Annotated in this window: 51 protein-coding genes (1 of these 51 running past the window's edge); 22 read left to right on the forward strand and 29 right to left on the reverse strand. The window is 67.8% G+C overall.

Annotation, left to right across the window (positions count from 1 at the left end):
- The first annotated feature begins 76 nt into the window (after positions 1 to 76).
- Together ilvN and ROJ8625_RS05590 are read left to right on the forward strand one after the other, a co-directional pair.
- A complete protein-coding gene (gene ilvN / locus ROJ8625_RS05585) occupies positions 77 to 643 on the forward strand; it encodes an acetolactate synthase small subunit (protein WP_085790898.1) in 567 nt (188 codons plus the stop codon).
- A gap of 308 nt (positions 644 to 951) precedes the next feature.
- Positions 952 to 1707, forward strand: a complete 756-nt coding sequence (locus ROJ8625_RS05590; protein WP_085790899.1) for a helix-turn-helix domain-containing protein — start codon at positions 952 to 954, stop codon at positions 1705 to 1707.
- Between the two features lie 16 nt (positions 1708 to 1723).
- On the opposite strand, the gene prfB is transcribed toward ROJ8625_RS05590, so the two are convergent.
- From prfB to ROJ8625_RS21445, 4 genes are all read right to left on the reverse strand, one after another.
- A complete protein-coding gene (prfB, locus tag ROJ8625_RS05595) occupies positions 1724 to 2845 on the reverse strand; it encodes a peptide chain release factor 2 (RefSeq protein ID WP_085790900.1) in 1122 nt (373 codons plus the stop codon).
- A gap of 126 nt (positions 2846 to 2971) precedes the next feature.
- The gene (locus tag ROJ8625_RS05600; protein WP_085790901.1) at positions 2972 to 5524 is read right to left on the reverse strand and encodes a penicillin-binding protein 1A; all 2553 of its coding nucleotides are present in this window, start codon (positions 5522 to 5524) and stop codon (positions 2972 to 2974) included.
- Positions 5525 to 5631: 107 nt separating this feature from the next.
- Positions 5632 to 6855, reverse strand: a complete 1224-nt coding sequence (locus ROJ8625_RS05605; RefSeq protein ID WP_085790902.1) for an N-acetylmuramoyl-L-alanine amidase — start codon at positions 6853 to 6855, stop codon at positions 5632 to 5634.
- 56 nt (positions 6856 to 6911) lie between these two features.
- Positions 6912 to 7040 carry a hypothetical protein gene (locus tag ROJ8625_RS21445; protein WP_268794684.1) on the reverse strand — a complete coding sequence of 43 codons (129 nt, stop codon included), beginning with the start codon at positions 7038 to 7040 and terminating at the stop codon, positions 6912 to 6914.
- A 272-nt stretch (positions 7041 to 7312) separates the two neighbouring features.
- Here ROJ8625_RS21445 and ROJ8625_RS05610 point away from each other — a divergent pair, with 272 nt between their 5' ends.
- The 3 genes from ROJ8625_RS05610 to ROJ8625_RS05620 are packed head-to-tail and all read left to right on the forward strand — an operon-like array spanning position 7313 to position 9420.
- Complete coding sequence (locus ROJ8625_RS05610) at positions 7313 to 8065, forward strand: DsbA family protein (RefSeq protein WP_085790903.1); 753 nt, start codon at positions 7313 to 7315, stop codon at positions 8063 to 8065.
- On the forward strand, positions 8062 to 8598 hold the full coding sequence (locus tag ROJ8625_RS05615) for a glutaredoxin family protein (RefSeq protein ID WP_085790904.1): 537 nt from the start codon (positions 8062 to 8064) through the stop codon (positions 8596 to 8598). The genes ROJ8625_RS05610 and ROJ8625_RS05615 overlap by 4 nt, the downstream gene beginning before the upstream one ends.
- A gap of 48 nt (positions 8599 to 8646) precedes the next feature.
- Positions 8647 to 9420: a transglutaminase-like domain-containing protein gene (locus ROJ8625_RS05620; protein WP_085790905.1), complete on the forward strand. Its 774-nt coding sequence runs from the start codon at positions 8647 to 8649 to the stop codon at positions 9418 to 9420.
- A 111-nt stretch (positions 9421 to 9531) separates the two neighbouring features.
- On the opposite strand, the gene ispG is transcribed toward ROJ8625_RS05620, so the two are convergent.
- From ispG to hemA, 3 genes are all read right to left on the reverse strand, one after another.
- Positions 9532 to 10665, reverse strand: a complete 1134-nt coding sequence (ispG, locus tag ROJ8625_RS05625) for a flavodoxin-dependent (E)-4-hydroxy-3-methylbut-2-enyl-diphosphate synthase (RefSeq protein ID WP_085790906.1) — start codon at positions 10663 to 10665, stop codon at positions 9532 to 9534.
- A 99-nt stretch (positions 10666 to 10764) separates the two neighbouring features.
- Positions 10765 to 12468, reverse strand: a complete 1704-nt coding sequence (locus ROJ8625_RS05630) for a helix-turn-helix domain-containing protein (RefSeq protein WP_143535056.1) — start codon at positions 12466 to 12468, stop codon at positions 10765 to 10767.
- A 150-nt stretch (positions 12469 to 12618) separates the two neighbouring features.
- Positions 12619 to 13842 carry a 5-aminolevulinate synthase gene (gene hemA, locus ROJ8625_RS05635; RefSeq protein ID WP_085790908.1) on the reverse strand — a complete coding sequence of 408 codons (1224 nt, stop codon included), beginning with the start codon at positions 13840 to 13842 and terminating at the stop codon, positions 12619 to 12621.
- A gap of 320 nt (positions 13843 to 14162) precedes the next feature.
- On the opposite strand from hemA, the gene ROJ8625_RS05640 reads away from it, so the two are divergent.
- Positions 14163 to 15533, forward strand: a complete 1371-nt coding sequence (locus ROJ8625_RS05640) for a M20/M25/M40 family metallo-hydrolase (RefSeq protein ID WP_085790909.1) — start codon at positions 14163 to 14165, stop codon at positions 15531 to 15533.
- A gap of 161 nt (positions 15534 to 15694) precedes the next feature.
- The gene (locus ROJ8625_RS05645; RefSeq protein WP_085790910.1) at positions 15695 to 16222 is read left to right on the forward strand and encodes a hypothetical protein; all 528 of its coding nucleotides are present in this window, start codon (positions 15695 to 15697) and stop codon (positions 16220 to 16222) included.
- 143 nt (positions 16223 to 16365) lie between these two features.
- Here ROJ8625_RS05645 and choV read toward each other — a convergent pair whose 3' ends face one another.
- Both choV and choW read right to left on the reverse strand, forming a co-directional pair.
- Complete coding sequence (gene choV / locus ROJ8625_RS05650; RefSeq protein ID WP_085790911.1) at positions 16366 to 17394, reverse strand: choline ABC transporter ATP-binding protein; 1029 nt, start codon at positions 17392 to 17394, stop codon at positions 16366 to 16368.
- On the reverse strand, positions 17391 to 18230 hold the full coding sequence (choW, locus tag ROJ8625_RS05655; protein ID WP_143535057.1) for a choline ABC transporter permease subunit: 840 nt from the start codon (positions 18228 to 18230) through the stop codon (positions 17391 to 17393). Before choW ends, choV begins: the two co-directional genes overlap by 4 nt.
- A 136-nt stretch (positions 18231 to 18366) precedes the next feature.
- Between choW and betI the strand changes: the two genes are divergently transcribed.
- Entirely contained in the window at positions 18367 to 18972 is a 606-nt protein-coding gene (gene betI / locus ROJ8625_RS05660) for a choline-binding transcriptional repressor BetI (RefSeq protein ID WP_085790912.1), read from the forward strand.
- Positions 18973 to 19644: 672 nt separating this feature from the next.
- Here betI and ROJ8625_RS05675 read toward each other — a convergent pair.
- Entirely contained in the window at positions 19645 to 20394 is a 750-nt protein-coding gene (locus ROJ8625_RS05675; RefSeq protein ID WP_085790914.1) for an RlmE family RNA methyltransferase, read from the reverse strand.
- Between the two features lie 293 nt (positions 20395 to 20687).
- Here ROJ8625_RS05675 and ROJ8625_RS05680 point away from each other — a divergent pair, with 293 nt between their 5' ends.
- On the forward strand, positions 20688 to 21761 hold the full coding sequence (locus ROJ8625_RS05680; RefSeq protein ID WP_085790915.1) for a calcium-binding protein: 1074 nt from the start codon (positions 20688 to 20690) through the stop codon (positions 21759 to 21761).
- A gap of 62 nt (positions 21762 to 21823) precedes the next feature.
- On the opposite strand, the gene ROJ8625_RS05685 is transcribed toward ROJ8625_RS05680, so the two are convergent.
- The gene (locus ROJ8625_RS05685; protein ID WP_085790916.1) at positions 21824 to 22936 is read right to left on the reverse strand and encodes a Ppx/GppA phosphatase family protein; all 1113 of its coding nucleotides are present in this window, start codon (positions 22934 to 22936) and stop codon (positions 21824 to 21826) included.
- A 187-nt stretch (positions 22937 to 23123) separates the two neighbouring features.
- On the opposite strand from ROJ8625_RS05685, the gene ROJ8625_RS05690 reads away from it, so the two are divergent.
- Genes ROJ8625_RS05690 through ROJ8625_RS05705 form a run of 4 tightly spaced genes read left to right on the forward strand, consistent with a single transcriptional unit; the run spans position 23124 to position 26099 of the window.
- Positions 23124 to 23423 carry a virulence factor gene (locus ROJ8625_RS05690; protein ID WP_085790917.1) on the forward strand — a complete coding sequence of 100 codons (300 nt, stop codon included), beginning with the start codon at positions 23124 to 23126 and terminating at the stop codon, positions 23421 to 23423.
- Positions 23424 to 23445: 22 nt separating this feature from the next.
- A complete protein-coding gene (locus tag ROJ8625_RS05695) occupies positions 23446 to 24375 on the forward strand; it encodes a methylenetetrahydrofolate reductase (protein WP_085790918.1) in 930 nt (309 codons plus the stop codon).
- A gap of 9 nt (positions 24376 to 24384) precedes the next feature.
- A complete protein-coding gene (locus tag ROJ8625_RS05700; protein ID WP_085790919.1) occupies positions 24385 to 25050 on the forward strand; it encodes an HAD family hydrolase in 666 nt (221 codons plus the stop codon).
- Positions 25047 to 26099, forward strand: coding sequence for a methyltetrahydrofolate cobalamin methyltransferase (locus ROJ8625_RS05705; protein ID WP_085790920.1), 1053 nt, complete (start codon positions 25047 to 25049; stop codon positions 26097 to 26099). Before ROJ8625_RS05700 ends, ROJ8625_RS05705 begins: the two co-directional genes overlap by 4 nt.
- Positions 26100 to 26177: 78 nt before the next feature.
- On the opposite strand, the gene mfd is transcribed toward ROJ8625_RS05705, so the two are convergent.
- The gene (gene mfd, locus ROJ8625_RS05710) at positions 26178 to 29657 is read right to left on the reverse strand and encodes a transcription-repair coupling factor (protein ID WP_234984180.1); all 3480 of its coding nucleotides are present in this window, start codon (positions 29655 to 29657) and stop codon (positions 26178 to 26180) included.
- A 34-nt stretch (positions 29658 to 29691) separates the two neighbouring features.
- Positions 29692 to 30219, reverse strand: coding sequence for a component of SufBCD complex (locus tag ROJ8625_RS05715; protein ID WP_085790922.1), 528 nt, complete (start codon positions 30217 to 30219; stop codon positions 29692 to 29694).
- A gap of 226 nt (positions 30220 to 30445) precedes the next feature.
- Here ROJ8625_RS05715 and hemB point away from each other — a divergent pair, with 226 nt between their 5' ends.
- A complete protein-coding gene (gene hemB / locus ROJ8625_RS05720) occupies positions 30446 to 31450 on the forward strand; it encodes a porphobilinogen synthase (protein ID WP_085790923.1) in 1005 nt (334 codons plus the stop codon).
- A gap of 130 nt (positions 31451 to 31580) precedes the next feature.
- Positions 31581 to 32138, forward strand: a complete 558-nt coding sequence (locus ROJ8625_RS05725) for a lipid-binding SYLF domain-containing protein (protein ID WP_085790924.1) — start codon at positions 31581 to 31583, stop codon at positions 32136 to 32138.
- Positions 32139 to 32448: 310 nt separating this feature from the next.
- On the opposite strand, the gene scpA is transcribed toward ROJ8625_RS05725, so the two are convergent.
- Both scpA and ROJ8625_RS05735 read right to left on the reverse strand, forming a co-directional pair.
- Positions 32449 to 34584 carry a methylmalonyl-CoA mutase gene (gene scpA / locus ROJ8625_RS05730; RefSeq protein WP_085790925.1) on the reverse strand — a complete coding sequence of 712 codons (2136 nt, stop codon included), beginning with the start codon at positions 34582 to 34584 and terminating at the stop codon, positions 32449 to 32451.
- On the reverse strand, positions 34547 to 35464 hold the full coding sequence (locus tag ROJ8625_RS05735; protein WP_085790926.1) for a hypothetical protein: 918 nt from the start codon (positions 35462 to 35464) through the stop codon (positions 34547 to 34549). Before ROJ8625_RS05735 ends, scpA begins: the two co-directional genes overlap by 38 nt.
- Before the next feature lie 188 nt (positions 35465 to 35652).
- On the opposite strand from ROJ8625_RS05735, the gene ROJ8625_RS05740 reads away from it, so the two are divergent.
- Positions 35653 to 36105 carry a DUF4174 domain-containing protein gene (locus ROJ8625_RS05740; protein ID WP_085791340.1) on the forward strand — a complete coding sequence of 151 codons (453 nt, stop codon included), beginning with the start codon at positions 35653 to 35655 and terminating at the stop codon, positions 36103 to 36105.
- Positions 36106 to 36224: 119 nt separating this feature from the next.
- On the opposite strand, the gene ROJ8625_RS05745 is transcribed toward ROJ8625_RS05740, so the two are convergent.
- The 7 genes from ROJ8625_RS05745 to ROJ8625_RS05775 all read right to left on the reverse strand — a co-directional run bounded on the left by ROJ8625_RS05745 (position 36225) and on the right by ROJ8625_RS05775 (position 42822).
- Positions 36225 to 36818 carry a hypothetical protein gene (locus ROJ8625_RS05745; protein ID WP_085790927.1) on the reverse strand — a complete coding sequence of 198 codons (594 nt, stop codon included), beginning with the start codon at positions 36816 to 36818 and terminating at the stop codon, positions 36225 to 36227.
- A 4-nt stretch (positions 36819 to 36822) separates the two neighbouring features.
- Positions 36823 to 38823, reverse strand: coding sequence for an acetyl-CoA carboxylase biotin carboxylase subunit (locus ROJ8625_RS05750; RefSeq protein WP_085790928.1), 2001 nt, complete (start codon positions 38821 to 38823; stop codon positions 36823 to 36825).
- Between the two features lie 159 nt (positions 38824 to 38982).
- A complete protein-coding gene (locus ROJ8625_RS05755) occupies positions 38983 to 39195 on the reverse strand; it encodes a hypothetical protein (RefSeq protein WP_085790929.1) in 213 nt (70 codons plus the stop codon).
- 397 nt (positions 39196 to 39592) lie between these two features.
- Entirely contained in the window at positions 39593 to 39952 is a 360-nt protein-coding gene (locus tag ROJ8625_RS05760; protein WP_085790930.1) for a hypothetical protein, read from the reverse strand.
- 81 nt (positions 39953 to 40033) lie between these two features.
- Positions 40034 to 40177, reverse strand: coding sequence for a hypothetical protein (locus ROJ8625_RS21150; protein WP_200813289.1), 144 nt, complete (start codon positions 40175 to 40177; stop codon positions 40034 to 40036).
- A gap of 214 nt (positions 40178 to 40391) precedes the next feature.
- Positions 40392 to 40781 (reverse strand): DUF6497 family protein, encoded by a 390-nt coding sequence (locus tag ROJ8625_RS05765; RefSeq protein WP_085790931.1) that lies wholly within the window; start codon positions 40779 to 40781, stop codon positions 40392 to 40394.
- Positions 40782 to 41289: 508 nt separating this feature from the next.
- Entirely contained in the window at positions 41290 to 42822 is a 1533-nt protein-coding gene (locus tag ROJ8625_RS05775; protein WP_085790932.1) for an acyl-CoA carboxylase subunit beta, read from the reverse strand.
- A gap of 174 nt (positions 42823 to 42996) precedes the next feature.
- Between ROJ8625_RS05775 and ROJ8625_RS05780 the strand changes: the two genes are divergently transcribed.
- Positions 42997 to 44223, forward strand: coding sequence for a multidrug effflux MFS transporter (locus ROJ8625_RS05780; protein ID WP_085790933.1), 1227 nt, complete (start codon positions 42997 to 42999; stop codon positions 44221 to 44223).
- A gap of 94 nt (positions 44224 to 44317) precedes the next feature.
- On the forward strand, positions 44318 to 45715 hold the full coding sequence (locus tag ROJ8625_RS05785; RefSeq protein WP_085790934.1) for a helix-turn-helix domain-containing protein: 1398 nt from the start codon (positions 44318 to 44320) through the stop codon (positions 45713 to 45715).
- On the opposite strand, the gene ROJ8625_RS05790 is transcribed toward ROJ8625_RS05785, so the two are convergent.
- The 5 genes from ROJ8625_RS05790 to ROJ8625_RS05810 are packed head-to-tail and all read right to left on the reverse strand — an operon-like array spanning position 45700 to position 49595.
- Positions 45700 to 46416, reverse strand: a complete 717-nt coding sequence (locus tag ROJ8625_RS05790; protein WP_085790935.1) for an N-acetylmuramoyl-L-alanine amidase — start codon at positions 46414 to 46416, stop codon at positions 45700 to 45702. The two genes, ROJ8625_RS05785 and ROJ8625_RS05790, sit on opposite strands and share 16 nt — an antisense overlap.
- Entirely contained in the window at positions 46380 to 47096 is a 717-nt protein-coding gene (locus ROJ8625_RS05795) for a hypothetical protein (RefSeq protein WP_085790936.1), read from the reverse strand. The genes ROJ8625_RS05790 and ROJ8625_RS05795 overlap by 37 nt, the downstream gene beginning before the upstream one ends.
- Positions 47097 to 47128: 32 nt before the next feature.
- The gene (gene gatA, locus ROJ8625_RS05800) at positions 47129 to 48616 is read right to left on the reverse strand and encodes an Asp-tRNA(Asn)/Glu-tRNA(Gln) amidotransferase subunit GatA (protein WP_085790937.1); all 1488 of its coding nucleotides are present in this window, start codon (positions 48614 to 48616) and stop codon (positions 47129 to 47131) included.
- On the reverse strand, positions 48613 to 48903 hold the full coding sequence (gene gatC / locus ROJ8625_RS05805; protein ID WP_085790938.1) for an Asp-tRNA(Asn)/Glu-tRNA(Gln) amidotransferase subunit GatC: 291 nt from the start codon (positions 48901 to 48903) through the stop codon (positions 48613 to 48615). Before gatC ends, gatA begins: the two co-directional genes overlap by 4 nt.
- A gap of 35 nt (positions 48904 to 48938) precedes the next feature.
- Entirely contained in the window at positions 48939 to 49595 is a 657-nt protein-coding gene (locus tag ROJ8625_RS05810; protein WP_085790939.1) for a ceramidase domain-containing protein, read from the reverse strand.
- Between the two features lie 169 nt (positions 49596 to 49764).
- Between ROJ8625_RS05810 and ROJ8625_RS05815 the strand changes: the two genes are divergently transcribed.
- The 4 genes from ROJ8625_RS05815 (at position 49765) to ROJ8625_RS05830 (ending at position 55126) form a co-directional block, all read left to right on the forward strand.
- Entirely contained in the window at positions 49765 to 50457 is a 693-nt protein-coding gene (locus ROJ8625_RS05815) for a metal-dependent hydrolase (protein ID WP_085790940.1), read from the forward strand.
- Between the two features lie 144 nt (positions 50458 to 50601).
- On the forward strand, positions 50602 to 51603 hold the full coding sequence (locus ROJ8625_RS05820; RefSeq protein ID WP_085790941.1) for a GT-B fold glycosyltransferase domain-containing protein: 1002 nt from the start codon (positions 50602 to 50604) through the stop codon (positions 51601 to 51603).
- Between the two features lie 203 nt (positions 51604 to 51806).
- The gene (locus tag ROJ8625_RS05825; protein ID WP_085790942.1) at positions 51807 to 53111 is read left to right on the forward strand and encodes an O-acetylhomoserine aminocarboxypropyltransferase/cysteine synthase family protein; all 1305 of its coding nucleotides are present in this window, start codon (positions 51807 to 51809) and stop codon (positions 53109 to 53111) included.
- Between the two features lie 338 nt (positions 53112 to 53449).
- Positions 53450 to 55126: a putative sodium/potassium/calcium exchanger gene (locus ROJ8625_RS05830; protein ID WP_085790943.1), complete on the forward strand. Its 1677-nt coding sequence runs from the start codon at positions 53450 to 53452 to the stop codon at positions 55124 to 55126.
- A gap of 69 nt (positions 55127 to 55195) precedes the next feature.
- Here ROJ8625_RS05830 and ROJ8625_RS05835 read toward each other — a convergent pair whose 3' ends face one another.
- A complete protein-coding gene (locus tag ROJ8625_RS05835) occupies positions 55196 to 56098 on the reverse strand; it encodes a fructose bisphosphate aldolase (RefSeq protein ID WP_085790944.1) in 903 nt (300 codons plus the stop codon).
- A gap of 92 nt (positions 56099 to 56190) precedes the next feature.
- Positions 56191 to 56261, reverse strand: the 3' end of a protein-coding gene (locus ROJ8625_RS05840) for a cytochrome P450 (protein WP_085790945.1). The gene runs 1321 nt beyond the window's last position; only the last 71 of its 1392 coding nucleotides appear in the window; its start codon lies beyond the right edge, outside the window; the stop codon is at positions 56191 to 56193.

The raw sequence follows: 56261 nt of genomic DNA on the forward strand, positions 1-56261 counted from the left end.
CGGATCGCGCACTGGAACGACACCGGGCGCCGGCCCGAACCGGGCCGGCAAGCCGCCCGAGCACGAGGATAGGGACATGACCGCACTCAATATCAAGAAGGGCTCGACCAAGCACTCGGCCTACAACCTCCGGCCCAGCTTCTCGGAAGAGATCGAGACGCACACGCTGGCCGTGCTGGTCGACAACGAGGCGGGCGTCCTGGCCCGGGTGATCGGGCTCTTCTCGGGGCGCGGCTACAACATCGAAAGCCTGACGGTGGCCGAGGTCGATCACGAGGGGCACCGCTCGCGCATCACCATCGTCACCACCGGCACGCCGCAGGTGATCGAGCAGATCAAGGCGCAGCTCGGCCGGATGGTGCCCGTGCACGACGTGCACGACCTGACCGTCGAGGGCCGCTCGGTCGAACGGGAACTGGCGCTGCTGAAGGTCGAGGGAACCGGCGACAAACGGGTGGAGGCGCTTCGGCTGGCAGACATTTTCCGGGCGCAGGCGGTGGACTCGACGCTGACAAGCTTCGTGTTCCAGATCACCGGAACGCCGGAGAAAGTGGATGCCTTTGCCGACCTGATGCGTCCGCTCGGGCTCGTCGAGGTGGCGCGTACGGGTGTCGCTGCACTCTCGCGTAGCGTGCAGAAGTAAATCGGCATCAACCATACACCAATTTCCGCGTGAATTCAGCGTGATTCGAGTGAGCGCTATCAAGCACTCACTTCATGCCGCGACTGTTCCCCTGAGCGGCGAGACCGGGAATTGGTGACTCAACGCCCGTTTTAATTTTGTGTCTGCGATCATGCGGTTGGCTGGCGCCGATCGCGACGCGCATGTCGACCTGCTTGCAATTGCGCTTCGTCCTGACGCTACCATCGTCATGGCCGGCGCGGTGTGCCGGTTCGTCATCCCCCGATGGCGGCGGCACGAACCCGAGTTCAGCGAGGCAAGCGCACCGAATGGAGACCCTTCCCGATCCGACACCGGCAGAGTTGCGGCACAGGCTCGGCGAGAACCTCAGGGTGCTCTCTCGCAGCGCGCCGTCCATATCCGCACTCTGCCGCGAGCTCGGGATCAACCGGACGCAATTCAATCGCTACCGCGCCGGAGAGAGCTTTCCCCGGCCGGACGTGCTGTGGCGGATCTGCCGTCATTTCCGGGTCGATGCCCGGATCCTGCTCGAGCCGGTGGCCGATGTGATTTCCTCATCGGCGGTGCCATTCTGCCATTCGGAGCTTTCGGGCTTTTTCTCCGCCGCCGCCCCGGGGCTGTCGGAGGCGGATATGCCGAGCGGATTCTATCGCTCCACCCACCGGGACGCCGCGCTCGAGGACCGGTATCGCAGCGGCCTCGTGCTGATCTATCGCCGAGACGGGCACGTCTTCGTTCGCGGCTTCACGCCCCGAACCGATGCCGTGCGCGCGTCGCGCGACCGCGAATTCCGTGGCCTGGTCCTCCACGAGAGCGGCGGCGCGTTTGCGATCACGTCGCGGCGCGACGGAAACGACGTGACCTACATGCGCCTGCGCCGGTTCACCGACGACCCTGACCTGTGGTTCGGAGAGGCACTCGGTCCGCCGCACTCCGATCCGAGCCGGCTGCAGATCGTCTACGAGTTCCTCGGAAGCGCACGGCACGAGATCTTCGCGACCGCGCGAACGGGCGGCATCGTGATGTCGGACGCCCTGCCCGACCGGCTGCGCGGCCGCCTCTGACCGACGGCTGGCGCCGTCAGTCCTCGCGCGCGTCCGCGCGCGCCTTGCCCGAAACCTTGAGCGCGAGCGTCGCGGCCATGAACGGATCGAGCGCGCCGTCGAGAACCCCCGAGGTGTCGGACGTCTCCACGCTGGTGCGGAGATCCTTCACCATCTGGTACGGCTGGAGCACGTAGGAGCGGATCTGGTTGCCCCATCCCGCTTCGCCCTTGGCCTCGTGCTGGGCATTGATCTCTGCGTGCCGCCGGTCCAGCTCCATCTGGTAGAGCCTTGATTTCAGGGCCTTCATCGCGATGTCGCGGTTCTGGTGCTGCGATTTCTCGGAGCTCGTGACCACGATCCCGGTCGGGTGGTGGGTGATCCGTACGGCCGAGTCGGTGGTGTTCACGTGCTGCCCGCCGGCGCCGGACGATCGGAAGGTATCGACGCGGATATCGGCCGGGTTCACCTCGATCTCGATGTTGTCGTCGACCACCGGGTAGACCCAGACGCTCGCGAACGACGTCTCGCGAGTGCCCTTGCCAAAGGGCGAGATCCGGACGAGCCGGTGGACGCCTGACTCCGTCTTGAGCCAGCCATAGGCGTTCGGCCCCGAGATCTTGTAGGCGCAGGACTTGATGCCTGCCTCCGATCCCGGTTCCTCCGATTGCAGCTCGACATCGTATCCCTTGGACTCGGCCCAGCGGACATACATCCGCTGCAGCATCTGCGCCCAGTCGCAGGCCTCGGTGCCGCCGGCCCCGGCATTGATCTCGAGGAAGGTGTCGTTGCCGTCGGCCTCGCCGTCGAGCAGCGCCTCGAGTTCCTTGGTCGCGGCCGTCTCGGCCAGCGACTTCAGCGCACCCTCCGCCTCGGAGACGATCTCCTCGTCGCCCTCGGCCTCGCCCATTTCGATCAGCTCTTTCTGGTCCGCGAGGTCCTGCTTGATCGATCGATAGGTTTCCATTTGGTCGACCAGCATCTGACGATCGCGCATGAGTTTCTGCGCTGCCGCGGGATCGTTCCAGAGGTCCGGATCCTCGACGCGGGCGTTGAACTCTTCCAGCCGGTGCTCGGCGGTTTCCCAGTCGAGCCTCTGGCCCAGGAGGTCCAGCGACTTCTCGATCCGCGCGACTGTGTTTTCGGCCTCGGCCCGCATGGTGTTTCCCGCTCGTTCGTAGGATTGGCGCGCGTGATAGCGCAGGCCGCGTCGGCCCTCAAGTCGGACAACCGTCGCAGCCGCGCCGCCCAGCCGGACGGCGCGCCCCGGCGGTTGGCGAGAGGCTCAGTAGAGACCGCCCGAGGACATGGTGCCGAAGCTCGCCTTCGGACCGACCACCGCCTTGCGTCCAGTCGAGGTCGTGACCTGCTTGGTGCGGCCGTCCGGCTGGATGATGTCGAAGCCCGAGCCCATGGCCCAGCCGCCGTCCATCTGGATGCCGAAGATCGGCTCCTCGCCTGCGCGGAAGCATTCCGAGACGACGTTCGATCCCGATGCACCGCCGCCGAGGCGGGCCCCGGAGAAGCGATCGATATTGATGAACTGGCAGGCCTCCGGCACGCGGAACTCGCCGCCGCCGTATTTCGCCACGGCCTTCTGCATGAAGGACTGGAAGACCGGGCCACACATCGACGCGCCGTACGCGCCCTGACCAAGCGTCCGCGGCTGGTCATAGCCGATGTAGCAGCCGGCCACGATGTTCGAGGTGAAGCCGATGAACCAGACGTCCTTTGCGTCGTTGGTCGTGCCCGTCTTGCCCGCGGTCGGCACGCCCAGGTCGACGGCGCCGGCGGCGGTGCCGCGCTCGACCACGCCGCGCATCATGGAGGTCAGCTGATAAGCCGTGACCGGGTCCATGATCCGCTCGCGGTTCGACACGATCCGCGGCCCGGCGCCCGGGGTGACGTTGCGATCGGCGCAATCGACGCAGTCGCGCTTGTCGTGACGGTACACGGTGTTGCCATAGCGGTCCTGGATCCGATCCACGAGCGTCGGTTCCACGCGCTCTCCGCCGTTAGCGAACATCGCGTAGGCAGCGACCATCTTGTAGACGGTCGATTCCTCGGATCCGAGCGCGTTGGCGAGGTGCAGGCCCATGTCGTCGTAGACGCCGAAGCGTTCGGCGTAGCGCGCGACGGTGGACATGCCGATTTCCTGCGCGAGGCGGATCGTCATCAGGTTGCGCGACCGCTCGATCCCGGTGCGCAGCGGGGTCGGCCCGTAATACTGGTTCGACGCGTTCTTGGGCCGCCAGACGCCCTGTGGCGTGTTGATCTCGATCGGGGCGTCCACGACGATCGTCGCCGGCGAATAGCCGGAATCGAGCGCCGCGGCGTAGACGAACGGTTTGAAGGACGAGCCCGGCTGCCGCTTGGCCTGCGTGGCACGGTTGAACACGGAGTGCTGGTAGGAGAAACCGCCCTGCATCGCCAGAACGCGGCCGGTGTTCACGTCCATCGCCATGAACGCTCCCTCGACCACGGGCACCTGCCGCAGCGTCCAGCGGATGAAGCTGCCGTCGCTGTCGGACGTCATCTTGCGCACCATCACGACGTCACCGACGGACAGAAGATCGCCGGCCACCTGCGCGCGGCTTTCAAGCCGCTCGGTCTCCCGGTTCCATTTGCGGGCCCAGGTCACATCGGCCGCCGGGATCCAGTGGCCGTCGGCATCCTCCTCGACGCCCTCGATACCGATGCGCGCGTCGCTCTGCCCGACCTCGAGCACCACGGCCGGATGCCACGGGTTCTCGAGATCGATGTCGCGGGGCGCGTTGGTGTCCGACAGCGCCGCGCGCCAGTCGGCCTCGGTCCCCAGCCGGTCGGCCGCGATCGTCTCTCCGGTGCCGCGCCAGACCCCGCGCGAGCGGTCGTAATCCTCGAGCGCCTCGCGCAGCGCGCGCTCGGCCTCGGTCTGCATCTCGGGATCGAGCGTGGCGCGCACGGAGAAGCCGCCTGAGAAGAACTCGCCTTCTCCGAAATCCTCGGACAGCTGGCGGCGGATCTCGTCGGTGAAATAGCCGCGCGGCGGCAGGCTCGCCTGGAAGGGTTCGAAATCGCCGCCCTGCACCGTGCGCAAGGGCTCGTCGAGCGCCGTCTGATAGGCGGCTTCGGTGATGTAGCCGTTCTCGAACATCTCGCGCAGGACGAAGTCGCGGCGGGCCATGACGCGGTCGTGGTTCCGCACCGGATGGTAATTCGACGGCGCCTTCGGCAGCGACGCGAGGAAGGCGGCCTCATGCACCTCGATCTGGCTCAACGTCTTGTTGAAATACGTCTGGGCGGCGGCGGTCACGCCGTAGGAGTTCTGCCCCAGGAAGATCTCGTTGAGGTAGAGCTCGAGGATCTTGTCCTTCGACAGCGTTTCCTCGAGCCGGGTGGCGAGAATGATCTCCTTGATCTTGCGTTCCGCGCGCCGGTCGCCGCCAAGCAGGAAGTTCTTCATCACCTGCTGGGTGATCGTGGAAGCGCCGCGCACATCCTGCCCGCGCGAGCGCACCGCGTCGACAGCCGCGGCGACGATGCCGCGCGCGTCGTATCCCTGGTGCTGGTAGAAGTTCTTGTCCTCGGCCGAGATGAACGCCTGTTTCACGAGATCGGGTATTTCGCGCGCCGGCGTGAACAGCCGGCGTTCCTGCGCGAATTCGTCGATGATCTTCCCCTCGACCGAATAGATGCGCGAGATCGTGGGCGGAGTGTACTGCGCGAGGCTTTCGTGGCTCGGCAGGTCCTGGCCGTAGATCCAGAACACCGCGCCGATCGACAACGCGACCATGCCCACGCCAAGCGTGACCATCGAGAAGATGGCGCCGAAAAAGGACATCACGAAGCGCAACATGGCACAGGCTCCCACGAAACAAGTGAAGGCGCGATAAACGCTTCACCGCCGCCAGTCAAAACACGTTCTCGTCCGCGCAACGCGCGGGGGCGGTGGTCCGCCGCTCGTCAGCGCAACCGCAGACCCGACCGCGCCTCGTCCGATTCCGCCCAGGCGGCGAGCCCGTCGCGTATGCCCTCTGCCATCCGGCGCCGCCATTCGGGATCCTGCATGTTGCGAAGCTCCTCGTCGGTGGACAGGAACCCCAGTTCAAGAAGAACGGACGGGATGTCCGCGGCCTTCAGGACCGAAAAGCCAGCCTCGCGCATCGGACGCTTGTGAACGGCGCCTCCACCTTCGTCAATTCCCGCGACCAGTGCCTCGGCCAGGGCGCGACTGCGCGGGCCGGTGTCGAGCCGGGCGAGATCCATCAGGACATCGGCCACGCGATCGTCGGCACCGGACAGGTCCAGCCCGGCCAGAAGCTCGCCACGCTCGTGCCGCTCGACCAGCGCGCGGCTGGCGCTGTCCTCGGCGTCGTCGGCCAGCGTGTAGACGCTGGCGCCGCGCGCGACGCCTTCCTCGATCGCGTCGGCGTGGAGCGAGACGAACACCTCGGCCCCGGCGCGGTGGGCGGCGGCGACGCGTGCCTCGAGCGACATGAAGATGTCACCCTTGCGGGTCAGTTCGACCTCGAACTGCCCGGCACGCATGAGGATTTCTTCCAATTCGCGCGCGAAGAGCAGCATCAGGTCGGCCTCTGTCGCGCCACCATGCTCGGCCCCCGGGTCGATTCCACCGTGGCCCGGATCGAGCATGACCCGCAGCATCCCGTCCTTGGGCGGGGAAGCCGTCACGCGCGCGGGCTCGGGCAGGTCGAAGCGGCGATCGCGCGGCGCGCCCGCGGAGGCCGCGAACGTCTTGGCATCGGTCTCCGAGAGCACGATCCTGAGCACCGCGGCGCCGCTGTCGCGCGCGATTTCGAGCCCGGCCTCGCGCACCTCCATCGGGCTCGCGAGATCAGCGACGAGGCGCGACCAGCCGGCACGGAAAGCCCCGATCCGGAGCGACTGCACCTGTTCACCGCTCAGAAGCGATGCCGGGTCGGTGGCGCCCCAGTCGACCTCTCGGAAATCGATCACCAGCCGGCGCGGGTCGTCGAGCGTGAAGAGCCGCCAAGGCACGCCCTGGCTGAGAGACAGCCGGATCTCCGCGCCCTGCCCCAGCCGGCCGTCGCGCACGTGGCTGTTTTCCGGATCGATCCGCGCAAGCGCGCCCAGATCCTGCGCCTGCGCGCCGGACATGCCGATGCCCGCGCAAATCAGCGCCGCCGCCGCCAGTATTCGTCTCATCGCCCTGCCCGAGCCTCGTGCCGTTTTGCGCATCCTACAGCGGATCGCGCCGGCTTTCACCCCTCGGAGGGTGTCTGCTGCTGCGTCTCGGTGTCCACGTGGGGAACGACCGTGGCCGGTGCCGCCGCCCACATTGCCGTCGCCAGCGCCGCGACCAGCGCGACAACCGTCATCATGCTTCCCATAATCTCTGCTCCTGCCTCGTGCCGCGCCTTGATCCGCGCTGTGTCACCGACAAAGCCTAGCACGACTCCGGCGGCGCGATCATCGTCACGTTCGCGGCATCGGCGGGCTTTCGCGCGTTGCCCGGCCGCAGGGCGCGCCGCTTCACAAAGCGGCGACCGCGGCCCCGCGCGGACGGCCTTCGGGTTGAGCTTTCGGGGCGTCGCCGCCTATGCTCGCGCGCGACGCCGCGCTGCGGCCGGACCCGTTTTCCACCCCCCGAGAGGAGTGATCCATGACCCCGATCCGCACCGCCGCCGCGGCGCTCGCGCTTGCCACCGCCACGCCGGCGGTCGCGTTCGACATCACCGACATGACCGACTCCGAGCGCGAAGCCTTCCGCACAGAGGTCCGGGAGTTCCTGATGGAGAACCCGCAGGTCATCCTCGAAGCGGTCGACGCGCTCGAGGCGCAGCAGGCGGCGGAACAGGCCGAAGCCGATTCCGAGCTGATCGCCGCCAACGCCGAGGCCATTTTCGACGACGGGTATTCCTGGGTGGGCGGCAATCCCGACGGCGACATCACAGTCGTCGAGTTCATGGACTACCGCTGCGGCTACTGCCGCCGCGCCAAGGAAGAGGTCGAGCAGCTGGTCGAGAGTGACGGCAACATCCGCCTGGTTCTCAAGGAATTCCCGATCCTCGGCGAAGCGTCTCTGCTGTCGTCGCGTTTTGCCGTCGCGACGCAGAACGTGGCCGGCGACGACGCCTACAAGTCGGTGCACGATGCACTGATGGCGATGTCGAACGAGCCGAACGAGACCGCGCTGGAACGGCTCGCCAACACGCTCGGTCTCGATGCCGACGCGATCTTCGCCGAGATGGAGAGCGATGCGGTGACCGAGGAGCTGCAATCGGTGCGCGCGCTGGCGCAAGAGCTGCAGATCAACGGCACGCCGACCTTCGTGATGGGCGAAGAGCTGGTGCGTGGTTACGTGACGCTCGACCAGATGCGCCAGATCGTCGCCGACGCGCGCGAGGCCGGATGACCTTTCGCACCCTGCTGCTGGCCGTCGCGGCGCTTCCGGGCGTCGGCGCGGCGGCCGAGGGCGTGCCGCGCGCGCTGACGGAACGCGCCGCGTGGACGGAAGAAATGCGCGAGCTCCTGCGGGCCTCGCCCGAGATCGTCGCGCCGGCGCTCGGGCCGACGGCGCGCATGTCGCGCACGATCGCGCAGGAGATGTACGCCGACGAGATCGCCTCCGACCTCGCCCGGATCGAGGCGGAGGCCGCGCGCCTCTTCGCGCGCGACCGCCCGGCCCTCGGCGCCGCGGACCAGCCGGCCGAAATCGCGCTGTTCGTCGGCCCGGACTGCCCGGCCTGCGCCACCGCGCGCGACGAGCTCGATACGCTTGCCGCACGGCTCGGCGTCGCGGCGACGCTGATCGACGTGTCGGATCCCGAGGATGCCGCGCTGATGGCGCGACTGACGCTTGACCAGGTGCCGTCCTACGCGATGGCCGACAAGCTGATCCGCGGGCACATGCCGGCCATTGCGCTGGAGCGCTACCTGAGCGAGTAGGGCCCGAGCGGCCGCGCGCGGCGTGCCGCATCAGACGCCGGAGCCTCCATGACCCTCGTGATCGACATCGCCCTCGACTACGCGCTGTCCGCGCCGACCGACTGCCTGTTGCAGTTGCGGGCGGCGCAGATGCCGGACCAGAGCGTTCCGGTCGAAACGCTCGACTTCGGATCGCTCGAGACCTGGGAAGGGCCGGCGCAGGATGGCGTCGGCACCCGGATCTGGTGCCGGCCGGAGGGCACGCTGGTGTGCCGCTACCACGCCGAGGTCGAGATCGCGCGCAAGACGCCCGACATCGCCGGCCTGCCGGCGTCGGCCCCGGCCGACCTGCCGTCCGAGGTGGTCAAGTACCTCTTTCCGTCGCGCTACTGCCCGTCGGACAAGTTCCTGAGCTTCGTGGCGCAGGAATTCGGCGCGTTCAGCGGCGGCGCCAAGGTCGCCGCAATGCGGGATTTCGTGGCGTCCAACCTGACCTACGTGCCGGGCGCGTCGACGCCGGAGACCTCCGCGCTCGAGACCTTCGTCACGCGTCAGGGCGTCTGCCGCGACTTCGCGCACATGCTGATCACGCTTCTGCGGGCGGGCACGATCCCTGCGCGCTTCGTGTCGGCGTACGGGCTCAACGTGACGCCGCCCGACTTCCACGCGGTGGTCGAGGTCTGGCTCGACGGCGCCTGGCACCTGATCGATCCGAGCGGCATGACCGTGCCGTGGGACCTCGCCCGGATCAGCGTCGGCCGGGACGCGACCGACGTCGCCTTCCTGACCACCTACGGCCCGGCGGTCCTGCAGCATCAGAGCGTGCGGGTAAACGCGCGCTGAACGGCCGCGGCGCCCACGTGGCGTCGACGGGACCGGGGGCGCTGCCCCCGGACCCCCGGGGTTTTCCGGCAAGATGAAGATGCGACCGGGGCGCGTCGCGCCGGCGGTCGATCATTCGGCGGCTTCGGTCGCGGCCGCTTCGGCGGAGTCGATCTCGGCAGCCTTCTTTTCGACCTGCTCGACGATGTGGTCGATCATTTCGTCGTTCGACATGGCGTGCGATTTCTGGCCGGCGAGATAGACCATGCCGCGTCCGGCACCGCCGCCGGTGAATCCGACATCGGTCATCAGCGCCTCGCCCGGGCCGTTCACCACGCAACCGATGATCGAGAGCGACATCGGCGTGGTGATGTGGGCGAGCCGGTCCTCGAGGATCTCGACCGTCTTGATGACGTCGAAGCCCTGCCGCGCGCAGGACGGGCAGGAGATGATGTTCACGCCGCGATGGCGCAGGCCCAGCGACTTGAGGATCTCGTAGCCGACCTTGACCTCTTCGACCGGATCGGCGGAGAGCGAGACGCGGATCGTGTCGCCGATGCCCATCCACAGAAGATTGCCGAGGCCGATCGCAGACTTGATCGTGCCCGAGGTCAGTCCACCGGCCTCGGTAATGCCGAGATGGATCGGCGCGTCCGTCGCCTCGGCGATGCCCTGGTAGGCGGCGGCGGCAAGGAAGACGTCGGAGGCCTTCACCGAGATCTTGAACTCGTGGAAATCGTTGTCCTGCAGGATCCGGATATGTTCGAACCCCGATTCCACCATCGCCTCCGGACAGGGCTCACCGTATTTCTCGAGAAGGTGGCGTTCGAGGCTGCCGGCGTTGACGCCGATCCGCATGGAGCAACCGTGGTCGCGCGCCGCGGCGATGACCTCGCGCACGCGATCCTCGGAGCCGATGTTGCCGGGATTGATGCGCAGGCAGGCGGCGCCGGCCTCGGCCGCCTCGATGCCGCGGCGGTAGTGGAAGTGGATATCGGCGACGATCGGGACCGGGCTTTCGCGCACGATCTCCTTGAGCGCGCGGGAGGAATCCTCGTCGGGCACAGAGACGCGGACGATGTCGGCCCCGGCCTCCGCAGCGCGCTGGATCTGATCGACCGTGGCCCGGACATCGGTCGTGTCGGTGTTCGTCATCGTCTGCACCGAAATCGGCGCGTCGCCACCGACCGGCACCGAGCCGACCATGATGCGTCGTGCGCTGCGGCGATAGATGTTGCGCCAGGGGCGGACGTGGTTGAGGCTCATGGATCCTCCGTCGAGCGTCGCGAACGCGGGGCCCGGACCGGGCGCCGTTCTGCCACGTTAGCTAGCCGTTGGCGCGCACCGCTTCAACCGGCGCGACCGTCACTCCTGCGACCCGGCGCCGTCGGCGGAGGGCGCGCGGGCGTCGGGCGACGGGTTGAGCTCGGCCACGACCTTGCCCAGCACCGCGTTCTGGCTCGGATCGGCCGGCGACATCTCCTGCGTCACGCCGGCCACGGACAGCGCGAGGTTGTCCTCGATCTGGCCGACGCCGCCATAGGGCCCGAACGTGCGGCCGTTGACCGCGAAGTACACCGCGCCGGCATTGCCGGTGCGGATCGTGGGCGCCTGCTCGGTCGCGGGCACGTTGTAGGTGTCGCCGGGCTGCATCATGCTTTCGAAGATGGTGGCCCCGGCGGCGTCGCGCACGCGCACCCAGGTTTCGGCGGTGGCCAGCACGGTGACGCCGGGCGCGCCGTCCTCGAGCACTTTCGGCCCGGGGAGCGCGGGCTCGGGCTGTGCCGGTGCGGCGGCGGCGAGCGCGCGCGGCGTGGTCACCGGCGACGGCGCGGGGCGATCGAGGTTCAGTTCCGCCACGACGCGGGCAAGATCGTCATCGGTCGCCGGTGCAGCCACCGCGAAGCGCTCGGTCACCGCTTCCTCGGCGAGGGTGACGCCGGAAGTGACGGCCCCGCGGGGGCCGACCGGGCCGTAGGTCCGGCCCGCGACGGCGATGTAGATCGCGCCGGATTCGCCGGCGCGCAATTGCGGCGCCTCGGCGCCGGGCGCGGGCGCCCAGGTGTCGCCTGCGTTGAGGATCCCTTCGTAGAGCATCGCGCCTTCGGCATCGGTCACGCGCACCCAGGACGGTCGGACGGCGATGAGCGTCACGCCCTCTCGCGGGCCCGTGACCGGCGTGTTGCTGCCCTCGCCGCCGAGCACCTCGGCCAGCGTGGCCTCGATCGCCGACGTCGCATTGTTGGCGGTCTGCACGTTCGGCATGTCGTCACGACCGAGGCCGGCGAAGGCGCCGACGCGGGCGGGATCGAGCGTGGAGATCGGGGCGTCGCGCGCGACGAGGACCGGAACGTCGAGCGCCTGCGGACGGTAAAGTCGGTCGAGCGCCTCGTTCGAGGGCGGCGAGAAAACCCCCGCGCTCTCGACCGCCTCGGCCTCGTCCTCGGGCGCGGCCGGGCGGGCGGCGGCGACTGGATCGAGATCCGACAGGACGATCGGCGTCTGGTCGACCGGCGTGACCTGCACGCGCTGGATCTCCTGCAGGACGGTCCAGCCGCCGTAGCCGATGCCGCCGATCAGCGCGACAAGAACGAGCATGGAGCCGATGGCCCCGGGCTCGATCCGCGCAAAGAGGCCATCATTGGCGGGCGCGAAGGGCAGCGCGGGCTGCTTGAACGGATCGCGCGAGGCAGCCTTAGCCGCCGGTTCGGCCGGACGCTCCATGGGACGTTTGACCACCGACGCCTCGGCCGACATGCCGTGGGCGACCGAAAACCCGCTTTCGGCACAGAACGCCTGGAACGTCTCGTCCGGATCCATCCCGAGGTACCGGGCGTAGGAGCGCACGTAGCCGGCGATAAAGCCCGGCGTGTCGAAGGCGGACGGATCGCAGTTCTCGATCGCGGCGATGTAGGAGGCCTTGATCCGCAGCTCGCGCTGGACGTCGAGCAACGACTTGCCCATCGTCGCACGCTCGCCACGCATGACGTCGCCCAGGCGCAGATCAAAATCGTCGAAGCCGCGTGGCGATCCGCCCGCGGTATCGGCCTCGTTCTGCGGAGAAGTCATCCGCCAAGTCATTGCGGTTGCCCTGAAATCACCGTCGATTGTCCCGTGCCTGCGCCAGGCGCGTATCCCCGACCCTACGTCATGGCCGAGTCGCGCTCCTTATTGACCCGACATTAACATAGCATGCGTGATCCGACAGGATTTTGACGCTCAGGCGGAGAGTTCGGCGCGATTCAGCGCACAATGCGACCAAAGCTCGTCCATCGCGTTAACGAGATGGTCGATTTCCCGGGGGCCGTGTACCGGCGACGGCGTGAAGCGCAGCCGCTCGGTTCCGCGCGGCACCGTCGGGAAATTGATCGGCTGGACGTAGATGCCGTAGCCGTCCAGCAGCATGTCCGACAGCTGCTTGGTGTGGACCGGATCGCCGACGATGACGGGAACGATGTGACTGCCGTGATCGATCAGCGGCAGGCCCATCGCCTTAAGCCGGGTCTTGAGGATGGTGGCCTGCGTCTGATGCCGCTCGCGAAGGGCCCGGTCCTGTTTCAAATGCGCGACCGAGGCGGCGGCCCCAGCCGCGACCGCGGGCGGCAGCGAGGTGGTGAAGATGAAGCCCGGCGCGTAGGACCGGATCGCGTCGCACATCCGGGCCGATGCCGCGATATAGCCGCCCATGACGCCGTAGGCCTTGGCCAGCGTACCATTGATGATGTCGAGACGGTGCATCAGGCGATCGCGCTCGGCCACACCGCCGCCACGAGGGCCGTACATGCCGACGGCGTGCACCTCGTCGATATAGGTCAGCGCGCCGAATTCGTCCGCGAGATCGCAGATCGCCTCGATCGGGCCGAAATCGCCGTCCATCGAATAGACGGACTCGAAGGCGATGAGCTTCGGCGCGGCGGGGTCGTCGGCTTCCAGCAATTCACGCAGATGCGCGACATCGTTGTGACGAAAGATGCGCTTGGCGCCGCCGTTGCGGCGAACGCCCTCGATCATCGAGGCGTGGTTCAGCGCGTCGGAATAGATGATGAGACCGGGAAAGAGCTTCGGCAGGGTCGAGAGCGTCGCGTCGTTCGCGATGTAGGCGGAGGTGAACAGCAGCGCCGCCTCCTTGCCGTGAAGATCGGCCAGCTCGGACTCCAGTCGTTTGTGATAGACCGTGGTGCCGGAGATGTTGCGGGTGCCCCCCGAGCCGGCGCCGGTGGCATCCACGGCCTCGTGCATTGCCTCGAGCACCGCCGGATGCTGACCCATGCCGAGGTAGTCGTTGCCGCACCACACGGTGATCGGCGTTTCCGACCCGTCGGGCTTGCGCCATGTTGCATGGGGAAAATGGCCGCGCTTGCGTTCGATGTCGATGAACGTCCGGTACCGGCCCTCTTCGTGGAGTCGGTCGATGGCCTGGTCCAGTTGCGCGTTGTAGTCCACGCCGCGTCTCCCACTTCTGTCGTCGTGCCGCCCGCCTCCGGTCCGGCACCGCCCGCCGTTTCGGGCGTTTCTTCCGGGTATGTCGTGCATATAGAGCACACCGTATCCGAACAACCGCCTAACCGATGACCGAAGGTCGCATCATTGACCTATGTCATACCCGCGCCGCGCCTTTCGGAAACCCGTGGCCGCTGCCGCGACGGCACTCTGGAGGATTCGTCGCTGACGAGGCGGAGCGCGGCAGCGCCCTGCCCCGCTGGACACTGCGCGGGGCCTTGCTACCGTCGGCGCGACTTCTCCGGCCTGAAAGGATTTTCCGCATGTCGACCGACGCCGTGCTTGCCCGAATCGATGCCGACCTGCCCGCCGCGACCGAGCGGCTGTTCGAATTGCTCCGGATCCCGTCGATCTCGACCGATCCAGCCTATCGCGATGCCTGCCGGAGCGCGGCGGAGTGGCTGGTTGCGGATCTCGCCTCGATCGGGGTGGATGCCTCGTTGCGCGACACGCCGGGCCACCCGATGGTCGTCGGTCATGTCGAGGGCGACGGTCCGCACGTCCTGTTCTACGGGCATTACGACGTGCAGCCGGTCGACCCGCTCGAGCTGTGGGACCGCGATCCGTTCGACCCCGCGATCGAGAACACCGAGCACGGCCAGGTGATCCGCGCGCGCGGTGCCTCCGACGACAAGGGCCAGTTGATGACCTTCGTCGAGGCGTGCCGCGCCTTTCACGCGGAGCATGGGCGCATGCCCTGCCACATCACCTTCTTCTTCGAGGGTGAAGAAGAGTCCGGGTCGCCCTCCCTCGTGCCGTTCCTCCATGAGAATGCCGAGGAATTGCAGGCGGATATCGCTCTTATCTGCGACACAGGCCTGTTCGACGCAAAGACGCCTGGCATCGTCACCATGCTGCGCGGTCTGCTGGGAGAGGAGATCGAGATCCAGGGGCCGACGAAAGACCTTCACTCGGGGTTCTTCGGCGGCGCGGCGATGAACCCGATCCGGGTGCTCACGCGAATCCTCGGCGCGCTGCACGACGATGACGGCCGCGTCGCGGTCCCGGGGTTCTACGACGGCGTGCCGGACCTCGACCCGGCCCTGCGCAGCCAGTGGGACGGTCTCGGCTTCGACGCCGCGGCATTTCTTGGCGGTGTCGGCCTTTCGGCGCCCGCCGGCGAACGCGACCGTACCCCGCTCGAACAGATCTGGTCGCGCCCGACGGCCGAAATCAACGGCATCCACGGCGGCTATACCGGCGCGGGCTTCAAAACGGTGCTGCCGGCGCGCGCATCGGCCAAGGTGAGCTTCCGGCTCGTCGGGTCGCAGGACCCCCACGCGATCCGCGAGAGCTTTCGCGACTGGGTGCGCGCCCAGGTGCCTGACGATTGCAAGGTGACGTTCCACGGCCACGGGGCATCACCCGCCTCGGTCATGTCGACCGACCATCCTGCGTTCGAGCGGGCGCGGCAGGCCCTGAGCGCCGAATGGCCTGGCGAGGCGGCATTCGTCGGCGCCGGCGGCTCGATCCCGGTTGCCGGTCACTTCAAGACGATCCTGGGCATGGATGCGATGCTGATCGGGTTCGCACAGTCGGATGACCAGATCCATTCGCCGAACGAGAAGTATGACGTCGACAGCTTTCACCGGGGGATTCGCAGCTGGGCCCGCATCCTCGACGCGCTGCAGTAACGGTTGTCGTCGCCGATGCGTAATTCGCGCAGAATTTGTGGCGAAGCGCACCTGATCGTGGCGCGCTTCGCCGCAATTTCACATAAAATGCGGGTCTTCGGGCCCGAAGCAGCCCGCTACTGACCACTATGGCGCCACAATGCTTAAGGATAGTTTCTCTCATGAGATACTCGATCCGAAAGCAGACGCGGCAGGACTTCGACGCACGGGTGCGTCGGCTTGATCCGCATTACGCGCGCACCGGACAGAGCTCCGGTGCCGCAAAGTCCCGCAACCGGTCTCCGTTGGTCTGGAGCGTGTTCGGCTTCGTGTGGATCTACGTGACCGCAAGCGTGGCCCGCAACCAGGCCTTCCTTCGCGACAGTCTTGCCCAGGGCAACCTGTCGTCGGACGCGCAATACGCGGTGATGGCGGGCCTTGGCGCGATGCTCGCGATCAGCGCGGTGATGGTCCTGTGGCACCTGTCGCGCGTTCTGGTGCGCCGACGCGAACGCCGCGGCGCGAGCACGCCGATCCTCTGCGGCGGCGCGCTGGCGCTGGCGCTGTGCTACACCCCGCCGAGCGTACTGGAGAACGGCCTTCAGATGCTGGATCCGAACACGTCCAAGCTTCTGCGCACGGCGCAGAACACCGTGTCGGACGGGATGGGCATCGACCTCGGTTCGGTAAGCTTCACCTCGCTCAACTGATCTTGACCTTCCGGGTGAGGCATTTTGTGCAGGGCGTTGATCTCGCGCCATATTGCCGTCCTGTCGACGGCCTGCATTGAAAACCTTTCGCATACGCTTCCGGCTTGGTGTCGCGCTTTCCCGAGGAGCGATACCCGCCGCGGTCAGCCGCCCGGCGATGCGAGCCGGCGCACGAGTCCGGTGGCGCTGACCTGACCGGCGAGCGTGTCGCCGCGCGTCACTCCAACTAGATCTGCACCATTCGCGAGTTTCTCCATGACCTCGGTCACCGGGCAATCGTCGGGCACGGTGATTTGGGGCGTTGCGCCGGTCACGGGCTCCATGACGTCGCGGGCACACAGAACGCCGAGCGGGTTCATGTGCGCAACGAACTCCGCTACGTAGTCATCTGACGGATATGCATAAATCTCTTCGGGTCGACCGCATTGCACGATGCGCCCGCCTTCCATGATCGCGATCCGATTGCCGATCTTGAAGGCCTCGTCGAGGTCGTGACTGACGAACAGGATCGTCTTCCTCATCTCGCGCTGCAGTTCCAGCAACTCGTCCTGCAGCTTGGTGCGGATCAACGGATCGAGGGCCGAGAACGGCTCGTCCATCAGCAGGATCGGCGCATCGGTCGCAAAGGCGCGCGCCAAGCCCACCCGTTGCTGCATGCCGCCCGAAAGCTCGGCCACCTTGCGGTCGCCCCACCCGTCGAGCCCGACGAGGCCGAGCTGCCGGTCGACACGCTCTGTACGGTCGGTCCTCGACATGCCGCCGAGTTCCAGCCCCAGCCCCACATTCTCGCGCACGGTGCGCCACGGCAGCAGGCCGAATTGCTGGAAGACCATCGCCACACGGTTGAGCCGCACCCAGCGCAGGTCCTCGTCGGACGCATTGGTGACGTCGATCATGTGCCCACCGGCATTGACCTCGACCTTGCCGCGCACGACCGGGTTCAGCCCGTTCACCGCGCGCAGAAGGGTCGACTTGCCCGAGCCCGACAGCCCCATGAGCACGACGATCTCGCCCTCGGCGACATCGACAGAACAATCGTGCACGCCCAGCACCTGGTCCGTACGCTGCTGGATCGTCGGGCGGTCGAGGCCTTCGTCCATCAGCGGAAGTGCTTCCTGAGGGGCGTTCCCGAAAACGATGGAAACGTTGTCGATTTTCACCGCGGTGCTCATTTGCGGCCTCCCACGTTCAGCATCCGGTCGAGCATGATGGCGACCACCACGATGACGAACCCGCTCTCGAAGCCGAGCGCGGTGTTCACCTGGTTGAGCGCCCGCACCACGGGCACGCCGAGGCCGTCCGCGCCCACCAGCGCAGCGATCACCACCATCGACAACGACAGCATGATGGTCTGGTTGAGCCCGGCCATGATCTGCGGAAAGGCGCTCGGCAATTCGACCTTCCACAGCACCTGGCTGTCGGTCGCGCCGAAGGCCCGCGCCGCCTCGAGCAGTGGCTGCGGCGTCGACGACACGCCGAGATAGGTCAGGCGGATCGGCGCCGGTACGACGAAGATGACCGTCGCCATCAGCCCCGGCACCATGCCGATGCCGAAGAACACGATGGCCGGGATCAGGTAGACGAAGGTGGGCAGCGTCTGCATCAGGTCGAGGACCGGCCGGATCGCCGTGTAGAGGCGCGGCCGGTGCGCGGCCGCAATGCCGATCGGCACGCCGATGCCCATGCACACCACACAGGCGGCCAGGACCAGCGTCAGGCTTTCCAGCGTCTCTTCCCAGTAATCCTGGTTGAGGATGAAGAGGAACCCGAGCGCCACGAAGAGCGCGACCTTCCAGCTGCGCTGCAGCGCATAGGCGATCGCCACGAAGACCGCGATGACGAAGAACGGGTGCGGCGTCTCCATCGCCCACAGCACACTGTCGATCAGCGCTTCCATGGCCCGCGCGAGCGCATCGAGAAGCCAGCCGCCGTAGGTGCGGATTGCGTCGAAGACGATTTCCGCCCCCGTTCCCACCGGGATCTTGTACTCTGTCAGCAATTCAAGCACGGCGTCTCCTCGTCCGCACGGAGTGCGCGCCGCGCCGGCGGCCCAAGGCTCCGCGTCCGATTATTGATTGACGAGTCAATTAATGGCCCGGTAAGCTCATCCCTGCAACCGCTAAGTTTTCAAGGTTTCCAACGCCATGGCAAAAGAGATCGAGCGTCGGCGCGACCTGATCGCCGCGACGATCCGCGAGATCGGGGCGCAGGGAACGCTCAACGTCACGGTCGGCCAGATCGCCAAGCGCGCCGGCGTGTCGCCCGGTCTGGCGTTTCATTATTTCGGCGACAAGGAGGCGCTGTTCCTCGCCGCGATGCGGTGGATCCTGCGCGACTACGGGCTCCAGGTACGCGCGGCGCTCGCCGCCGCCGACGGCCCGGCCGAACGGCTCGACGCGGTGATCGAGGCCAATTTCGCCGAAAGCCATTTCCGCGACGGCGCCGTGGCCGCGTGGCTGAACTTCTACGTCCTCGCACAGCGCTCGACAGAAGCCGCGCGGCTTCTCGCGCTCTACCACAGGCGGCTGCATTCCAACCTCGTGCACGATCTGCGACCGCTGGCCGGAGCGGAAGCGGCGGCGGGCATCGCGGTACGGCTCGCCGCGCTTATCGACGGGCTCTACCTGCGGTTTGCGCTGGCCCGCGACGCGGTCGAGGCCGCGCCTGCCGCAGCCGAGGTGCGCGCAGCGCTCTCGATCGAGCTCGCGGCGGTCGCGGCGCCGACCCCGCGCAGCGCCGCGAGATCGTAGCCGTACCAGTCGAGGATCTCCTCCGCCGCGACCAGCCGTTCGCCGGGTTGTCCCGTCCGGTCCAGCACGAAGGCCCACCCTCCGCCGGGATCGCCGAGCGCGACCGTGCGGGTATCCGCGTCGAGCCAATGCACCCAGAGCGGCCGGCCACCGACGGCAAACCGGCCGGGTCCGGTTTCAACCAGGTCATAGGCTTGGCCTGCGATCCTCATGCGGCCCGGCGCGAACTCGACAGGGGCGCCCGGCGGAACGCCCGCTCCCTCCACGACCACCCAGCGCCCGATCAGCCGGCCCTGGTCAGCGTCGACCTGCGCGCCAACCGGCGCCGACGGGTCGCGCAAACCCGCCACGGGCGCGGGCGCGTCGGCGTCGGGCCCTGCCCGGCCGCAGGCCATAAGGCCGAGCGCGAGGCACAGCGCCGCGAAAGCGCCCCGGTTCCGGCACGCTGTCACCCGCATCGGCGGAGATCCTTGCAATCAAGAAGTGCACCGAAGCACGGAGAGCGGCCGGCGATGAGCGACAGCGAGGACGAAACGCGGCGCCGCCGCGCGCGAAGCCGGCTCTTCGCGCTCCATGCCCGGGCGCATGCCGCCGCGGTCACCCCTCGGCCGACCGACCGCGCGCCGCGGCCCGACGAGGCCCGCGCCTTCCTCGATCGCGCGCTCGCGTCGCTCACGCCGCCGCCCCGTCCGGATCGTCCGGCGCGTCGGCCTCCGACCGGCCCCTGAAGCCCCGCGCCACAACGAATTTTTCGGACGAATCCGCGCGCGACGCCGGCGGCTTCACGTTGGCCACGGTGTCGAAGCGTTGCTTGAGCAGGGTCTGAAGCCCGGTTTCCGCACCGCCGGCCAGCACCTTCGCGACGAAGGTTCCGCCTTCTTCAAGCACGTCGAAGGCCAGTTCTGCCGCCGCCTCGCACAGCGCGACGATCCGCAGGTGATCGGTCTGCTTGTGGCCCGACGACGATGCCGCCATGTCCGACATGACAACGTCGGCGCGGCCGCTCAGCCACGCCTTCACCTTGTCGTCGGCGCCGTCCTCCATGAAGTCGAGCTGGTGCAGTTCGGCCCCGGCGATCGGCTCGACCTCCTGCAGGTCCACACCGATCACCCGACCCTGCGCCTTGCCGGACTTCTCGCCAAGCGCGTTGGTTCGCGCGACCGCCACCTGGCACCATCCGCCGGGCGCGCAGCCGAGATCGACCACACGGGCTCCGGGGACGAGAAACCGATATTTCTCATCCAGTTCGAGGATCTTGAACGCTGCGCGGCCGCGATAGCCCTCGGCCTGCGCGCGCTTGACGTAGGGATCGTTCAGCTGACGCTGCAGCCAGCGTGTCGATGACAGCTTGCGCCCGCGTGCGGTCTTGACCTTGACCTTGAGGTCGCGCTGGCCGCGACCCGACGATTTCTTGCCCGCCACGAGCGCCTCCTGCGGTTTCGAGGCCTCATAGCAGAGGCCCGCGGCGCGGGGAACCGGCCGCGTGTCCCGGCAAAGTGCGCCGCACTCCTCCGGACTCAACGATTTGTTAAGCGTTCGGGCCGATTGACGGGGCGTGCGTCGTTCCCGCGCGGCCCGTCTGTATCCGGCTGCCGTCGCGGGGGCGGCGCTGCGACATCGGGCGTGACACACCCGCAAACACGACAGGACATCGCGGCCGGAGTTCTCCGGCACGCAAGGTCACGGACCTGCTTTCATCTGCCTTGGGGGCTTTCATGGCACGGATCAACGGAACCAGCGACAACGAAGACATCATCGGCACGGCGGGCGAGTTCAACGCGATCGCCGGCAACGCCGGAGACGACTACATTCTGGGGCGCGGGCTCGGCGACTTGCTGCTCGGCGGCCCGGGCAAGGATACGGTGCTCGGCGCGAACGGCGATGACGAGCTCTACGGCTCGCAGGACGACGACACCGTGATCGGCGGCAGCGGTGACGACACGATTGCGGGCGATCGGGGCGACAACCTCCTGATCGGCGGCAACGGCGACGACACGTTCGTCATCAACGCGGCGATCCTCGGCGACGGCTACGACACGATCGCCGATTTCGACGCGGGCCGGGTCCTGCGCGCGATGACCTACCAGGACAGCCTTCTGATCAAGAACGTCACCGACAACACGATCAACCTGGCCCAGAGCCAGAGCGGCACCATTACCGTGAGCATCGACGAGATCCCGGTGGCGACGATCGTCGGGTCCGCCGGCGCCGTCACGGCGGCACAGGTCGCCTCGGTCCTGTCCTTCACCGGCGCGCCGGGTCTGCTGACCACGAACATCAACGGAACGGCCGGCGACGACACGATCGAAGCCGCGGCCGGGTTCGACAACATCATCGCCGGCAATGCCGGGAACGATGCGATCATCGGGGCCGCGCTGGCCGATGTGTTGCTCGGCAATGCCGGCGCGGACACGATCCGCAGCGGGGTCGGCGACGACACGCTCTTTGGCAGCGAAGATGCCGACCGCCTGTTCGGAGAGGCCGGCGACGACGCGCTCGACGGCGATCTGGACGACGATTGGCTCTTCGGCGGGAGCGGTGCCGATACGCTCACCGGCGGGACCGGCGCGGACATTTTCTTCTTTCGGTCCGACGGGTTGGACGGCGCAGCGGATGTCATCACCGACTACGACGCGGCCGCGGGCGACGTGATCGAGATGAGCGGCATCGCGCCCGCCGGCACCGTGCTGACTCAGGCCGGACCCGACGCCGAGCTTTTGGTCGATGGGCAGCCCGTGGCATCGCTGACCGAGACTTTGGCGGGCGACGTCGTCCTCGATTTCACCTGACGCATCGGGAGGCAGCCCCTTGCCCTACGGGTCGCCGTCCTGCGGGATGCCACGCCGTTCGTTCAGAACGGGCCGTCCTCCAGCACGCCCTCGGCCGACATCTGCGCGTAGAGCAATCCTTCGCGCAGACCCCGATCCGCCACCGACAGGCGATCCGTCGGCCAGCAGCGCAACAACGCCTGCAGGATAGCCGCACCGGACATGATCAATGCCTGCCGGTCCTGCCCGATGCGCGGGTCGCGCCGGCGACCGACCGGACCCATCTCGAGGTATTTGCGGATCACCGCCTCGATCTGGTCCGAAGTCATTCGCAAGCCATCGACCTTCGTGCGGTCGTAGCGTTTCAGCCCCAGATGCGAGGCCGCGACCGTCGTGACGGTGCCGGACGTTCCGACGATCTGGAAGCCTTCGCGCTCCTGCTCGTCCTTGTATGGCGCGAATTCGGCGAGGTTTTCCTCGAAGAACCACGACATCAGCGCGTAGCGGGCCGCGTCGTCCTCCACGTCGGAGAACTGATCGCGCAGCGTCGCGACGCCGAGCGGAACCGAGATCCAATCCACCACCTTGGCCGCCGGGAACGGGCTTTCCACGGTGTGGAACCCGGCATGCAGGCGCATGATCGCGCGCGGCCGGTCGCGGTTCGGCACCGACGAGAGGTCGATCCAGACGAGCTCGGTCGAGCCGCCGCCGATATCGACGACGAGGAGCTGTTCGGTGCGGGTCGACACCAGCGGCGCGCAGGAGATCACCGCAAGGCGGGCCTCCTCCTCCGGCTGGATGATCTCGAGCGACAGCCCGGTCTCCCGCTCCACGTGCTTGATGAAGGTGCGCGCGTTCTGAGCGCGGCGGCAGGCCTCCGTCGCGACGAGGCGCATCCGCTTCACGCCGTGGCGCTTGATCTTCTGCTGGCACACGCGCAGAGCCGCGACGGTCCGGCCCATCGACGCACGCGACAGGCGGCCCGTCCGCTCGAGCCCGTGGCCGAGCTGCACGGATTTGGAGAAGCTGTCCACCACGTGGAACTGACTGCCCTTCGGCTGGGCAATCAGCATCCGACAGCTGTTTGTTCCCAGATCCAGAGCGGCATACAGCTCGCTCGGGTCGGGCTTCGCGGGTGCAGTGCTCTCGACCGGTTTCGGGAAAGCGCCCGCACCTCCGGGACGCTTTGGCGCCATGATCTCGTGCGCCTTTCCGATGTCAACTTGAGGTCACGATACGCCCCGGCCCCGACGCGCGCAAGCCTGATGGCATGGGGCGCGGACGGCGCGCGTCGGGTCGCGGGCAGCGTCGCGATGGTCGGAAACGGGCGCGTCGGATGCCGGCGCCCGGCATAGGCTCGTCGTCAATTCAGGAGAACGGTCCATGCCCGACGTCACCATCGTCTACTGGCGCGACATTCCGGCGCAGATCATCGTCGGCCGCGGCCGCAAGGCGGTCAAGCGCCCCCTGCCGGAGCGGTTCGAACAGGCGATCGACCGGGCCGCGATGGCCTCCGGCGCTGCCGGCACCGACGCCTACCTGTCCGAATGGCGCCGCGCCGCGCCCTACGTCGCCGTCGGGACCGACGACGACGCCGTGGCAGAGGCCGAGGCCGCGCGCCTCGCCGCCGCCTTCGATATCGGCCGCCTCGCGGATCTCGCGCGGAACGGCGGCCACGCCTGATGCCCTCGACCGGAGACGTGCGATGACCCTCCTGCCCTTTTCGCGTCGCGCCGCAGGCCGGCCGCGCCCCGGTTCCGACGCGGCACTTGCCGCCATGGCCGCGACCGCGTCGGTCGAGGTGATGCCGCGCACCCTGGCGAAGGTCGAGGACCTCCCTTCGCTCCTGCCGCGCGGCACCCGCGTCTACATCGCCCATATCGACGGCACCTCGATCGAGGACATGGTCGCCGCAGCGGCCCGCCTCTCGGCGGACGGCTACACCGTCATGCCGCACTTCCCCGCCCGCATCATCGCCGACACGGCGACTCTGGATGACTGGATCCGCCGCTACCGCGACGACGCCGGGGTGAGCGAAGCTCTCCTGCTTGCCGGCGGTGTCGCGACCCCGCACGGCGCATTCCATTCGTCGATGCAGCTGCTTGAGACCGGGCTCTACGACAAGCACGGCTTCACTCGGCTGCACGTCGCCGGTCACCCCGAGGGTAACCGCGACATCGACCCCGACGGCGGCGACGCCGCGGTGATGGAGGCGCTGCGCTGGAAACAGGCGTTCGCCGAGCGGTCGGACGCGGAGATGGGGATCGTCACGCAATTCGCCTTCGAAAGCGAACCGCTCATCGCCTGGGCCGACCGCCTGCGCGACGCGGGCATCACCATGCCGATTCATCTCGGCCTCGCCGGACCGGCCAAGCTGCAGACTCTCGTGCGGTTTGCCGTGACCTGCGGCGTCGGCCCGTCGCTGCGCGTGCTGCAGCGCCGCGCGGCGGATGTGACCAAGCTGGTCAAGCCGTTCGAGCCGACAGCGCTCGCGGCCGAGATCGCGGCGGCGCCCCGGCCGAACATCGCCGGGCTGCACCTGTTTCCGCTCGGCGGCATCGCGGCGACGGCCACGTGGCTGGCGCAGATGCGCGGCGACGACGCGGCGCGCGCGGCGCAGCGCGGCGGCGTCTGAGCCCCGGACATGCCGCCTGCACTTCTCTTCGATCTCGACGGCACGCTTCTGCACTCCGATCCGCTCCACGTGGCGGTCTTCATCGAGCTTTATGCCGAGCGCGGCCGCCACATCGATCAGACCTACTACCTCAAGCAGATCCACGGCCGGCAGAACGCCGAGATCTTCTCGCGCGATTTCCCGCAGGAGGATCCGCAGGCGCTGTCCGAGGAAAAGGAAGCGCGGTTCCGCGCCCGCCTGCCCGCCCGGGTCGATCCGATGCCCGGGCTCGGGGCGCTGCTCGACCGGGCCGAGGCCGCCGGCGCGCGCATGGCGGTGGTGACGAACGCGCCGCGCGCCAACGCGCTGGCGATGCTGGGCGCGATCGGCGCGACCGATCGGTTCGAGGCGCTGGTGGTCGGCGACGAATGTGCCCGCGCCAAGCCCGATCCGACGCCCTACCGCGTCGCGATGGAGACGCTCGGCGTGCGCCCCGAGGACGCCATGGCCTTCGAGGACAGCCCGTCGGGCCTGCGCGCGGCGCGCGGCGCAAGCGCCTTCGTCGTCGGCCTGCGCTCTTCGCTGCCGCACGACCGCCTGATCGAAGCCGGCGCCCACGCTTCGATCTCGGATTTTTCAGACCCCGCGCTCGATCCCCTTCTCGAGACCCGTTTCAAGACCGGAGCCCCGCAATGACCCGCACCCTTCTGCATTCCGCGACCCAGACCGCGATCATCGGCTTCGATCAGCCCTTCTGCGTGATCGGCGAGCGGATCAACCCGACCGGCCGAAAGGCGCTCGCCGCCGAGCTCGAGGCCGGCGATTTCTCGACGGTGGAACGGGACGCGCTGGCGCAGGTCGCATGCGGGGCGACGGTTCTCGATGTGAACGCCGGCGTGGTCTACAACTCCAACCCCAACCCCAACGAGACCGAGCCGCCGCTGATGCGCCAGATGATCGAACTGGTCCAGGGTCTCGTGGACGTGCCGCTCTGCATCGACAGCTCGGTGCCTGCGGCACTCGAGGCCGGGCTCGAGGTCTGCGCGGGGCGCCCGCTCGTCAACTCGGTGACCGGCGAGGAAGAGCGGCTGGAGCGGATCCTGCCGCTCGTGAAGAAATACGACGTGCCGGTCGTGGCGATCTCCAACGACGACAGCGGCATTTCGGAGGATCCCGAGGTCCGCTTTGCGGTGGCCAAGAAGATCGTGGAGCGCGCCGCCGACCACGGGATCGCGGCGCACGACATCGTGGTCGATCCGCTGGTCATGCCGGTCGGCGCGATGGCAACGGCCGGGCTGCAGGTCTTCGCGCTGGTGCGCCGCCTGCGCGACGAGCTTGGCGTGAACACGACCTGCGGCGCCTCGAACATCTCGTTCGGTCTGCCGCACCGGCACGGTATCAACACCGCGTTCCTGCCGATGGCAATGGCGTCGGGCATGACCTCGGCCATCATGAACCCCTGCGCCCTGCCGCTGTCGCCGGCGAAGATCGCTGCGAAACGGGCCGAGTTCGAGGCGGCGGGCGTCATCCTGCCCGACGGACTGGACGACGAGGCGTTCTGCCAGATGTTCAACCTCGGCTCGACGCAGGCACGGCCCGGGGCCGAGATGACGGCCATCCGTGCCGCGAACTTCCTGACCGACAACGATCCCTCCGGAGCGGCCTGGATCCAGCACAACCGCCCGCCGGCCGAGCCCGGCGCTGCCGCAGGCGGCCGGGGCGGACGCCGTCGGCGGCGCGCCTGAGGGATAATGGAAGAACGCCGCACGCCCGGTCCGCCGGACGCGCGGCTCGGACTTCGCCCACCGCCTGAAGTCAGGCCGTCAAGCCTCTGCCTTCGCGGCCTTCTTTTCCGCCTTGACCTTCTCGGCCAGATCCCGGGCGATCGCGAACGCACCCTGGATCTTGTCGCGGTCCCGCTTCCAGTCGCGGCGGACGACGATCTTGTTGTCCTTGACCTTGGCCAGCCCGTCCTGGGCCTTGATGAACTCGACGAGGCCCTGCGGCGAGGCGAACTTGTCGTTGTGGAACTGGATCGTCGCGCCCTTCGGCCCGCCGTCGAGCTTGGCGATCCCGGCCCGCTTGCACATGGCTTTGATCCTCACCACCAGGAGCAGCGTGTTCACCTCTTTCGGCAGCTTGCCGAAGCGGTCGATCAGCTCGGCGGCGAAGCCTTCCAGTTCCACCTTGGTCGTCAGTTCGGACAAACGGCGGTAGAGGCCGAGCCGCACGTCGAGATCGGGAACGTAATCCTCGGGGATCAGGACCGGCACGCCCAGATTGATCTGCGGCGCCCATTGATCGCTGCCGACATCCGGCAGGCCGTCGGTCTCTCCGGCGCGGATCTTGGCGATCGCCTCTTCCAGCATCGACTGGTAAAGTTCGTAGCCGACCTCGTGCATCTGGCCGGACTGCTCTTCGCCGAGAAGGTTGCCCGCGCCGCGGATATCGAGATCCTGCGAGGCGAGCGTGAATCCGGCTCCGAGCGTGTCGAGCGAGCCTAGAACGCGCAGCCGCTTTTCGGCCGTGGCCGTCAGTTTCGCCCGCGGCTTCGTCGTCAGGTAGGCATAGGCCCGCGCCTTGGACCGTCCGACCCGGCCGCGGATCTGGTAGAGTTGCGACAGGCCGAACATGTCGGCGCGGTGCACGACCATCGTGTTGGCCGACGGAATGTCGAGCCCGGACTCGACGATCGTCGTCGCCAGCAGCACGTCGTACTTGCCGTCGTAGAACGCGTTCATGCGATCATCGAGCTCGCCCGCCGCCATCTGGCCGTGCGCCACGACGTAGCTCAGCTCGGGCAACTGCTCTTTCAGAAACTCCTCGAGCTCCGGCAGGTCCTTGATCCGCGGACAGACATAGAAGCTCTGCCCGCCGCGATAATGCTCGCGCAGAAGCGCCTCGCGGATCGTCACCGGGTCGAACTCGGACACGTAGGTGCGGATCGACAGGCGATCGACCGGCGGCGTGCCGATGATCGACAGGTCGCGCACGCCGGTCAGCGACATTTGCAGCGTGCGCGGAATCGGCGTCGCTGTCAGCGTCAGGACGTGCACGTCCGAGCGAAGCGCCTTCAGCCGCTCCTTGTGACTCACCCCGAAATGCTGCTCCTCGTCGACGATCAGCAGGCCGAGATTGTTGAAGCGCACGTTCTTCGACAGCAAGGCGTGGGTGCCCACGACGATATCGACCGTGCCCTTCGACAGCCCCTCGCGGGTCTGGTGCGCCTCTTTCTGCCCGACGAACCGGGACAGGCTGCGCACCTCGAGCGGGAAGCCTCGGAACCGCTCGGCGAAGCTCTTGATATGCTGCCGCGCAAGCAGTGTCGTCGGCGCGATCACGGCCACCTGCACGCCCGACATGGCCGCGACAAAGGCCGCGCGCATCGCCACTTCGGTCTTGCCGAAACCGACATCGCCCACGATCAGGCGATCCATCGGATGCCCTGATTGCAGGTCGGCCATCACGTCCTCGATGGCGCGAAGCTGGTCGTCGGTTTCCTCGTAGGGGAACCGCGCCGAGAACGCGTCCCACGCGCCGGGCGGCGGGTCCATGATCGGCGCCTTGCGCAGCGCGCGTTCCGCGGCGATCCGGATGAGCCGGTCGGCCATCTCGCGGATGCGTTCCTTGAGCCGTGCCTTCTTGGCCTGCCATGCGCCGCCGCCGAGCTTGTCGAGAAGCCCCTCTTCGTGACCGTACTTCGACAGCAGCTCGATGTTCTCGACCGGCATGTAGAGCCGTGCGCCCTCGGCGTACTCGAGGAGCAGGCACTCGTGCGCCGCGCTGGCCGCGGTGATGACCTCCATCCCCTTGAAGCGTCCGATCCCGTGGTCGACGTGCACCACCAGGTCGCCGGGGCTCAGCGCCTGGACCTCGGTCAGGAAGTTCTCGGCCCGCCGCCGTTTCTTCGGCTGGCGGATCAGCCGGTCGCCCAGGACGTCCTGCTCGGAGATCACGGTCAGGCGGCGGTCGCCGAACGGGCCCTCGAAGCCGTGCTCGAGCGCCCACACCGCGAGGTGCAGCCCGCGCTTGCCGATGCGCGTGCCGTCCGTGATCGGGATGGCTTCGCTCAGGCCCTCGTCCGAGATCAGTCCTTCGAGCCGCTCGCGCGCGCCTTCGGAATACGACGCGACGACCACCGGACCGGCTTCGAGCTTCGCGCGAACATGATCGGCGAGCGCGCTGAAGAGGTTCACGTTTTCCTGCTGGCGCTCGAGCGAGAACGATTTCCCGATGCGTCCGCCAGCGTCGGTCACGCCAGGCCCGCTGGCCTGTTCGAGCGGGTGGAAGCGCACCACGCGCCGATCCGCCACGGCCGCGTCCCACGCGGCCTCGTCGAGATAGAGGTTTTCGGGCGGGCACGGCTTGTACACGGTGTCGGACTTGCGGTCCTTCATCGCGTGTACGCGCGTTTCGTACTGATCGACGATCGACTCCCAGCGCGCGATGTGCTGCGGGCGGGTCTGGTCGTCGCAGGTGACCGGGGCGCCGGGCAGGTAATCGAAGAGCGTCTCGAGCCGTTCGTGGAAGAACGGCAGCCAGTGCTCCATGCCCTGATGCTTGCGCCCTGCGCTGACCGCCTCGTAGAGCGGGTCGTCGGATCCGGCGGCGCCGAACTCGATCCGGTAGGACTGCCGGAAGCGGCGGATCGCCGCCTCGTCGAGGATCACCTCCGACACGGGCGCCAGCTCGACACGGTCGAGCGTTTCGGTCGTGCGCTGGCTGCCAGGGTCGAAGCGGCGCGCCCCGTCGAGCACGTCGCCAAACAGGTCGAGCCGGACCGGGCCGCCCTCGCCCGGCGGGTAGACGTCGATGATCCCGCCGCGGATCGCGTAGTCGCCGGGCTCCAGCACGGTCGGCGCCTGCGAAAAGCCCATCCGCACGAGGAAGCTGCGCAGCGCATCCTCGTCGATGCGCCCGCCCACGTCGGCGACGAATGCCGCCTCGCGCAGCACATCGCGCGCGGGAATGCGCTGCGTCGCCGCGTTGAGCGTCGTCAGAAGCACGAAGCGGCGAGGCGCGCCGTGCACCAGCGCGGCCAGCGTCGCCATCCGCGCCGCCGAGATGTCGGCATTGGGTGACACGCGATCGTAGGGCAGACAGTCCCATCCGGGAAAATGCAGCACCGGCATGTCGGGCGCGAAGAACGCGAGCGCATCGCGCATCTGCGCGAGCCGCTTGTCGTCGCGCGCGACGTGGATCACCGGGCCGTCGCGCGCCTCGTCGAGCACGAGCGTGGCATCGAAACCCTCGGGCGCGCCGCCCTTGGTGACATGAGATTTCTGGGAGGTCTGGGCAGCCATGGCCCGCGTCATTTGGGCCATGGCCCGGGCTGCGTCAACTGCCGAACGGGCCTACCGTCATGTTCATGAACATGCCCCACATCGTGGTGACAAGCACCGACAGGATCCCGATGGCCTGGACCGCGACGCGATGCCGCGCCAGCATGCGCCGCAGATCGCGGCCGCTCGCCGCCTGCGCGCGCAGACGCGCCGCCGTGCGCACCGACAGGAGCGCCACGAGCGACATCGGCATGCCGAGCAAAAAGAGCGCCTGCGCGATCTCGAGCCAGAAGCCGAAGCCGAGCACGGCCAGCGTGGTCAGGACGAACGAGCCGACGATCACGAGGATCAGACCGGCCTCTTCGGCGATCAGCAGGATGCGGTTCACGTTGATGCGCACGAGATCCTCGAGATCGCGCTCGGCCACCCCGCCGAGTCGTCCCGCGCGTCCGACCATGTCGAAGGGAACGCCGAGAACCCAATGGCTCGCGGTCGACCACATCACGGCAAGGGCGATCCAGAACCAGAGATTGGAGAAGGATCGCATGTCGATCACTTCGAAGATCGTATCGTACCAGTCCACGCCGGCTCCGCTGTCTTTCCTGTCGCCCGGTCCCGCCGCGCCCGGACGACGCCTTGTCCGACGAGCCTTGGCCGATGCGCCGCGGGAAGACAAGAATGCCGCGCCCTGCGGACCGGATTTGCCCCGCGCCGGGGCGAAAGGGGCACGCGGGAAGCGCCCGGGGCTTGCGCCCACGCGCCCGCACACCCATCGTCCGGCGCGGATCGACACCCAGAGGACTTTCGCCATGCAGCCCGTTCAAGCGCCCTTCCCCGCGACCCGCTTCCGCCGCACCCGCGCCTCTGCGCCGATGCGCGCGCTGGTGCGCGAGGGCAGCCTCGCGCCGTCGGACTTCATCTGGCCGGTCTTCGTCCGCGACGGCGACAACCTCAGCGAGGACATTGCGTCGATGCCCGGTGTCGCGCGGCTGTCGGTCGACCGGGTGGTGGCCGCAGCGCGCGAGGCCGCGAGCCTCGGCATCCCGGCGATCTGCCTGTTCCCCTACACCGATCCGGCGAAAAAGACGAAGGACTGCGCCGAGGCGTGGAACCCCGACAACCTCTCGAACCGCGCGACCCGGGCGATCCGCGAGGCCGGGATCGACATCGCGGTGATGACAGACGTGGCGCTCGATCCGTACAACATCGACGGACAGGACGGCTTCGTGCGCGACGCGGACGGCTACGTCGTCAACGACGAGACGGTGGAGGCCCTGGTCCGGCAGGCGCTGAGCCAGGCCGCGGCGGGCGCGGACATCATCGGGCCGTCGGACATGATGGACGGGCGCATCGGCGCGATCCGCGCCGCGCTCGAGGCCGAAGGGCATCGCAACGTGGCGCTCCTGAGCTACGCCGCGAAATACGCCTCGGCCTTCTACGGGCCGTTTCGCGACGCGGTGGGCGCCTCGGGCGCGCTGAAGGGCGACAAGACCACCTACCAGATGGATCCGGCGAACGGCGACGAGGCGCTTCGGCTCGTGGCGCGCGATCTTTCGGAAGGGGCGGACATGGTCATGGTGAAGCCCGGGATGGCCTATCTCGACATCTGCCGGCGGGTGAAGGACGCCTTCGGCGCGCCCACCTTCGCCTACCAGGTCTCGGGCGAATACGCGATGCTGGCCGGCGCGGCCGCCAACGGCTGGCTCGACGGCGACCGGGTCATGCTCGAGAGTCTGACCGCCTTCAAGCGCGCGGGCTGCGACGGCGTGCTGACCTACTTCGCCCCGGCGGCCGCGCGGCTTCTCAACGGGTAGCGGTGTCCCGCTCAACGGCCCCAACCAGAGGTGACAATCCGCCGAAGACCGGGTACCTTCCACGGGCAACCGGCAGGAAATCGCCGGGCACGAGGCAGTCAGACACACGGCGGAGCGGAGCGGTACATTCATGGGCAACATCACACGGCGCGGGCTCGTCCTGGGCGTCGGCGCGGCACTCGCGCTGGCAGCGTGCAACAACGGCGTGGGCAGCACGGGGCCCCAGCGCATCGATGCTCGGGTCGACGCGACGCTTGCCGCGCTCTACCGGCAATATCCCGGCACCCAGCAACTGCGCGACAAGTCGACCGGCATTCTGGTGATGCCGCTGGTGACCGAGGCGGGACTCGGGCTCGGCGGCGCCTACGGGCGCGGCGCGTTGCGGGTCAACGGCGCAACGGTCGACTACTACTCCACCACCCGCGCCTCGGCCGGCCTGCAGATCGGCGCACAGCAATATGCGCACGTCCTGTTCTTCATGACCGAGAGCGCGCTGACGAACTTCCGCCGCTCGCCCGGCTGGACCGCGGGCGCCAACGTGGAATACGCGATCCCCGAGGGCGGCGAGACACTGGCGGCCGAAACGCTGACCTCCACCTCGCCGGTCATCGCGGTGATCTTCGGCCAGTCCGGCCTGCGCGCGGGCGCGACCGTCGAAGGCACCAAGTACACCCGCATCATTCCCTGATCCGTTCCGGATCCGGCAGCGCGGGCGCCTTGGGCGCCCGCACGTGTCTGGCCCGGCCCGCGCGGGGCGCGGCTCGGTCCGACGAGAGGGCGCGGCCCTCTCTTGGCCTGCGGCCAATTCACTCCCGGGGTTTTCCGGCAAGATGAAGTGCCGGCCGGCGGCGCCCACAGGTGTCGGCGGCAGCTGCGCCGCGCTCAGGCGGCCGTCTTGCACCGCGCCGCGCTCAGGCGGCCGTCTTGCACAGCGCCGCGCTCAGGCGGCCGTCTTGCACAGCGCCGCGCTCAGGCGGCCGTCTTGCACAGCGCCGCGCTCAGGCGGCGACGCGCGCCTCGCGGATGAGGCGGAGGATGTCCTGCGCGGCCTCGGGGATGTTGGTGCCCGGCCCGAAAATCGCCTTGACGCCGGCCTTCTGGAGGAAGGCGTAATCCTGCTGCGGGATCACCCCGCCGCAGATCACAAGGATGTCCTCGGCGCCCTGGGCGCGCAGCGCCTCGATCAACTGCGGTGCGAGCGTCTTGTGCCCGGCGGCCTGCGACGAGATGCCGATGACGTGGACGTCGTTGTCGACGGCGTCCTGCGCGGCCTCCTCGGGCGTCTGGAAGAGCGGGCCCACGTCCACGTCGAAGCCGATATCGGCGAAGGCGGTCGCGATGACCTTGGCGCCGCGGTCGTGGCCGTCCTGGCCCATCTTGACCACCAGCATCCGGGGGCGGCGGCCTTCCTCCTCGGCAAACTCCTCGACCGCCTTCTGGATCGCGGCGAAGCCCTCGTCGCCCTCGTATGCGGCGCCGTAGACCCCGGCGAGCGTCTTCACCTCGGCCCGGTGACGGCCGAACACCTTTTCCATCGCCATCGATATCTCTCCGACCGTTGCGCGCGCCCGCGCGGCCTCGACCGCGGCGGCGAGCAGGTTTCCGTCCTCGCGGGCGACACGCTCCAGTTCGGCCAGCGCCGCGTCGCAGGCCGGCTGGTCGCGGGTCTCGCGGATGCGTTTCAGCGCCGCGACCTGGCTGTCGCGCACCACCGAGTTGTCGATGTCACGGATGTCGAGATCGTCCTCCTTGGCGCGGCGGTACTTGTTGACCCCGACGATGACGTCCTCGCCGCGGTCGATCATCGCCTGGCGGGTCGCCGCGGCCTCCTCGATCCGGAGCTTGGGCATGCCCGAGGCCACGGCCTTGGTCATGCCGCCCATGCCGTCGACCTCTTCGATCAGGTCCCATGCCTTTTCGGCAAGGTCGTGGGTGAGTTTCTCGACGTAGTAGGAGCCGGCGAGAGGATCGACGACGTTGGTGACGCCGGTTTCCTCCTGCAGGATCAGCTGGGTGTTGCGCGCGATCCGGGCCGAGAAATCGGTGGGCAGCGCGATCGCCTCGTCGAGGGCGTTGGTGTGCAGCGACTGGGTGCCGCCGAGAACGGCCGACATAGCCTCGTAGGCGGTGCGGATGACATTGTTGTAGGGATCCTGCTCGGACAGGGACACGCCGGAGGTCTGGCAATGGGTGCGCAGCATCTTGGAGCGCGGGTTCTGCGCGCCGAGATCGGTCATGATCCTGTGCCAGAGCATCCGCGCCGCCCGGAGCTTGGCCGCTTCCATGAAGAAGTTCTTGCCGATGGCAAAGAAGAAGGACAGCCGGCCGGCGAAGCGGTCGATGTCCATGCCGCGCGCGACGGCGGTCTCGACGTATTCCTTGCCGTCGGCGAGGGTGTAGGCGAGTTCCTGCACGAGGTTCGCGCCGGCCTCCTGCATGTGGTAGCCCGAGATCGAGATGGAGTTGAAGCGCGGCATCTCGTTCGAGGTGTACTCGATGATGTCCGCGATGATCCGCATCGAGGGTTCGGGCGGATAGATGTAGGTGTTGCGGACCATGAACTCCTTGAGGATGTCGTTCTGGATGGTTCCCGAGAGCACCGACGCGTCGTGGCCCTGTTCCTCGCCGGTGACGATGAAGCTGGCGAGGACCGGGATCACCGCACCGTTCATGGTCATCGAGACCGACACCTGGTCGAGCGGGATGCCGTCGAACAGGACCTTCATGTCCTCGACCGAGTCGATGGCGACGCCCGCCTTGCCGACGTCGCCGACGACGCGCGGGTGGTCGCTGTCGTAGCCGCGATGCGTGGCGAGGTCGAAGGCCACCGAAACGCCCTGCTGTCCCGCGTCGAGCGCGCTGCGGTAGAAGCGGTTGGACTCCTCTGCCGTGGAGAAGCCCGCGTACTGGCGGATCGTCCAGGGGCGGCCGGCATACATCGTGGCCTTCACGCCGCGGGTGAACGGTTCCAGCCCCGGCATGGAGCCCAGATGCGGCAGACCCTCGATATCCTCCGCGGTGTAGAGGGGCTGGATGTCGATCCCCTCCAGCGTTTTCCATGTCAGGTCATCGATCGAGCGGCCCTTGAGCTCTTTCTCAGCCAGAGCCTTCCAGTCGGTCTTGGTCACCGGCATCGTCTTGTCCTCTTCTGTCCGCCGCCGACGTCGCGGTCTGCGCCGCGCGGGCCGGATCGGCATCCTCCACATACCGCGCGAGGCCGTCGGCACCCGCGCGCAACCAATAGAGATCGTCGCGATAGGCCTCGCGCATGGACGCCGCGGCCGCGTCCGGGATCGGCGCCCAGCGGCCGTCCCGCAGGCAGGGCGCGGCCGGGTGGCCGGCGTCCGAAAGGTCTGCCGCGAGCACGGCAGACGACGGCGCACGGTTGGCCCGGAACGCGCCCGGCGCGGCGCGCGGCGGGACCGGATCGGCGGTGAGCGCGGCCATCAGCGCGTCGGGCGCATCGGCGAAGCGTTCGAACGGGGTCACGACGATCGCGGTGTCCGGCAGCGCGCAGGCGAGGTCCGTCACCACGTCGCGCCAGCTGCGCCGCGCCGCGACGATCGCGGCGAGCGCCACGGGATCCGGCGGCGGCGCGGAACGGGTCACGAGATAGGCGAGCAGCGAGGTCCACCAGCTGTCCTGCGCGCGGATCTGCAATACCGCGCGGGTCGGCCGGAACGCCGCGCCAAGGCGCGCCATCCGCTCCCCGATATCGGGATAGAGCCTGCGCGCCCGCAGGCATGCGCGCGGCGTGCCGATCATGTTCTCGTCGCTGACGACGAGGCAGCGGGTTCCGCGCGCCGCCTCCGCCGCGCTGGCAAGGCGCACCCGGCCGACGTCGCGCGGACGGGCCGTGCGCGCGGCGACATTGTGAAGCAGCCCGGTGCGCGTGCGCCGCGGATCCCACACCGTCACCCCACGGGCCGCCAGCGGGGCCGCGACGGAGCGGGCGTAGCACTGGAACGAGGTCGAGGCACTGCGATGCGCCCCGAGGTGCAGAACGACGTTCATGTCGGGCTCCCGGCTGATGCGCTCGGGAGGATGGCGGGCGGTGCGTGAGGACGTCGTTAACGTTAAAATGCACTGGATCGGCGTCGATCGCGGCGGCGCCGCGCGGCGTTCTGACAATTTCGTGGCGCGTTGCCGCAACACGATACCCAAGCGGCACCCGAAAGCCTATATGCGGGGTGATGACCAAGATGCTGACAACCCTCGCAATCGCGCTCTTCACCGCGGCCGCCCTCCCCGCGCAGACCGGCAGCGCGGCCGACGGATCGGCGAGCGACGAGCTTATCGTTCCGGCCGAGGGCCGGACGCTCGAAGAGTTCCGCTGGATCAAGCGCCCGGTGGTCGTATTCGCCGACAATCCGGCCGATCCTCGATACGTCCAGCAGATGCAGTACATCACCGAACGCGCCGACGCGCTGCTCGAACGGGACGTTGTTGTCATTACCGACACCGACCCCGCCGCGCGCACGGCAATCCGCGAAGCGCTGCGACCGCGCGAGTTCATGCTGGTGCTGATTGCCAAGGACGGCAGCCGCATCCTGCGCAAGCCGTTTCCGTGGTCCGTGCGGGAGTTGACGCGATCGATCGACAAGCTGCCGGCCCGCCAGCAGGAGGTGCGCGACAGCCGCATGGAGCCGGGCTGACCGCGTGGCGCGTTGATTTCGGCAGCGGGCGTGCGTATATCTTGGGCATGGCAGGCCCGGACGGCCCGGGATGCCCATGAAGGAACGCGATATGTCGAACGCACCGAAATCGCCGCCTCCTATCGCTGGTCAGACCGGGCCCCGGCCCGGCTACTGAATCCGCGCGCGCTGCGCATGCGTGCCAGGCTGTGGTCGAGCGCGGACAGAGCCGTGCGACCCATCTCCAACGCCTCGAGCTTCAATGAGATGTAATCCGTGTACATCTTGATCCGCTGTGACTGGCTCACGCGGCCGAACGCGTCCGCACGCAGGTCGGCGATCATCGCCTCGATCGCGAACACCTGGTTGTAGTACCGCACGACCGGCTGAATCGCGTGCTCCGGCAGCAGGTGGACCTCCGCGATCATGGCCTGGAACACAGTGTCGTTGCGCTCGGTCGGAATCAGCGGAACGTAGTCGGGGTCGCGCTCCATCACCTCGACCATCTCGCGCCACGCCTCGTTGAGGTCGAAGGCGGGATTGCCGAGAATGTCCACGTAGTGCTGGATCTCGGCGCGCAGTGCGACCTGCAGATCCTCCTGTCGCACGCGGCGGTGACGCCGCTCGCGCCCGCGTTCGCGCAGGCCCGCCACGAACCAGCCGACCGACGCAACCGCCGCCCCGACGAGAGCGGCGGCAAAGCGCGGATCGGCATTGGTGGCGACGTCGGTCATGACGTTACTCGAATTCCATGATCACGTCGTCGACGGCAAGGCTGTCGCCCTCGCCCGCGTTGATCTTGGACACGCGCGCCTTTTTCTCGGCGCGCAGGATGTTCTCCATCTTCATCGCCTCGACGGTCACAAGCGCCTGTCCCTCCTGCACCTCGGCGCCCTCGGCGACGTGAAGCTTCACCACCAGACCCGGCATCGGGCACAGCAGCATCTTGGAGGTGTCGGGCGGCTCCTTTTCCGGCATCTGGCGGGCCAGCTCGGCCTGCCGCGGGGTGCGCACGTGAACCCTGAGGTCTGCGCCGCGCGTCCGGATCCGGAAACCGCCCGAGATCTTGCCGACCTTCAGGACGAGCGGCGCGCCGTCCACGTCCATCCGTGCGAGCTGATCCCCGGGCGTCCAGTCGCCGGTGACGCGATGCTCCTTGCCGTCGGCGAACCGCACGGTCGCGCCATCGCGATCGGCGGCGACGGTCATGTCGAAATCGACGCCCTGCACCGCCACGTTCCAGGCATCGCCCACCTTGCGTTCGTGGTTGTCGAGCGTTCCCGAAATGCGCGCGCGCCGGATTTCCGCGACGCGGTTCATCGCGGCCGCCGCCGCAGCGATGCGGCGCAGCGCGGCTTCGTCGAGCGTCACGCCGCCGAACCCGTCGGGATATTCCTCGGCGATGAAGGCGGTCGTGATGTCGCCCGACACGAACTTCGGGTGATCCATCACCGCCGACAGGAACGGCAGGTTGTGGCCGATTCCCTCGACCTCGAACCCGTCGAGCGCGTTGCGCATGCCTTCGATCGCGTCGCCGCGCGTGGGACCCCACGTGCAGAGCTTCGCGATCATCGGGTCGTAATACATCGAAATCTCGCCGCCCTCGAAGACGCCGGTGTCGTTGCGCACCACCGCGGCCTCGATGTCGAGCTCGGCCGGCGGGCGATACCGGGTCAGGCGGCCGATCGATGGCAGGAAGTTGCGATACGGATCCTCGGCGTAGAGCCGGCTTTCGATCGCCCAGCCGTTCAGCTTCACGTCGTCCTGCGTGATCGTCAGCGCCTCGCCATTGGCGACGCGGATCATCTGCTCCACCAGGTCGATGCCGGTGATCAGCTCCGTCACCGGATGCTCCACCTGCAGGCGGGTGTTCATCTCGAGGAAGTAGAAGTTCTTGTCCCCGTCGACGATGAACTCGACCGTGCCGGCGCTGGTGTAGCCCACGGCCTTGGCCAGCGCGCAGGCCTGTTCGCCCATCTTTTTTCGCGTCTCGGCGTCGAGAAACGGCGAAGGGGCCTCCTCGATCACCTTCTGGTTCCGGCGCTGGATCGAGCATTCGCGCTCGCCCAGGTAGATGCAGTTGCCATGCGCATCGGCCAGCACCTGGATCTCGATATGACGCGGCTGGGTGACGAACTTTTCGATGAAGATGCGGTCGTCGCCGAAGCTGCTAGCCGCCTCGTTCTTGGACGACTGGAAACCCTCGCGCGCCTCGTCATCGGTCCAGGCGATGCGCATGCCCTTGCCGCCGCCGCCGGCGCTCGCCTTGATCATGACCGGGTAGCCGATCTCGGCAGAGATCTTCACGGCCTCCTCGGCATCCTCGATCAGGCCCATGTAGCCGGGCACGGTCGACACACCGGCCTCTTGGGCAATCTTCTTGGAGGTGATCTTGTCGCCCATCGCCTCGATCGCGCCTTTCGGCGGGCCGATGAAGGCCACGCCGGCGGCCTCGAGCGCCTCGGCGAATTTCGGGTTTTCGGACAGGAAACCGTAGCCGGGATGCACTGCCTGCGCGCCGGTGTCGCGGATCGCCGCCATCACGTTGTCGATCACGATGTAGGACTGGTTCGCAGGGGCCGGTCCGATCCGCACCGCTTCGTCGGCCATTGCGACATGCAGCGCGCTCTTGTCGGCATCGGAATAGACCGCCACCGTCCTGATGCCCATCGCGCGCGCGGTCTTCATGACCCGGCAGGCGATCTCGCCCCGGTTCGCGATCAGGATCTTGTCGAACATCTCCGTCCCTTTCTCGTGAGGTTTCTTGTTTTCGCGTCCCGCCACGGCGCCGGCCCGACGCCAGCCCCCGACACGACAAAAGGCCACCGGAGCGATGTGCCCCGATGGCCTCTCATTACGTCTCCGCGGCGGGCCGTGACGGCCCGCGTGCGGATCAGATCAGTTGCACAGCTGCGGCGTGACGTCGTCGCAGACAACGCCGCCGGCTGCGCCGACCGCGGCGCCGACGGTGCCGTCACCGCCCGTGGCGCGGTCGACGAGATAGCCTGCGCCGGCACCGGTCGCGGCGCGCGGCAGGTCAGAGCTCTCGCACGCGGCGAGGCTGGCGCCGAGGACACCGACGACGGTGGTAAGCTTGGCGATCTTGAGCATCTCAGAAACTCCCTACATTCCGATTTCGCGTTATAAGCGTACGCGCGAGAAACCGTCTTCCGTCGTTTCCTGTTCCAAGAAAACCCCGCATTCACGCGAGTTTGAGCGACACTCCGCCGGCTCGTGCCGAAATAGGCGCCGAACTGCCGGAGGCAAAGCCGACACACGCCACGGTGGAACGGGAAAAATCCGGGCGGCCGGTCAGGGGATTGCCCGGACCGCCCGGAAGGGGAAGGGTTACGGTGCGCCGCGGATCGAGGTGTGCAGATCCGTCGCGCGGTTGACCCAGCTTGGGACACCCGAACGCTGACAGAGGGTTGACGCCGTTCCAAGCGCCCGATGCACGCCGCGCGGGTATCGGCCCGTTCCTGCCCAAAGCCGCGGTTGATCGGCAGCATCATGCCCAGAACTCCGGATCGAACGCTTCGGGAAAGCTTGCGCGCGCCACCGGCTCATCGATCACCAGCAACGCATCGTAGGATTCGGGGTCGAACGGATCCTCGGCCGGCTTGACCTCGCGGCCCAGAAGCCACGACAGGCGCCCGGCGTCGAGATTGCCGCGTTCGAACGGCTCATCGCCGAAATGGTGCCAAAGGGCGGCGAGAAACGCGGTGTCGGCCCGCCGGTCCGGTGGGCGACGGTCGGCATAGCGCTCCCGCCGGGTCAACGGCGTAGCCCCCTTCGGGTTCGCGCGACGGATTGTGAACTGGTAGTCGGAGCCGGGAAGACGGCTCGGGAATCCGCGATGCTTCAGCATGGGCCCGCCTCCGGTGATCGGACGGCGTGCGGAGGGCCCGGGGTCGGGACGGATCGTGGTCCGATCCGTCCCTCGATCCGATTACTTGTACTTGCCGGTGTAGACCGGCTCCGTGGTGATCGGCTCGGGCTCGACAACCACGACTTCTTCCTCCTGCTGGCCGCCACATGCGGACAGAGCGGCGACGAAGCCGAAGAGGGCGATGAGCTTAACCGTGTGGGACATTCTCGTCTCCTGTCAGTGTTCCAAAGGCGTGTTGCACCCGATTTCGGGCACCACCTCCGAAGGGATGTAGTAGTCACGTTTCTGCGACCACCCCCCAAACTATCGGAATTTCCGGGACTTGCACATGCTGCCCTGTGGCGACGCGCCGCATGTGCCGCGAAAGTCGCAATATGGGTATGTCGCGCACGCCGAAACACCAGATCTTGTGGATTCATTAGAACGCCTCCCAGATGCAGGAATCGCCCGAAATCGAATACGCCTCGAACACCTGAACGATGCCGGGCCGCGCGGCTCCGAACTCGGTCGGTTCCGCCGAAAGACTGATGACAACCCGCTCCGGGACGCCGTCTTCGGCGGCATCGAGAGTCGGCAGGACGACGTCGGCGCAAAGCGCATCGAGATCGCGCGACAGTCGCGGCAGGTCTTCCACCAGTCCCGGGAGGTCCGGCGCCACGAACCGCCAGCGCTCGGGCTCGCCCTCGTCGCGGCGCACCTCCAGAAGCTGCGCGCGAAGACCGGACGGCAGGTCGTGGACGGCCGCAAGCGCCTCCTGTGCGGATAGCGCCTGCGCCAAGCCGATGCCGGATCCCAATGTCAGGGTCATCGCTGTCCACCAGGGGCAGCCCCGGCCCCTTTTCAGGGCTCCTCCCGCCGGGGCTGCGCAAGCGCGGGTCTGGCCCGCTACCTCGTGGTCTCGTCCGGACGTCAACCGAATCATCGGCCCCTGCCCGGTCTCTGCGCCCAAGACAGCCAGCGCGCCCGATGCGCCCGTGCCGTCAGAAGCGTTTCGATCTCTTGATGCCTGCCATTCGCCGGATGCCGCGTCATCACGCGTCCACCGGCGCGAATGCACAGACAATCATCACTTCGCGTAAGCACTACCACAGGTGAGAAACCGCGCAAGTCTTGCAAGTGACGCCACAGATCCTGACGCACCGCACGGGCGAGACGCCGCGCATCGGCGATCGGGAACCGGGTCTCGGCACAGACGTCGAAGCGCGGCGGCCAGTGGCGTGCATGCACGAGCCGCGGCCCGCGCTGCGCGACGAACCAGCCGTGTCGGCGCACCGGCGCCGGGCCCCAATCACCCGGATCTGTAGCGGCGGCGTCTGTCACAGCGGGATGTTGTCGTGCTTTTTCCAGGGGTTCGACAGCTTCTTGCCCCGAAGCGCCGCAAAGGCACGGCTGACCCGGCGCCTGGTCGATCGCGGCTGGATAACCTCGTCGATGAAGCCCTTTTCGGCCGCGACGAAGGGGTTGGCGAACCGGTCCTCGTATTCCTGCGTGCGGGCGGCGATCTTCTCGGCGTCGCCAAGCTCGGCGCGATAGAGGATCTCGGTCGCGCCCTTCGCACCCATCACGGCGATCTCCGCCGTCGGCCAAGCGTAGTTGAAATCGCCGCGCAGGTGCTTGGAGGCCATCACGTCATAGGCCCCGCCATACGCCTTGCGGGTGATGACGGTCACCTTCGGCACCGTCGCCTCGCCATAGGCGAAGAGGAGCTTGGCCCCATGCTTGATGACCCCACCGTATTCCTGGCCCGTCCCCGGCAGGAAACCGGGCACGTCCACGAAGGTCAGGATCGGGATCTCGAACGCATCGCAGAAGCGCACGAAACGCGCGGCCTTGCGGCTCGAATCGATGTCGAGACACCCGGCGAGCACCATCGGCTGGTTCGCCACCACTCCGACGGTCTGCCCCTCGAGACGGATGAAGCCGGTGACCATGTTCTTCGCGAACTCGGCCTGGATCTCGTAGAAGTCGCCTTCGTCGGCGACCTTCTCGATCAGCTCCTTCATGTCGTAGGGCGTGTTGGCGTTCTCGGGGATGAGCGTGTCGAGGCTCGCCTCCTGCCGCCCGGGTTCGTCGAAGAACGGGCGCACCGGCGGCTTCTCGCGGTTCGACAGCGGCAGGAAGTCGACCAGACGCCGCACCTCGGCCAGCGCCTCCACGTCGTTCTCGAACGCGCCGTCGGCGACGGACGACTTGCGCGTATGGGTGGTGGCGCCGCCCAGTTCCTCGGCCGTCACCACCTCGTTCGTCACGGTCTTGACCACGTCGGGACCGGTAACGAACATGTACGAGCTGTCCTTCACCATGAAGATGAAGTCCGTCATCGCAGGCGAATAGACCGCGCCACCCGCGCACGGGCCCATGATCACCGAGATCTGCGGGATCACGCCGGACGCCATAATGTTGCGCTGGAATACCTCGGCATAGCCCGCGAGGCTCGCCACGCCTTCCTGTATCCGGGCGCCGCCCGAGTCGTTCAGGCCGATCACGGGCGCGCCGTTCTGCATTGCCATGTCCATGATCTTGCAGATCTTCTGGGCGTGCGTCTCGCTCAGCGATCCGCCGAACACGGTGAAGTCCTGGCTGAAGACATAGACCATGCGGCCGTTGATCGTGCCCCACCCGGTGACCACGCCGTCGCCGTAAGGACGCTGCTTTTCCATGCCGAAATCGGTGCAGCGATGCGCGACGAACATGTCGAACTCCTCGAAGGAGCCCTCGTCGAGCAAAAGCTCGATCCGCTCGCGCGCTGTGAGCTTGCCCTTGGCGTGCTGCGCGTCGATCCGCTTCTGGCCGCCGCCGAGCCGCGCCTCGGCGCGGCGGTCCTCGAGCTCCTGCAGGATGTCCTTCATGCGTCCGCTCCCTCTGTCGCTCCGTCGCGGGGCGACCATACAGGGCGCATGACACGTCACAAGCCGTTTCGGGCAAATTTGCAAACCCGGCATAGCCCGCCTCCGATAACCCGCAAACCTGCAAATCATCGCTTCACGCTTGGCCAGCGCCACGCGCTGCCCTAGACCCAACTCATGTCCGACGCGCCCAGGGTCGTCTTTCTCGACCGCACCACACCCCCGCACATCCTCACGCTCGTCCTGCTGTCGGGTCTCGCGGCGCTGACGATGAACGTGTTCCTGCCGAGCCTGCCGGCGATGGTGGAGCATTTCGAGACCGAGTACCGGCTCGTGCAGCTTTCGGTCGCCGTCTATCTCGGAGTCAACGCAGGCCTGCAGATCTTCCTTGGCCCGGTATCCGACAAGCTCGGACGGCGTCCGGTCATCCTTTGGGGTCTCGGGATATTCATCATCGCGACGTTCGGCTGCATCCTCGCGCCCGATATCTGGACCTTCCTCGCGTTCCGCATGCTTCAGGCGACGGTGGTGACCGGCATGGTCCTCGGGCGGGCCGTGGTGCGCGACATGGTCAGCCAGGACCGCGCGGCGTCGATGATCGGCTACGTGACGATGGGCATGGCGCTCGTGCCGATGATCGCGCCGGCGATCGGCGGCGTGCTCGACGAAGCCTTCGGCTGGAAGGCGAACTTCTGGTTCATGCTGGGCGGCGGTGCCCTGCTCTTCTGGCTGGCATGGCGCGACCTGGGCGAGACGGCGGCGCCCTCCCCGCTCACGCTCGGCCAGCAGTTCCGCGAGTATCCCGAGCTTCTGACCGCGCCGCGGTTCTGGGGTTACGCGCTGGCGGCGGCCTTCTCCTCGGGCGCGTTCTTCTCCTACCTCGGCGGCGCTCCGTTCGTGGGCTCGGAGGTCTTCGGGCTGGACCCCTCGACCCTCGGCATCTACTTCGGCGCGCCGGCCGTGGGCTACGTCATCGGCAACTGGGCGTCGGGCCGGTTTTCCGCGACCGTGGGCGTCAACCGCATGGTGGCCATGGGCGCCACGATCAATGCCGTCGGCGTCGCCGCGTCGATGCTGGTCTTCGCGGCGGGGCTGGGGTCCGCGCTCACCTTCTTCGGGTTCATGTGCTTTGTCGGGCTCGGCAACGGCATGACGATCCCGAACGCGACCGCCGGCGCGCTGTCGGTGCGCCCGCGTCTCGCCGGCACCGCGTCCGGGCTGGCCGGCGCGATCATGATCGGCGGCGGTGCAGCGCTCTCGGCGCTTGCGGGCGTGCTTCTCGCGCCGGGCACCGGGCCATGGCCGCTTCTGTGGCTGCAATTCGCGACGGGCATCTGCGGCATCGCGGCGATCACGCTCGTGGTTCTGCGCGATCGCCAGCTGGAGCGGGCCGGCGCAACCTGACCCGTCCGAGTTGCAGGCGGCGCCAGTTGCCTTTTGCTAGGCAGCGCCGCAGAAATTTGCAAAGAACGCCGCGAGACTTCGCAAAGGCGCCGTGATGCCCGTTCAGAAACTCTATGCCGGGGCCAAGCTGCGCGATCTGCGCGGCCGCTTGTCGCTCACGCAAAAGGACTTTGCGACCAAGCTCGGCGTGTCGCTCCCGTATCTGAACCAGATGGAGAACAACAACCGGCCGGTGTCCTCCACCGTCCTGCTCGCGCTGGCGCAGCACTTCGGCTTCGACGTGACCGAACTCGGACCCGGAGACTCCGAGCGCCTCGTCACCGACATGCGCGAGGCGCTGGCCGATCCGGTCTTCACCGAAACGCCGGCCCTGCCGGATCTCCGTCTGACTGCCGCCAACGCGCCAGCCATCGCGCGCGCGTTCCTCGCCTTGCACCGCGCCTACCGCGAGACGCACGAGCGGCTCGCCTCGCTCGACGAAGCGCTGGGGCGCGAGGGCACGCAGCTGCAGCCCTCGCCCTGGGAAGAGGTGCGCGACTTCTTCCATTATTGCGACAACTACATCGATGCCGTCGACCGCGCGGCCGAGCGGTATGCCACGCGTGCCGCCGGGTCATCGTCGCTCTATGCGGCGGCGACGGCCGATCTCGCCGCGCGGGGTATCGAGGTCACTCTGGCCGATACCGGAACGCTTCGGGTCTACGACCCCGAAGCACGCCAGCTTGTCCTGTCGGCGCGCGCGCCGGCGGAAACCCAGACGTTCCAGTGCCTTCTCCAGCTCGCCCTGATCGAGCACGGCAAGCTGATTGAGGCCACGCTCGACCTCGCGCGCTTCCGTTCGGATGCCGCCCGCGCGATCGCGCAGATCGGGCTGGCCAACTACTTTGCCGGCGCGGCGATGATGCCCTACAGCGCCTTTCTGGCCGCCGCGCAGGAGATGCGCCACGACCTGGAGCGTCTGGCCCTCGCCTTCGGCGCCTCGATCGAACAGGTGGCGCACCGCCTGTCGACGCTGCAGCGGCCGGGCGCGAAGGGGATCCCGTTCTTCTTTGTCCGGGTCGATCAGGCCGGCACGATCACCAAGCGCCATTCGGCGACCCGGCTGCAATTCGCCCGTTTCGGCGGCGCCTGTCCGCTCTGGAACGTGCATCGCGCCTTCGAGACGCCGGGCCGGTTCCTCCGACAGCTGGCCGAAACGCCGGATGGCGTGCGCTATATCAGCCTCTCACGCGACGTGTCGAAGCCCGGCGGCCACTACGGCGCGCCGGTGCGCCGATACGCGATCGCGCTTGGCTGCGAGGTCGCGCATGCGGGCGCGCTGATCTATGCGGACGGGCTCGACCTGACCCGTGCCGACGTGTTCGAGCCGATCGGGATCTCCTGCCGGATCTGCGAGCGGAAGGCCTGCCACCAGCGATCGGTGCCGCCGCTCGAACGGCGACTGACGATCACCCCCGACCGCCGCGAGGTCCTGCCTTACGAGGTCGACTGAGCGGGCTCCGCCGCCACCGGCCAGTCCCGGGCGAGCCCGGCCACCAGCGCGCGGTCGACCGCGCCGAGTGGGCCGGTCGCCCACGGCCGCAGGCGCAGCCGAACCGCCGCGAGGAGCGCATCCTCTTGACCCGCCTCCCAGACATAGCCCGCGCGCCGCGCATCCTCTTCGAAATCGCCCGGTGTCGCCTGGTCTGGCCAGACCGCGTGGCCGCGTCGCGCCAGGCGGCGCCAGTCGAACCGCGGGCCGGGGTCGACCTTGCGGCCGATCGCGATGTCGGAATGCCCGATCACCCGTTCGGGCGGGACGCTCCAGCGGTCGCGCACCGCGTCGAGCAGCGACTCGAGCGCATGCATCTGCGGCTCGGGAAACGGCTGTCGTCCGGTATTGACGAGTTCAATGCCGATCGAGCGGGAGTTCACGTCGCGCACCGCGCCCCAAGCACTCTTGCCCGCGTGCCAGGCGCGGCGCTCTTCGGGCACGAGGGACCACACCTGCCCACCGGGTTCGATAACGTAATGCGCCGACACCTCGGCGCCCGAATCGCAGAGTCGCGCAAGCGCATCGGTCGACGCGCGCATCGCGGTGTAATGCAGGATCACGAGATCGGGGCGCGCGTTGTCGCGCCGCGCCCCGTGGTTGGGGCTCGGTCGATCGACGGGCCTCAGCCGCGCGCGCGCCGGAACGGCGCGGGCGACCAGCCGCAGGCAAAGCCGTCGCCGTCGGCATCCAGACCCTCGCGGTCGCGCTCGGGACCGCCGGACTCGAGGAATGCTTCCTGTGCGAGGTCCGCGGACGCGTACGCGGTGCAGTTGCGCTGCTCGCGAGCCTTCGATGCGAAGGGCGACCGGCTGTAGATCGGCTGCCCCACCTGGTTGGTGGTGGTCAGCGCATATTCGACCACGTTGGCAGTCTGGCCGGACGGGCGCTGCGGCAACGGTTCGGGGGCGATCTGCTGATACTGTGCGGTGTTCTGCGCAACGCGCGCGGCATCTTCCTCGATCGAGCGGCGGCTCGACACGGCATCGAAGTTGTTCTCGTTCGAGATACCTGCGGAATTCGTGACCGCGCCCGGCGCCGCTCCGGCCGCGCCGGCGCCAGAGGCGGGCGCATCGGGATCGCGGTCGAGCGCCGCCGCGGCCATCGCCGCGATGTCGTCGCCGCCGCCCTGTCCGGACGCGTCGCCCGCCGATTGCGGCGGATTCCCCGCGGGCTGGGTCATGCCGACATCCGGACGCAGCGACGTGGCGAGTTCGGAATCGACCCGCGCGCGGCGGTTCTCATCGTAGCTGTCAAAGCCCACGCCCGCGTCGTTGGGAACGCTCGGCGCGCAGGCGGCAAGCGCGAGCGCCGTTGCCGTCGAGAGAAGAACAAACCGCATGGCAGTACCCCCGTGAGAAATCGTTCGCCGCATTACCACCATTTCTCCGGCTTTGCCACGAAGCCCGAAGCACGTTCCAGTGCGTAGGCAGTGTTCAGCAACTCGGCCTCTTCCCACGGCTTGCCGATGAGCTGGAGCCCGAGCGGCAGGCCGGTCCGGTCCTGCCCCGTTGGAACGGAAATGCCCGGAAGGCCCGCGAGGTTCACGGTCACGGTAAAAATATCGTTTAGGTACATCTGGACCGGATCCGCCTCGGCCATTTCGCCGAGGCCGAAAGCCGCGGACGGCGTCGCCGGAGTCAGGATCGCGTCAACGCCCTGTTCGAAGACATCCTCGAAGTCCTTCTTGATGAGGGTGCGAACCTTCCGGGCGCGGTTGTAGTACGCGTCGTAGAACCCAGCCGACAGCACGTATGTGCCGACCATCACGCGGCGCTGTACCTCGGGGCCGAAGCCCTCGGCCCGGGTTTTCTCGTACATGTCCACGATGCCGTCGCCCTGCGCGAGCTTGGCGCGGTGGCCGTAGCGCACGCCATCGTAGCGCGCGAGGTTCGACGACGCTTCGGCCGGCGCAATCACGTAATAGGTGGGCAGAGCGTATTTCGTGTGCGGCAGCGAGATATCGACGATCGTCGCGCCGGCGTCCTCGAGCATCTTGCGGCCCTCGGCCCAGAGGCTCTCGATTTCGTCGGGCATGCCGTCCATCCGGTACTCGCGCGGGATCCCGATGGTCTTGCCGCGCACGTCGCCGGTGAGCATCGACTCGAAGTCAGGCACCGGCAGGTCGGCGGACGTCGAGTCCTTCGGATCATGCCCGGCCATCGCGCTCAGGAGGATGGCGGCGTCGCGCACGTCCTTGGCCATGGGGCCGGCCTGATCGAGCGAGGAGGCGAACGCGATGATACCCCAGCGCGAGCAGCGCCCGTAGGTCGGCTTCAGCCCGGTGATCCCGGTGAAGGCGGCGGGCTGACGGATCGACCCGCCGGTGTCGGTGCCCGTCGCACCGAGGCAGAGATCCGCCGCGACCGCCGCGGCCGACCCGCCCGACGATCCGCCGGGCGTCAGTTGCGCGGTGTCGTTGCCGCGGCGCCACGGGTTCACCGCGTTGCCGTAGGTGCTCGTCTCGTTCGACGAGCCCATGGCGAACTCGTCCATGTTGAGTTTCCCGAGCATCACCGCGCCGGCCGCGAAGAGTTGCGTCGTGACAGTCGACTCGTATTCGGGCGAGAACCCCTCGAGGATCCGGCTTGCAGCCTGGCTCGCCACGCCCTTCGTGCAGAACAGATCCTTGATCCCCAGAGGGATGCCGCAGAGATCGGGCGCGTCGCCGGCCTTGAGCCGTTCATCCGCGGCGGCGGCCATCTCGCGCGCCCGGTCGGGCGTCTTGTGAACGAAGGCACCGAGCGCATCCGCCCCGTCGATCGCGGAGAGGCACGCCTCGGTCAGCTCCGCGCTCGTCACTTCGCCGGCGCGCAGCGCATCGCGCGCTGCTGCGATGGTCAGTTTGGGAAGCTCGCTCATTCCACCACCTTCGGCACGGCGAAGAAGCCCTCGCGCGCATCCGGCGCGTTCGACAGCACGGTGTCGGCCATGCCGCCGTCGGTCACCTCGTCGGCGCGCCGCTTGAGACGCATCGGCGTGACGGACACCATCGGCTCCACGCCCTCGACGTCAACTTCCTGCAGCTGCTCGATGAAACCGAGGATCGCGCCGAACTCCTCGGCCAGCGCGGGCAGAGCGTCGTCGTCGACGCGGATGCGCGCGAGCTGGGCCACGCGCGCGGCGGTCGCTGTGTCGATCTCGGACATGGGGCCTCCGTCGGGAACTCTGTCAGCGCCCGCGTTTAGCGCCGCGCCGGGTCGCCCGCAAGGACATGGGCGCGGTAGACCAGGATCATCCAGCCGAGCATGGTCGCGTTCAGGACGTGCCACATGAAATGCGTGCCGATGGGCACGGCGCTGCAGAGCGGCGCGTCGAGGGTGCGAAAGCCGATCGACACGCACAGAAGCGCGGCGCCTGCGGCAAGCCCGCGCGCCGTAACCGGCGCCCGCCGCGCCAAAAGAGCGGCATGAAGGAAGATAAGCAGCGGCACGGGCACGTATCCCGCCGATCCGCCGAGCGCCGCGCGAAACGGCAGGACCTGCGAGACCGCCATCATCGCCGGCACCGAGGCGAGCGTGAGCCCCCCGGCCACGAGCCGCACCTGCCCCCAGAAATCGCGGTGCGCCGCGTAGATATAGACGACGATGAAGGCGACGATCGGCAAGACGTCGAGCGTCGCCGCCCACGCGACGGCAAACGTATGGAAAAGACCCGAGCCAATCCCGATCAGGAGAAGAATGACGGCGAGGATGCGTGCCTTCGGCAACCCGCGGGTGACCGGCCACACCCACAGTGCCGCGATGACGAAGGCGAAATTGGTGATCGCGTTGACCGGCTCGGCCCAGAGCCCCGGGCCCAGCCGCTCGCAATATCCATCGATCGCCTGCGTCCAGTCCATCGCGGCCGGTCCCTTGCCTCGGTCCGTTACCTAGCGCGCGCTGGAGGAGCGGCACCACCCGCGCGTGAGGTCGTTGTGCCGGCGCCCAACGGCGGCGGAACGGGTGCGACCACTCGACCCATATACCGGCCGCCCTAAGCTCCGCGGTGACGAAACGAGGAGACATCCCATGAAGATTATCTGGCTCGGCCATTCCTCCTTCCGCCTCGAGATCGGCGACGCGGTCATTCTGCTCGACCCGTGGCTCGACGGTAATCCGTCCTTCCCCGAGGATCGCAAGGACGAGGCCACGAAAGGCGCGACGCACATCCTGCTCACGCACGGTCATTTCGACCATGCCAGCGAGGTGGTCAGCCTCGCGAAAGAGTTGTCGGTGCCGGTCATCGGGATGTTCGACCTGATGCAGCACTGGGAGCAGAACGAAGGCCTCGAGACGGTCGGCTTCAACAAAGGCGGTACGGTCGAGGTCGGCCCCGCAAAGGTGACGATGGTGCACGCCACCCATTCATCGACCATGCCGGGGCCGCACGGCCCGGTCTCCTGCGGCTCCGAGGCCGGCTTCATGATCGCCGCCGAAGGTCACGTGATCTACGTCTCGGGCGACACTGACGTGACGGCCGACATGGGCGTGTTCCAGGCGCTCCACCAGCCGGATATCGGTATCCTTTGTGCCGGCGGACACTTCACGATGGACATGGCGCGCGCGGCCTACGCGGCGAAGACCTACTTCGACTTCAAGACCGTGATCCCTTGCCATTACAAGACCTTCCCGCTGCTGGAGCAGTCGGCCGACGCCCTCAAGTCCGGGCTGCCCGGCGTCGATGTGATCGAGCCCGAGGTGCTCACCGCGATCGAGATCTGACGGGCCGGACAGCGGCGTCCGCACTCGCGGGGCGGACGCCTGTCGGATCCCGCAAGACACGCGCACGCTTTTGGCGCGGAAAATCCCTCGCGGGGGCGGCGCGGGTCCGTCATACTGCGCGGCAAAAAGCCCGAGCAGCCGAGCATGACGGACCATCCCGACCGCCCGCCCCGCGTGAACTTACTCGTCGTCGCCCAGGCAGGGCGGCTGGAATACGAGGCGGCGCTCTTCGCGTTGTCGCTGGCCGAGACGATCACCGGGCCGCGCTTCAACCTGGTCGTGGCCGAACCGCAGCCCGGACCGCTCTGGCCGGGAGATCCCCGCATATCGCCACCGGTGCGCGGGCTCCTCGAAGAGCTCGGCGCGACCATCGTTTCTTTCGAGAGCCGCCATTTCGGCGCCGGCTATCCCTACGGCAACAAGATCGAGGCGCTTTTCGCCCTGCCCGGCGACGCGCCGTTCGTGTTCTTCGACACCGATACGCTCCTGCTCGACGATCTCGATGCCGTGCCGTTCGACTTCGATCGTCCGACGGCGTCGCTGCGCCGCGAAGGGACGTGGCCGGTGATCGAACTCTACGGGCCCGGCTACACCCGCATCTGGAAATCGCTCTACGACAGCTTCGGGCTCGATTTCGACAGCTCGCTCGATCGGGCCTGGCCCGACGAATACTGGCGGCGCTACCTCTACTTCAACGCCGGCTTCTTCTTTCACCGCGATCCCGCGCTCTTCGCCCAACGGTTCCTCGACACGGCACTGGCGATACGGGACACTCCACCGCCCGAACTCGTCTGCCAGAGCCTCGATCCCTGGCTCGACCAGGTGGCTCTGCCACTCGTCATTCATGGTCTCGGCGGCGGCCGCGACACGCTCGAACAGGGATGGCTCGACGGACGCACGAGCTGTCATTACCGCACGCTGCCGCTGCTCTACGCCCGCGAGGACGATCGCGCGGTCGAGATGCTCGAGCGGATCGCGGCGCCCAACAAGGTCAAGAAGGTGCTGAAGGCCTACGAGCCGTTCCGCCACATGATCTATCACGGACGCGGTCGGAAGGTGCGCGCGCTCTTCGACCAGGACGATCTGCCCCGCAAGGAGCAGGCGATCCGAAACAAGCTGAAGCGCGAAGGCTTCTGGACCCGCTAGCGCCGGGCCGGTCGCGGGTGTGATCGCGTGCCCGCCCAGGGCCCGCTCCGCCCCTGCCGCTGCCTGACGAAACGGCCCGCAAGCGCCCGGGAGCCGGCCACGGTCCGGCGCACAGGGCGCGGGATCGTCGCGCCCATCCTCCGATGGACGAGTCGCATCCCTGTCGCTAGCGTCGGCGCCGAACGGATTTCAGGGAGGACAGAATGACCGACACGCCGCAATATGGCTTCGATACGCTGCAGGTGCATGCCGGGAGCCGGCCTGACCCCGCCACCGGCGCCCGCCAGACGCCGATCTACCAGACCACCGCCTATGTCTTTCGCGATGCCGAACATGCCGCCGCACTGTTCAACCTGCAGGAAGTGGGCTTCATTTACTCGCGGCTGACCAATCCCACGGTCGCCGTCCTGCAGGAGCGCATGGCCACGCTCGAAGGCGGCGCCGGCGCGGTCTGCTGCTCGTCGGGCCACGGCGCGCAGATCATGGCGCTGTTTCCGCTGATGGCGCCCGGGTGCAATGTCGTCGTTTCCACCCGGCTCTACGGCGGAACGGTGACACAGTTCAGCCACACGATCCGGCGCTTCGGATGGTCGGCCAAGTTCGTCGATTTCGACGATACGGACGCGGTGCGCGACGCGATCGACGATGACACGCGCGCGATCTTCTGCGAGTCCATCGCCAATCCGGGCGGCTATATCACCGACCTCGATGCGATCTCGGCCATCGCGGACAATGCCGGGTTGCCCCTCATCGTCGACAACACCTCGGCCACGCCGTATCTCTGCCGCCCGATCGAACACGGCGCGACGCTTGTGGTCCACTCGCTGACCAAGTTCCTGACCGGAAACGGCACTGTCACCGGCGGTGTCGTGGTCGACTCGGGCAAGTTCGACTGGTCGGCCTCGGGCAAGTTCCCGTCGCTGTCGGAGCCTGAACCCGCCTATCACGGGCTGACCTTTCACGAGACCTTCGGCCCGCTCGCCTTCACGTTCCACGGGATCGCTGTCGGGTTGCGCGACCTCGGCATGACGCTGAACCCGCAGGCCGCGCATTACACCCTTCTCGGGATCGAGACGCTGAGCCTGCGGATGCAGAAACACGTCGAGAACGCCGAGAAGATCGCGAGCTGGCTCGAAAAGCATGACGCCGTGTCCGCGGTAACCTATGCGGGCCTGCCGTCGTCGCCTTGGCATGACCGGGTGGCACGGATCTGTCCGAAGGGCGCGGGCGGGCTTTTCACCGTGACGCTCAAGGGCGGCTACGACTCGTGCGTGAAGCTCGTGGACAGCCTCGAGTTGTTCAGCCACGTGGCCAACCTTGGCGATACGCGCTCGCTCATCATCCACTCGGCCTCGACCACGCATCGCCAGCTCACACCCGAGCAGCAGAAGGCGGCGGGCGCCGCGCCGGACGTGGTGCGGATCTCGATCGGGATCGAGGACGCGGACGACCTGATCCGGGATCTCGACCAGGGCCTGGCAAAGTCCGCGCCGGCCGCGGCGGCCTGATCCTGCACGACTGGAACCCGGCCCCGCGGCCATTCGGTCGCGGGGCCTGCAGCGAATTCGCGCCAGTTTTTTCGCGTGTCCGGCGAAAAAATCCATGGAACGAAATCGCGGCTCTTCACATGCCCGTTACAGCGCTGATGTGAGGCGCCGAATCCAATCGTGCCGCACCGCGGCACGAAGGAAATCCGGACGCGGAACACGCTGCAACGCGCGGTAAAACGGACATTTTCTGCTTATTCTCGCGGGTCGCCGGCGGAACATCGCCGGGCACCACCCGTTCGCTGTCCAGGCCCTCAGCCAATCGCCCATTCGTGAAAGAGACAGAGGACCAAGACCCAATGAGCATCTTCACACGCCTTCTCGTGAGCACCGCGCTCACCCTTCCGGTCGCTGCCGCGCCGGCCTTCGCGCAATCGTCGGACCAGCCCTGCGACGAGCTGTCCGCGATGATCGAGGACGGCCTGCCGCAGGACGCGCCCATGTCCGAGGACGAACTGCAGACAACCGTGGAAAACGGTGAAGCCGAGGCCTGCGCCACGCAGCTCGCGCAGCTCGAGGACATGCAGTCCGAGACCGACACCGACAGCGCCGAGGCCAGCGACAGCGCGACCGCCGAAGCGGACGCCGAGGCCAGCGCCGACGCCACCGTGGCCGAGCGCGAGCAGACCACCGTGCAGATCGACGAAGAGCGTGTCGTCGAGGGCATCGTGCGCCTCGAGCGCGAGGCGCCGCAGGTCGACGTCGAGCAAGGCGCCGCCGAGGTGACCGTCGAGAACGCAGAGCCCGACGTCACCGTCCAGCAGCAGCAGCCGGAAATCACCGTGCGCCAGCCGCAGGCGACCGTGTCGCTCGAAATGGCGCAGCCGACCGTGCGCATCGACCAGCCGGCGCCCGAGATCACCATCACCATGCCGGATCCGAACGTGAACGTCGCGGACGCCGAGCCGCAGGTCGACGTTCAGCAAGGTGAGCCGACCGTGTCGCTGCAGCAGGCCGCGCCGCAGGTGAACCTCGACCTCCGCGTGGTGGACAACGAGGATGCGACCGGCGAAGGCGTGCAGGTCGAGGACTCGCAGTCCGGCAGCACCTATGCCGAGGGCGAGGCACAAGAGCTGCAGCCAATCGAGAACGCCGAAGTCGCGGTAACCCAGGCCGAACCGCAGGTGACCGTGCGCCAGACGGCATCGCAATCGGGCGACGGGTCGGACAGCTCCGCCGAGGGCGGCAACTCCGGCAATGTCACGTTCGAAAGCGCCGGCACGCCGACCGTGAACTACGAGTCTTCCGAGCCGAACATCGAATTCAACATGACCGGTGAGCCGCAGGTCGAATTCACGCAGTCCGGCGAGCCGCAGATCACGATGCAGACCGCGCAGTCGGGTGACGCCTCCGAAGACTCGTCGACGCAGCAGGGCTCTTCAAACCAGTCCGGCGGATCGCAGGACGAGGACATGCAAACGGCTGATGCCGAGCAGTCCGGCACCGAGACCGAGGACATGCAGTCGGCGAACGCCGAGCAGTCGGGCACCGAGACCGAGGACATGCAGTCGGCGGACGCCGAGCAGTCCGGCACCGAGACCGAAGACATGCAGTCGGCGGACGCCGAGCAGTCGGGCACCGAGACCGAGGACATGCAGTCGGCCGATGCCGAGCAGTCGGGCACCGAAACGGAAGACATGCAGTCGGCCGATGCCGAAGGCGGTTCGGGCACCGACATGCAGATTGACGGCTACGAGGCCGTCGCGGCGACCGATGTCGAGCGTGACGAGCTGACGGATACGGCGCTCTTCAACACCAACAACGAGCGCATCGGCGACATCGAAGAAGCTGTCGGTGGCGACGGGATCGAGCGCATCGTCGTCGGTGTCGGCGGGTTCCTCGGTCTTGGCGAGCGCCAGGTGGCCCTCGCGATGGACGAGCTTCAGGTCATGCGTGCGACCGAAGGTGACGACGTCCGCGTCTACACCAACATGACCCGCGAAGAGCTTGAAAACATGGAGCGTTACGAGGGCTGAGCTACCTCGTTGCGAAATCGCGAAAGGGCCGGTGCGACCGCACCGGCCCTTTTTCGTGCGCCGGCGCCGTCAGGCCGAGGCGCGGTAGATCTTGTCGATGTTGCCGCCGAGCGCCGCGTTGAACTCGTCGTCCGATTGCTGGCGGGACAGCCCTTCGGTGAGCGCGCGGCTGAAGCTGGCGATCATCTTGGGGTTCTTCGACAACCGCTCGCAGGCCTCGTCGGTCGAGTATCCGCCCGACAATGCGACGACCCGCAGCACACGCGGGTGATCCGCAAGCGCATCGTAGAGGCCCGGCTCCGATGGAATCGTGAGCTTCAGCATCACCGTCTCGTCGTCGGGCAGCGTGTCGAGTGCCGCGGCGAGCGCATCGCGCAGCATGACCTCGGCCTCTGCCTTGGTGTCGGAGTGGATATCCACCTCGGGCTCCAGGATCGGCACGAGCCCCTTGCCGCAGACGGTGCGGCCGACCTCGATCTGCTGGTCGACGATGCCGCGAATGCCGTCCGCGTTCGCCTCGTGAATGACCGAGCGCTCCTTCGTGCCGAAGATGCCGAAGCCCCGCGCCTCGTCGAGCAGTGTCTCCAGCCCCGGCATCGGCTTCATCAGTTGAACGCCGTTGGCCTTGTCCTCCAGCCCCTTGTCGATCTTGAGAAAGGGCACCACGCCGCGGCTGTTCCACAGAAGATCCGCCGTCGGGCGTCCCTCGATCTCGCCGCGCATGGTGCGTTCGAACAGGATGGCTCCCAACACCTTTTCGCTGGTGAAGTCCGGCGCGGTTATGATGCGTGCCCGCATCTCGTGGATCAGCGCGAACATCTCCTCTTCGCCGTCATAGGCGTCTTCTTCGACGCCGTAGAGCCGCAGCGCCTTCGGCGTCGATCCGCCAGACTGGTCGAGCGCGGCGATGAAGCCGGTCCCGGTCTCCATGCGGCGAGCCATCTCGGCGTGCTGGGCGGTGTCCTTGGCCATGTGTGCGACCTCTTTCCTCGGCAATGATCCTGTCGATACCGGGTCTACGACATGCCCCGGCGCGAGGATAGAGCGGCGCGCGGGCTTTAACGCTAACGGCGCGGTTCGCCGCCCTTTCGTGGCCCGAGGCGCAGGTGGATCCCGTCGCGCGCCCGCACCGTGA

Origin of the sequence: Roseivivax jejudonensis (assembly GCF_900172265.1) — a bacterium.
Lineage (GTDB): Bacteria > Pseudomonadota > Alphaproteobacteria > Rhodobacterales > Rhodobacteraceae > Roseivivax > Roseivivax jejudonensis.

Coding starts and splice junctions, on each gene's coding strand:
- ilvN (WP_085790898.1), top strand. CDS start 77: ATGACCGCACTCAATATCAAGAAGGGCTCGACCAAGCACTCGGCCTAC.
- ROJ8625_RS05590 (WP_085790899.1), top strand. CDS start 952: ATGGAGACCCTTCCCGATCCGACACCGGCAGAGTTGCGGCACAGGCTC.
- prfB (WP_085790900.1), bottom strand. CDS start 2,845: ATGCGGGCCGAGGCCGAAAACACAGTCGCGCGGATCGAGAAGTCGCTG.
- ROJ8625_RS05600 (WP_085790901.1), bottom strand. CDS start 5,524: ATGTTGCGCTTCGTGATGTCCTTTTTCGGCGCCATCTTCTCGATGGTC.
- ROJ8625_RS05605 (WP_085790902.1), bottom strand. CDS start 6,855: ATGAGACGAATACTGGCGGCGGCGGCGCTGATTTGCGCGGGCATCGGC.
- ROJ8625_RS21445 (WP_268794684.1), bottom strand. CDS start 7,040: ATGGGAAGCATGATGACGGTTGTCGCGCTGGTCGCGGCGCTGGCGACG.
- ROJ8625_RS05610 (WP_085790903.1), top strand. CDS start 7,313: ATGACCCCGATCCGCACCGCCGCCGCGGCGCTCGCGCTTGCCACCGCC.
- ROJ8625_RS05615 (WP_085790904.1), top strand. CDS start 8,062: ATGACCTTTCGCACCCTGCTGCTGGCCGTCGCGGCGCTTCCGGGCGTC.
- ROJ8625_RS05620 (WP_085790905.1), top strand. CDS start 8,647: ATGACCCTCGTGATCGACATCGCCCTCGACTACGCGCTGTCCGCGCCG.
- ispG (WP_085790906.1), bottom strand. CDS start 10,665: ATGAGCCTCAACCACGTCCGCCCCTGGCGCAACATCTATCGCCGCAGC.
- ROJ8625_RS05630 (WP_143535056.1), bottom strand. CDS start 12,468: ATGACTTCTCCGCAGAACGAGGCCGATACCGCGGGCGGATCGCCACGC.
- ROJ8625_RS05640 (WP_085790909.1), top strand. CDS start 14,163: ATGTCGACCGACGCCGTGCTTGCCCGAATCGATGCCGACCTGCCCGCC.
- ROJ8625_RS05645 (WP_085790910.1), top strand. CDS start 15,695: ATGAGATACTCGATCCGAAAGCAGACGCGGCAGGACTTCGACGCACGG.
- choV (WP_085790911.1), bottom strand. CDS start 17,394: ATGAGCACCGCGGTGAAAATCGACAACGTTTCCATCGTTTTCGGGAAC.
- betI (WP_085790912.1), top strand. CDS start 18,367: ATGGCAAAAGAGATCGAGCGTCGGCGCGACCTGATCGCCGCGACGATC.
- ROJ8625_RS05680 (WP_085790915.1), top strand. CDS start 20,688: ATGGCACGGATCAACGGAACCAGCGACAACGAAGACATCATCGGCACG.
- ROJ8625_RS05685 (WP_085790916.1), bottom strand. CDS start 22,936: ATGGCGCCAAAGCGTCCCGGAGGTGCGGGCGCTTTCCCGAAACCGGTC.
- ROJ8625_RS05690 (WP_085790917.1), top strand. CDS start 23,124: ATGCCCGACGTCACCATCGTCTACTGGCGCGACATTCCGGCGCAGATC.
- ROJ8625_RS05695 (WP_085790918.1), top strand. CDS start 23,446: ATGACCCTCCTGCCCTTTTCGCGTCGCGCCGCAGGCCGGCCGCGCCCC.
- ROJ8625_RS05700 (WP_085790919.1), top strand. CDS start 24,385: ATGCCGCCTGCACTTCTCTTCGATCTCGACGGCACGCTTCTGCACTCC.
- ROJ8625_RS05705 (WP_085790920.1), top strand. CDS start 25,047: ATGACCCGCACCCTTCTGCATTCCGCGACCCAGACCGCGATCATCGGC.
- mfd (WP_234984180.1), bottom strand. CDS start 29,657: ATGGCTGCCCAGACCTCCCAGAAATCTCATGTCACCAAGGGCGGCGCG.
- hemB (WP_085790923.1), top strand. CDS start 30,446: ATGCAGCCCGTTCAAGCGCCCTTCCCCGCGACCCGCTTCCGCCGCACC.
- ROJ8625_RS05725 (WP_085790924.1), top strand. CDS start 31,581: ATGGGCAACATCACACGGCGCGGGCTCGTCCTGGGCGTCGGCGCGGCA.
- scpA (WP_085790925.1), bottom strand. CDS start 34,584: ATGCCGGTGACCAAGACCGACTGGAAGGCTCTGGCTGAGAAAGAGCTC.
- ROJ8625_RS05735 (WP_085790926.1), bottom strand. CDS start 35,464: ATGAACGTCGTTCTGCACCTCGGGGCGCATCGCAGTGCCTCGACCTCG.
- ROJ8625_RS05740 (WP_085791340.1), top strand. CDS start 35,653: ATGCTGACAACCCTCGCAATCGCGCTCTTCACCGCGGCCGCCCTCCCC.
- ROJ8625_RS05745 (WP_085790927.1), bottom strand. CDS start 36,818: ATGACCGACGTCGCCACCAATGCCGATCCGCGCTTTGCCGCCGCTCTC.
- ROJ8625_RS05750 (WP_085790928.1), bottom strand. CDS start 38,823: ATGTTCGACAAGATCCTGATCGCGAACCGGGGCGAGATCGCCTGCCGG.
- ROJ8625_RS05755 (WP_085790929.1), bottom strand. CDS start 39,195: ATGCTCAAGATCGCCAAGCTTACCACCGTCGTCGGTGTCCTCGGCGCC.
- ROJ8625_RS05760 (WP_085790930.1), bottom strand. CDS start 39,952: ATGCTGAAGCATCGCGGATTCCCGAGCCGTCTTCCCGGCTCCGACTAC.
- ROJ8625_RS21150 (WP_200813289.1), bottom strand. CDS start 40,177: ATGTCCCACACGGTTAAGCTCATCGCCCTCTTCGGCTTCGTCGCCGCT.
- ROJ8625_RS05765 (WP_085790931.1), bottom strand. CDS start 40,781: ATGACCCTGACATTGGGATCCGGCATCGGCTTGGCGCAGGCGCTATCC.
- ROJ8625_RS05775 (WP_085790932.1), bottom strand. CDS start 42,822: ATGAAGGACATCCTGCAGGAGCTCGAGGACCGCCGCGCCGAGGCGCGG.
- ROJ8625_RS05780 (WP_085790933.1), top strand. CDS start 42,997: ATGTCCGACGCGCCCAGGGTCGTCTTTCTCGACCGCACCACACCCCCG.
- ROJ8625_RS05785 (WP_085790934.1), top strand. CDS start 44,318: ATGCCCGTTCAGAAACTCTATGCCGGGGCCAAGCTGCGCGATCTGCGC.
- ROJ8625_RS05795 (WP_085790936.1), bottom strand. CDS start 47,096: ATGCGGTTTGTTCTTCTCTCGACGGCAACGGCGCTCGCGCTTGCCGCC.
- gatA (WP_085790937.1), bottom strand. CDS start 48,616: ATGAGCGAGCTTCCCAAACTGACCATCGCAGCAGCGCGCGATGCGCTG.
- gatC (WP_085790938.1), bottom strand. CDS start 48,903: ATGTCCGAGATCGACACAGCGACCGCCGCGCGCGTGGCCCAGCTCGCG.
- ROJ8625_RS05810 (WP_085790939.1), bottom strand. CDS start 49,595: ATGGACTGGACGCAGGCGATCGATGGATATTGCGAGCGGCTGGGCCCG.
- ROJ8625_RS05815 (WP_085790940.1), top strand. CDS start 49,765: ATGAAGATTATCTGGCTCGGCCATTCCTCCTTCCGCCTCGAGATCGGC.
- ROJ8625_RS05820 (WP_085790941.1), top strand. CDS start 50,602: ATGACGGACCATCCCGACCGCCCGCCCCGCGTGAACTTACTCGTCGTC.
- ROJ8625_RS05825 (WP_085790942.1), top strand. CDS start 51,807: ATGACCGACACGCCGCAATATGGCTTCGATACGCTGCAGGTGCATGCC.
- ROJ8625_RS05830 (WP_085790943.1), top strand. CDS start 53,450: ATGAGCATCTTCACACGCCTTCTCGTGAGCACCGCGCTCACCCTTCCG.
- ROJ8625_RS05835 (WP_085790944.1), bottom strand. CDS start 56,098: ATGGCCAAGGACACCGCCCAGCACGCCGAGATGGCTCGCCGCATGGAG.